This is a genomic window from Azospirillum tabaci (assembly GCF_014596085.1).
In the GTDB taxonomy this organism is placed as follows: Bacteria; Pseudomonadota; Alphaproteobacteria; order Azospirillales; family Azospirillaceae; genus Azospirillum; species Azospirillum tabaci.
This window is the reverse complement of sequence record NZ_JACCJY010000037.1, coordinates 1-56,138: the sequence shown is the minus strand read 5'-3', so window position 1 is coordinate 56,138 and position 56,138 is coordinate 1. Positions and strand designations below refer to the sequence as shown.

Annotated in this window: 56 protein-coding genes, 2 tRNA genes, 1 pseudogene and 2 CRISPR repeat arrays (1 of these 61 running past the window's edge); of the genes and pseudogenes, 56 read left to right on the top strand and 3 right to left on the bottom strand. The window is 66.2% G+C overall.

Features of this window, described 5'->3' with window-relative positions:
• The 50 genes and pseudogenes from H0B54_RS25600 to H0B54_RS25355 all read left to right on the top strand — a co-directional run.
• Positions 1–492, top strand: the 3' portion of a protein-coding gene (locus tag H0B54_RS25600; RefSeq protein WP_188262671.1) for a malonyl-CoA decarboxylase. The gene continues 1,074 nt to the left of window position 1, outside the view; the window shows 492 of its 1,566 coding nt (coding positions 1,075–1,566); the start codon falls outside the window, past its left edge; the stop codon is at positions 490–492.
• 161 nt (positions 493–653) lie between these two features.
• Positions 654–738 (top strand) — tRNA-Leu (locus tag H0B54_RS25595).
• 91 nt (positions 739–829) lie between these two features.
• Positions 830–2,164 (top strand): trigger factor, encoded by a 1,335-nt coding sequence (gene tig, locus H0B54_RS25590; RefSeq protein WP_014240112.1) that lies wholly within the window; start codon positions 830–832, stop codon positions 2,162–2,164.
• Between the two features lie 102 nt (positions 2,165–2,266).
• On the top strand, positions 2,267–2,902 hold the full coding sequence (gene clpP, locus H0B54_RS25585) for an ATP-dependent Clp endopeptidase proteolytic subunit ClpP (protein WP_109071948.1): 636 nt from the start codon (positions 2,267–2,269) through the stop codon (positions 2,900–2,902).
• Positions 2,903–3,114: 212 nt separating this feature from the next.
• Entirely contained in the window at positions 3,115–4,383 is a 1,269-nt protein-coding gene (gene clpX / locus H0B54_RS25580) for an ATP-dependent Clp protease ATP-binding subunit ClpX (RefSeq protein ID WP_094306027.1), read from the top strand.
• 284 nt (positions 4,384–4,667) lie between these two features.
• Positions 4,668–7,082, top strand: a complete 2,415-nt coding sequence (lon, locus tag H0B54_RS25575) for an endopeptidase La (RefSeq protein WP_137140372.1) — start codon at positions 4,668–4,670, stop codon at positions 7,080–7,082.
• A 162-nt stretch (positions 7,083–7,244) separates the two neighbouring features.
• Entirely contained in the window at positions 7,245–7,517 is a 273-nt protein-coding gene (locus tag H0B54_RS25570) for an HU family DNA-binding protein (protein ID WP_094306025.1), read from the top strand.
• A 106-nt stretch (positions 7,518–7,623) separates the two neighbouring features.
• Positions 7,624–7,698 (top strand) — tRNA-Val (locus H0B54_RS25565).
• Between the two features lie 479 nt (positions 7,699–8,177).
• Positions 8,178–11,975 carry an FxSxx-COOH system tetratricopeptide repeat protein gene (gene fxsT, locus H0B54_RS25560; RefSeq protein WP_188262670.1) on the top strand — a complete coding sequence of 1,266 codons (3,798 nt, stop codon included), beginning with the start codon at positions 8,178–8,180 and terminating at the stop codon, positions 11,973–11,975.
• Between the two features lie 413 nt (positions 11,976–12,388).
• Positions 12,389–15,577: a type II CRISPR RNA-guided endonuclease Cas9 gene (cas9, locus tag H0B54_RS25555; RefSeq protein ID WP_188262669.1), complete on the top strand. Its 3,189-nt coding sequence runs from the start codon at positions 12,389–12,391 to the stop codon at positions 15,575–15,577.
• 3 nt (positions 15,578–15,580) lie between these two features.
• Positions 15,581–16,564 carry a type II CRISPR-associated endonuclease Cas1 gene (gene cas1, locus H0B54_RS25550; RefSeq protein WP_188262668.1) on the top strand — a complete coding sequence of 328 codons (984 nt, stop codon included), beginning with the start codon at positions 15,581–15,583 and terminating at the stop codon, positions 16,562–16,564.
• Positions 16,518–16,847, top strand: coding sequence for a CRISPR-associated endonuclease Cas2 (gene cas2, locus H0B54_RS25545; RefSeq protein WP_188262667.1), 330 nt, complete (start codon positions 16,518–16,520; stop codon positions 16,845–16,847). The genes cas1 and cas2 overlap by 47 nt, the downstream gene beginning before the upstream one ends.
• A gap of 75 nt (positions 16,848–16,922) precedes the next feature.
• Positions 16,923–19,134: direct repeats of the CRISPR family, unit length 36 nt; unit sequence ATTGTAGCCGCTGGGGGATCGGGGTCCAGCCGCAAC.
• A gap of 191 nt (positions 19,135–19,325) precedes the next feature.
• A complete protein-coding gene (gene istA, locus H0B54_RS25540) occupies positions 19,326–20,588 on the top strand; it encodes an IS21 family transposase (RefSeq protein WP_188262666.1) in 1,263 nt (420 codons plus the stop codon).
• Positions 20,585–21,445 carry an IS21-like element helper ATPase IstB gene (gene istB, locus H0B54_RS25535; RefSeq protein ID WP_188262665.1) on the top strand — a complete coding sequence of 287 codons (861 nt, stop codon included), beginning with the start codon at positions 20,585–20,587 and terminating at the stop codon, positions 21,443–21,445. The genes istA and istB overlap by 4 nt, the downstream gene beginning before the upstream one ends.
• Before the next feature lie 114 nt (positions 21,446–21,559).
• Positions 21,560–22,519: a CRISPR direct-repeat array (repeat unit 36 nt; unit sequence ATTGTAGCCGCTGGGGGATCGGGGTCCAGCCGCAAC).
• Between the two features lie 221 nt (positions 22,520–22,740).
• Complete coding sequence (locus H0B54_RS25530; RefSeq protein WP_188262664.1) at positions 22,741–23,079, top strand: helix-turn-helix transcriptional regulator; 339 nt, start codon at positions 22,741–22,743, stop codon at positions 23,077–23,079.
• Between the two features lie 217 nt (positions 23,080–23,296).
• On the top strand, positions 23,297–23,536 hold the full coding sequence (locus H0B54_RS25525) for a helix-turn-helix transcriptional regulator (protein WP_188262663.1): 240 nt from the start codon (positions 23,297–23,299) through the stop codon (positions 23,534–23,536).
• A 217-nt stretch (positions 23,537–23,753) separates the two neighbouring features.
• Positions 23,754–24,086 (top strand): hypothetical protein, encoded by a 333-nt coding sequence (locus tag H0B54_RS25520; protein ID WP_188262662.1) that lies wholly within the window; start codon positions 23,754–23,756, stop codon positions 24,084–24,086.
• An 8-nt stretch (positions 24,087–24,094) separates the two neighbouring features.
• Positions 24,095–24,769 (top strand): hypothetical protein, encoded by a 675-nt coding sequence (locus H0B54_RS25515; RefSeq protein ID WP_188262661.1) that lies wholly within the window; start codon positions 24,095–24,097, stop codon positions 24,767–24,769.
• Between the two features lie 4 nt (positions 24,770–24,773).
• Positions 24,774–25,082 (top strand): hypothetical protein, encoded by a 309-nt coding sequence (locus H0B54_RS25510; RefSeq protein ID WP_188262660.1) that lies wholly within the window; start codon positions 24,774–24,776, stop codon positions 25,080–25,082.
• Positions 25,079–25,387 (top strand): hypothetical protein, encoded by a 309-nt coding sequence (locus H0B54_RS25505; protein WP_188262659.1) that lies wholly within the window; start codon positions 25,079–25,081, stop codon positions 25,385–25,387. The genes H0B54_RS25510 and H0B54_RS25505 overlap by 4 nt, the downstream gene beginning before the upstream one ends.
• A gap of 3 nt (positions 25,388–25,390) precedes the next feature.
• Positions 25,391–25,789 (top strand): hypothetical protein, encoded by a 399-nt coding sequence (locus H0B54_RS25500; RefSeq protein WP_188262658.1) that lies wholly within the window; start codon positions 25,391–25,393, stop codon positions 25,787–25,789.
• Between the two features lie 11 nt (positions 25,790–25,800).
• On the top strand, positions 25,801–26,895 hold the full coding sequence (locus H0B54_RS25495; protein ID WP_211109550.1) for a hypothetical protein: 1,095 nt from the start codon (positions 25,801–25,803) through the stop codon (positions 26,893–26,895).
• A gap of 10 nt (positions 26,896–26,905) precedes the next feature.
• Positions 26,906–27,400: a hypothetical protein gene (locus H0B54_RS25490; RefSeq protein ID WP_188262656.1), complete on the top strand. Its 495-nt coding sequence runs from the start codon at positions 26,906–26,908 to the stop codon at positions 27,398–27,400.
• Between the two features lie 3 nt (positions 27,401–27,403).
• Positions 27,404–28,231 (top strand): hypothetical protein, encoded by an 828-nt coding sequence (locus H0B54_RS25485; protein WP_188262655.1) that lies wholly within the window; start codon positions 27,404–27,406, stop codon positions 28,229–28,231.
• A 131-nt stretch (positions 28,232–28,362) separates the two neighbouring features.
• A complete protein-coding gene (locus H0B54_RS25480) occupies positions 28,363–29,025 on the top strand; it encodes a hypothetical protein (RefSeq protein WP_188262654.1) in 663 nt (220 codons plus the stop codon).
• The gene (locus H0B54_RS25475) at positions 29,018–29,224 is read left to right on the top strand and encodes a hypothetical protein (RefSeq protein ID WP_188262653.1); all 207 of its coding nucleotides are present in this window, start codon (positions 29,018–29,020) and stop codon (positions 29,222–29,224) included. The genes H0B54_RS25480 and H0B54_RS25475 overlap by 8 nt, the downstream gene beginning before the upstream one ends.
• A complete protein-coding gene (locus H0B54_RS25470) occupies positions 29,217–29,630 on the top strand; it encodes a hypothetical protein (protein ID WP_188262652.1) in 414 nt (137 codons plus the stop codon). Before H0B54_RS25475 ends, H0B54_RS25470 begins: the two co-directional genes overlap by 8 nt.
• Positions 29,627–32,284, top strand: coding sequence for a DNA cytosine methyltransferase (locus H0B54_RS25465; protein WP_188262651.1), 2,658 nt, complete (start codon positions 29,627–29,629; stop codon positions 32,282–32,284). The genes H0B54_RS25470 and H0B54_RS25465 overlap by 4 nt, the downstream gene beginning before the upstream one ends.
• Positions 32,281–32,514, top strand: coding sequence for a hypothetical protein (locus H0B54_RS25460; RefSeq protein ID WP_188262650.1), 234 nt, complete (start codon positions 32,281–32,283; stop codon positions 32,512–32,514). Before H0B54_RS25465 ends, H0B54_RS25460 begins: the two co-directional genes overlap by 4 nt.
• On the top strand, positions 32,511–33,416 hold the full coding sequence (locus H0B54_RS25455; protein WP_211109549.1) for an MmcB family DNA repair protein: 906 nt from the start codon (positions 32,511–32,513) through the stop codon (positions 33,414–33,416). Before H0B54_RS25460 ends, H0B54_RS25455 begins: the two co-directional genes overlap by 4 nt.
• Complete coding sequence (locus tag H0B54_RS25450; protein ID WP_211109548.1) at positions 33,413–34,255, top strand: SAM-dependent DNA methyltransferase; 843 nt, start codon at positions 33,413–33,415, stop codon at positions 34,253–34,255. Before H0B54_RS25455 ends, H0B54_RS25450 begins: the two co-directional genes overlap by 4 nt.
• A 5-nt stretch (positions 34,256–34,260) precedes the next feature.
• A complete protein-coding gene (locus H0B54_RS25445; protein ID WP_188262649.1) occupies positions 34,261–35,031 on the top strand; it encodes a phosphoadenosine phosphosulfate reductase domain-containing protein in 771 nt (256 codons plus the stop codon).
• Positions 35,032–35,090: 59 nt separating this feature from the next.
• Positions 35,091–35,534 carry a helix-turn-helix domain-containing protein gene (locus H0B54_RS25440; RefSeq protein ID WP_425490086.1) on the top strand — a complete coding sequence of 148 codons (444 nt, stop codon included), beginning with the start codon at positions 35,091–35,093 and terminating at the stop codon, positions 35,532–35,534.
• Positions 35,535–35,536: 2 nt separating this feature from the next.
• The gene (locus tag H0B54_RS25435) at positions 35,537–36,193 is read left to right on the top strand and encodes a beta/alpha barrel domain-containing protein (RefSeq protein WP_188262648.1); all 657 of its coding nucleotides are present in this window, start codon (positions 35,537–35,539) and stop codon (positions 36,191–36,193) included.
• Positions 36,186–37,298 (top strand): phage Gp37/Gp68 family protein, encoded by a 1,113-nt coding sequence (locus H0B54_RS25430; protein WP_188262647.1) that lies wholly within the window; start codon positions 36,186–36,188, stop codon positions 37,296–37,298. Before H0B54_RS25435 ends, H0B54_RS25430 begins: the two co-directional genes overlap by 8 nt.
• 59 nt (positions 37,299–37,357) lie before the next feature.
• Entirely contained in the window at positions 37,358–38,947 is a 1,590-nt protein-coding gene (locus tag H0B54_RS25425; RefSeq protein WP_211109547.1) for a hypothetical protein, read from the top strand.
• A 122-nt stretch (positions 38,948–39,069) separates the two neighbouring features.
• Complete coding sequence (locus H0B54_RS25420) at positions 39,070–39,933, top strand: hypothetical protein (RefSeq protein WP_188262645.1); 864 nt, start codon at positions 39,070–39,072, stop codon at positions 39,931–39,933.
• A pseudogene (locus H0B54_RS30560) lies at positions 39,934–40,341 on the top strand (DUF1643 domain-containing protein); the annotation flags it as partial.
• A 190-nt stretch (positions 40,342–40,531) separates the two neighbouring features.
• A complete protein-coding gene (locus H0B54_RS30015) occupies positions 40,532–40,870 on the top strand; it encodes a hypothetical protein (RefSeq protein ID WP_188262644.1) in 339 nt (112 codons plus the stop codon).
• Positions 40,871–40,875: 5 nt separating this feature from the next.
• Positions 40,876–41,121 (top strand): hypothetical protein, encoded by a 246-nt coding sequence (locus H0B54_RS25405; RefSeq protein ID WP_188262643.1) that lies wholly within the window; start codon positions 40,876–40,878, stop codon positions 41,119–41,121.
• Positions 41,118–41,543 carry a hypothetical protein gene (locus H0B54_RS25400; RefSeq protein ID WP_188262642.1) on the top strand — a complete coding sequence of 142 codons (426 nt, stop codon included), beginning with the start codon at positions 41,118–41,120 and terminating at the stop codon, positions 41,541–41,543. Before H0B54_RS25405 ends, H0B54_RS25400 begins: the two co-directional genes overlap by 4 nt.
• 15 nt (positions 41,544–41,558) lie before the next feature.
• Positions 41,559–42,302 (top strand): hypothetical protein, encoded by a 744-nt coding sequence (locus tag H0B54_RS25395; RefSeq protein ID WP_188262641.1) that lies wholly within the window; start codon positions 41,559–41,561, stop codon positions 42,300–42,302.
• Positions 42,299–42,712 carry a hypothetical protein gene (locus H0B54_RS25390; protein ID WP_188262640.1) on the top strand — a complete coding sequence of 138 codons (414 nt, stop codon included), beginning with the start codon at positions 42,299–42,301 and terminating at the stop codon, positions 42,710–42,712. The genes H0B54_RS25395 and H0B54_RS25390 overlap by 4 nt, the downstream gene beginning before the upstream one ends.
• A gap of 47 nt (positions 42,713–42,759) precedes the next feature.
• Positions 42,760–43,212 carry a DUF1064 domain-containing protein gene (locus H0B54_RS25385; protein ID WP_246472811.1) on the top strand — a complete coding sequence of 151 codons (453 nt, stop codon included), beginning with the start codon at positions 42,760–42,762 and terminating at the stop codon, positions 43,210–43,212.
• A complete protein-coding gene (locus tag H0B54_RS30445) occupies positions 43,200–43,889 on the top strand; it encodes a GapR family DNA-binding domain-containing protein (RefSeq protein WP_188262638.1) in 690 nt (229 codons plus the stop codon). The genes H0B54_RS25385 and H0B54_RS30445 overlap by 13 nt, the downstream gene beginning before the upstream one ends.
• Positions 43,890–43,928: 39 nt before the next feature.
• A complete protein-coding gene (locus tag H0B54_RS25375) occupies positions 43,929–44,849 on the top strand; it encodes an ATP-binding protein (protein WP_188262637.1) in 921 nt (306 codons plus the stop codon).
• Between the two features lie 64 nt (positions 44,850–44,913).
• Positions 44,914–46,092, top strand: coding sequence for a helix-turn-helix domain-containing protein (locus H0B54_RS25370; RefSeq protein WP_188262636.1), 1,179 nt, complete (start codon positions 44,914–44,916; stop codon positions 46,090–46,092).
• Complete coding sequence (locus tag H0B54_RS25365) at positions 46,089–46,874, top strand: hypothetical protein (protein WP_188262635.1); 786 nt, start codon at positions 46,089–46,091, stop codon at positions 46,872–46,874. The genes H0B54_RS25370 and H0B54_RS25365 overlap by 4 nt, the downstream gene beginning before the upstream one ends.
• Before the next feature lie 357 nt (positions 46,875–47,231).
• Positions 47,232–48,641, top strand: coding sequence for a DNA methyltransferase (locus H0B54_RS30440; protein WP_188262634.1), 1,410 nt, complete (start codon positions 47,232–47,234; stop codon positions 48,639–48,641).
• On the top strand, positions 48,613–49,095 hold the full coding sequence (locus tag H0B54_RS25355) for a hypothetical protein (protein ID WP_188262633.1): 483 nt from the start codon (positions 48,613–48,615) through the stop codon (positions 49,093–49,095). Before H0B54_RS30440 ends, H0B54_RS25355 begins: the two co-directional genes overlap by 29 nt.
• Before the next feature lie 334 nt (positions 49,096–49,429).
• Here H0B54_RS25355 and H0B54_RS25350 read toward each other — a convergent pair whose 3' ends face one another.
• The 3 genes from H0B54_RS25350 to H0B54_RS25340 form a co-directional block, all read right to left on the bottom strand.
• On the bottom strand, positions 49,430–49,921 hold the full coding sequence (locus tag H0B54_RS25350) for a hypothetical protein (RefSeq protein WP_188262632.1): 492 nt from the start codon (positions 49,919–49,921) through the stop codon (positions 49,430–49,432).
• 10 nt (positions 49,922–49,931) lie between these two features.
• A complete protein-coding gene (locus tag H0B54_RS25345; protein ID WP_188262631.1) occupies positions 49,932–50,177 on the bottom strand; it encodes a DUF4160 domain-containing protein in 246 nt (81 codons plus the stop codon).
• Positions 50,178–50,318: 141 nt separating this feature from the next.
• Positions 50,319–51,074: a DUF3489 domain-containing protein gene (locus H0B54_RS25340; RefSeq protein ID WP_188262630.1), complete on the bottom strand. Its 756-nt coding sequence runs from the start codon at positions 51,072–51,074 to the stop codon at positions 50,319–50,321.
• A gap of 283 nt (positions 51,075–51,357) precedes the next feature.
• Here H0B54_RS25340 and H0B54_RS25335 point away from each other — a divergent pair, with 283 nt between their 5' ends.
• The 6 genes from H0B54_RS25335 to H0B54_RS25310 form a co-directional block, all read left to right on the top strand.
• Positions 51,358–51,726 carry a P27 family phage terminase small subunit gene (locus tag H0B54_RS25335; protein WP_188262629.1) on the top strand — a complete coding sequence of 123 codons (369 nt, stop codon included), beginning with the start codon at positions 51,358–51,360 and terminating at the stop codon, positions 51,724–51,726.
• Positions 51,726–52,046: an HNH endonuclease gene (locus tag H0B54_RS30555; RefSeq protein ID WP_425490085.1), complete on the top strand. Its 321-nt coding sequence runs from the start codon at positions 51,726–51,728 to the stop codon at positions 52,044–52,046. Before H0B54_RS25335 ends, H0B54_RS30555 begins: the two co-directional genes overlap by 1 nt.
• A gap of 84 nt (positions 52,047–52,130) precedes the next feature.
• Positions 52,131–52,640 (top strand): P27 family phage terminase small subunit, encoded by a 510-nt coding sequence (locus tag H0B54_RS25325; protein WP_188262627.1) that lies wholly within the window; start codon positions 52,131–52,133, stop codon positions 52,638–52,640.
• Positions 52,640–54,433, top strand: a complete 1,794-nt coding sequence (locus H0B54_RS25320) for a terminase large subunit (protein WP_188262626.1) — start codon at positions 52,640–52,642, stop codon at positions 54,431–54,433. The genes H0B54_RS25325 and H0B54_RS25320 overlap by 1 nt, the downstream gene beginning before the upstream one ends.
• Before the next feature lie 6 nt (positions 54,434–54,439).
• Complete coding sequence (locus H0B54_RS25315; RefSeq protein ID WP_188262625.1) at positions 54,440–55,783, top strand: phage portal protein; 1,344 nt, start codon at positions 54,440–54,442, stop codon at positions 55,781–55,783.
• 11 nt (positions 55,784–55,794) lie between these two features.
• Positions 55,795–56,138 (top strand): hypothetical protein (locus H0B54_RS25310; RefSeq protein ID WP_425490084.1); only part of this gene is annotated, 344 nt, incomplete at its 3' end.

The following is a 56,138-nucleotide window of genomic DNA, read 5'->3' as shown; positions in this document are numbered from 1 at the left end:
CTCAGCCCGCCCGAGGCGGAGCGCATCGCGGAGGCCATGACCACCCTTCCGGATGGCCCGGAAGCGGATGGCCGCGAATCGGGTGGGGAGGGCGATCCGGACGAACGCCCGGTGCTGGCGGCCGCCCTGGCTCTGCCCTCCTGGCACGGGCACGATGAGCTACAGAAGCAGCTTCGCGGCCCGTTGATGCGGCTGTGCGCGCATTACCTGACGACGGCGCGCGCGTCGGACCGTCGCAGCGAACGGCCGGACACGGCGCCGGCGCGGGCGCTCGACCCCGTCGCGCACTTCCACCTCAGCAACGGCGCCCGCATGGAGCGGCTGAATTGGCTGGGCGACCGGTCGCCCAAGGGGCTGCGGCAGTCCTGCGGCATGATGATCAACTACCGCTACAAGCTGGGCGAAATCGACGCCAACCACGAGGCTTACCGGGGGGAGGGCAAGGTCAACGCCTCCTCGGCGATCCGGTCGTTGGGCAGGGGGGGCGCATGAGCCGGTCCGCCCTTTGCCGCCGCCCGCCCCGGGCCACCCACCAATGGCGTGCGGAACGGCGCCCATTTTGCCTGTTTGCGGCGCGAACCCTGTGCTATAGAGCGGACTTCGCCGGCAGTCCGTCGGGTGTTCCGCACCCGTCGCGGGCTGTCTATGCCATTGCGGGCGTGGCGGAACTGGTAGACGCGCCGGATTTAGGTTCCGGTGACTTCGGTCGTGGGGGTTCGAGTCCCTTCGCCCGCACCATGGCAACAGCTTGGACCGCATGGGAACACACGGTTTCGGGCCGCCCGGACGGGCGCCGCCGGGCCGGACAACGAGATAGGCTTTCGTTCCGATGAACATCACCGAGACCAGCGCCGACGGCCTGAAGCGCGAGTACAAGGTCGTCATTTCCGCCCAGGATATCGAACAGAAGGTGCAGGGCCGGCTCGAAGAGCTGCGCCGGACGGTGCAGCTCCCCGGCTTCCGTCCGGGCAAGGTGCCGGTTGCCGTGATCAAGCAGCGCTACGGCGGCAGCGTTCTGGCCGAGGCTCTGGAGGATGCGATCGCCGACAGCTCGCGCCAGGCGCTGAACGAGCGCGGCCTGCGCATCGCCATGCAGCCGAAGATCAACGTCGAGAAGTACGAGGACGGCGGCGACCTGTCCTACACCATGGGCGTCGAGCTTCTGCCGGACATCGAGCCGGGCGACCTCAGCGGCCTGGAGCTTGAGAAGCCGGTCGCCACGGTCGAGGACTCGGCCGTCGACGAGGCTCTGACCCGTCTGGCCTCCGCCCATTCGGTGCAGGCCCCGGTCACCGAGGACCGCGCGGCCGAGAAGGGCGACATCGCCGTGATCGACTTCGCCGGTTCGGTCGATGGCGAGGCTCTGCCGGGCATGGACGGCAAGGACTACCCGCTGGAGCTGGGCGCCAACCAGTTCGTTCCGGGCTTCGAGGACCAGCTGATCGGCGCCAAGGCCGGCGAGCACCGCACGGTGAAGGTCACCTTCCCGGCCGACTACCCGCACGACCGCCTGAAGGGCGCGGACACCGTGTTCGAGGTGGACGTCAAGGAACTCCGCAAGAACGTCCCGGCCGAGGTCAACGACGACCTCGCCAAGGAGTTCGGCATGGAGAGCCTGGAGAAGCTGCGCGAGGCCGTCGGCGACCGCATCAAGGGCGAGTACGCCAACGTGTCGCGCCTGCGCGTCAAGCGCCAGCTCCTCGACAAGCTGGCCGAGGCCCACTCGTTCGAGGTCCCGCCGGGCATGGTGGACGTCGAGTTCGAGGGCATCTGGCAGCGCCTTCAGCAGGAGCTGAAGAACGGCACCGCCGGTGAGGACGCCGGCAAGCCGGAGGAGGAGCTGAAGACCGAGTACCGCGGCATCGCCGAGCGCCGCGTGCGCCTGGGCCTGCTGCTGTCGGAAATCGGCCGCCGCAACGACATCCAGGTGACCCAGGACGAGATCAACCGCGCCCTGATCGCGGAAGCCCGCCGCTTCCCCGGCCAGGAGCGTCAGGTGTTCGAGTTCTTCAAGCAGAACCGGGAAGCGCTGGAGAACCTCCGCGCCCCGATCTTCGAGGACAAGGTCGTCGACTACATCCTGGACCAGGCCAAGGTGAGCGAGAAGCCGGTGTCCGCCGAAGAGCTGATGAAGGACCCCGACGAGGAGGCCGAGGCGGCCTGATCGTCAGAAAGGTTGAGGGGCGGCCTACCGGTCGCCCCTTTCCATTCCTATATGTAGACTGCTCAGACGACTAACCGAGCTGCGGGAGCAGGGAAGACCACCATGTACGACTTCGAACCGAAGATGAATGCTCTGGTCCCGATGGTCATCGAGCAGACCAACCGGGGCGAACGAGCGTACGATATTTACTCGCGCCTGCTGAAGGAGCGGATCATCTTCTTGATCGGTGGCGTGAACGACGCCGTCGCCAGCCTGATCTGCTCGCAGCTGCTGTTCCTGGAATCGGAAAACCCGAGCAAGGACATCGCGCTCTACATCAACTCGCCGGGCGGCTACGTCTCGGCCGGCCTCGCCATCTACGACACCATGCAGTACATCCGTCCGCAGGTGTCGACGGTGTGCATGGGGCAGGCGGCCTCGATGGGCTCGCTCCTGCTCGCCGCCGGCGCGCCGGGCAAGCGCTTCTCGCTGCCGAACAGCCGGATCATGATCCACCAGCCGTCGGGCGGCGCCCAGGGTCAGGCCTCGGACATCGAGATCCAGGCCCAGGAGATCCTGAAGCTGCGCTCGCGCCTCAACGACATCTACGTCAAGCACACCGGCCAGTCGCTCGACACCATCGAGGCGGCCATGGAGCGCGACAAGTTCATGTCGCCGGAAGAGGCCAAGGCCTTCGGGCTGATCGACGAGGTGGTCGAAAAGCGCCCTGGCTCGATCGGCGACGGCAGCGCCGCCTGACGGGGCGCGCGAACTAATGATTGATTGCGCCGGTTCCCTGTTGTTGAATGATGGGGAACCGGTCCGATGGATCGGGTTCGAAGGATGAGCGGATGCGTTAACCTTGTCTCGGGCCTTCCCCGGGACAACCTTTGAAAGGACCGGCGTCGGGGGACGCCGCAGGCGGTTGACAGGTTATACGGATCAGTCCCCCGCGAGATGACGGAGTACCGATGAGCAAGTCCAGCAGCGGCGATTCGAAGAACACGCTCTACTGCTCCTTTTGCGGCAAGAGCCAGCACGAGGTCCGCAAGCTGATTGCCGGTCCGACGGTGTTCATCTGCGATGAATGCGTCGAGCTGTGCATGGACATCATTCGCGAGGAGAACAAGACGACCCTCGTGAAGTCCCGCGACGGCGTGCCGACCCCGCGCGACATCCATGCGGTACTGGACGATTACGTGATCGGCCAGCATCACGCGAAACGGGTCCTTTCTGTTGCGGTGCACAACCATTACAAGCGGTTGGCGCACGGCACGAAGCACAACGACGTCGAACTGGCGAAGTCCAACATCCTGCTGGTTGGCCCCACGGGCTGCGGCAAGACGCTGCTCGCCCAGACGCTCGCCCGGATCATCGACGTTCCCTTCACGATGGCCGACGCCACGACCCTGACCGAGGCGGGCTATGTCGGTGAGGACGTCGAGAACATCATCCTCAAGCTGCTTCAGGCCGCCGACTACAACGTCGAGCGGGCGCAGCGCGGCATCGTCTACATCGACGAGGTCGACAAGATCAGCCGCAAGTCCGACAACCCGTCGATCACGCGCGACGTGTCGGGCGAGGGCGTGCAGCAGGCCCTGCTGAAGATCATGGAGGGCACCGTCGCCTCCGTGCCTCCGCAGGGTGGCCGCAAGCACCCGCAGCAGGAGTTCCTGCAGGTCGACACCAGCAACATCCTGTTCATTTGCGGCGGCGCCTTCGCCGGGCTGGACAAGATCATCGCGCAGCGCGGCAAGGGCACCTCGATCGGCTTCGGCGCCGACGTCCGCGGCCCGGACGAGCGCTCGACCGGTGACATCCTGCGCGAGGTCGAGCCCGAGGATCTGCTGAAGTTCGGCCTGATCCCGGAGTTCATCGGCCGTCTGCCGGTGGTCGCGACCCTGGCCGACCTCGACGAGGCGGCTTTGGTCGAGATCCTCACCAAGCCGAAGAACGCCCTGGTCAAGCAGTACCAGCGCCTGTTTGAGATGGAGGACGTCCGCCTGGAGTTCTCCGACGACGCCCTGCGCAACATCGCCCACAAGGCGATCCAGCGGAAGACCGGCGCGCGCGGCCTGCGTTCGATCATGGAGTCGATCCTGCTCGACCCGATGTTCGATCTGCCGGGGCTGTCGGGAGTGGAAAGCATCCTGGTCAACAAGGAAGTGGTCGAAGGGCGTGCCAAACCGCTTTACGTCCACGCCGAACGCCGCGGGGAGCAACAGGCGCCGGGCGCCTGAGTTCGTCGCGGTTGATCAGCATTGGCTACGGGGAAGGGCGCTTCGGGCGCCCTTCGTCGTTTTCGGCTTTTGCAAACTTCAAGCGTCCCGGCAGGCTGTGGGGCGGCTCGGACCGGCATACCGCACCGCCATACGGAATTGGGGTTCTGGCCCTTGAAGGGGGGCTATGGCTGTGCCACGTTAGAAAAAGTGCCGGTTTTCGATCCCTGTGCTCATACCCCGAGGCGGGGTTCTTCCCAGGCCCATCCCGGGCTGACGGCGTCCCAATGAAAGAGGCCCAATCAATGTTCGAAATCCCTCGTGGTGCCCTCTATCCGGTCCTGCCGCTCCGCGATATTGTGGTTTTCCCCCACATGATCGTGCCTCTTTTCGTCGGCCGCGAGAAATCCGTGCGCGCCCTGGAAGACGTGATGAAGGACGACAAGCAGATCCTTCTCGTCACCCAGAAGAACGCCGCGCAGGACGACCCGACGCCGGCCGATATCTACAGCGTCGGCACCGTTGGGACCGTGTTGCAGCTGCTGAAGCTGCCCGACGGAACGGTGAAGGTGCTCGTGGAGGGCGGCCAGCGCGCGTCCATCACCAAGTTCGCCGAGAACGAGGATTTCTTCCAGGCCCATGCCGACCTCGTCGAGGAGAAGGTCGGGGAAAGCCAGGAGCTTGAGGCGCTTGGACGCGCGGTCGTCTCGCAGTTCGAGCAGTACATCAAGCTGAACAAGAAGATCCCGCCGGAGGTCCTCGTCTCGATCAACCAGATCGAGGAACCGGGCAAGCTGGCGGACACGGTGGCTTCCCACCTCGCGCTGAAGATCCCGGAAAAGCAGCAGCTTCTGGAATGCGCCACGGTGTCGGAGCGGCTGGAGCGGGTCTATGCCTTCATGGAAGGCGAGATCGGCGTTCTCCAGGTGGAAAAGCGCATCCGCAACCGCGTCAAGCGGCAGATGGAGAAGACCCAGCGCGAGTACTACCTCAACGAACAGCTCAAGGCGATCCAGAAGGAACTCGGCGAGACCGAGGACGGCCGCGACGAATCGGCCGAGCTGGAAGAGAAGATCAACAAGACCCGCTTCTCCAAGGAAGCCCGCGACAAGGCCCTGGCCGAGCTGAAGAAGCTGCGCTCGATGAGCCCGATGTCGGCCGAGGCGACGGTCGTGCGCAATTACCTGGACTGGATGCTGTCCATTCCGTGGAAGAAGCGCACCAAGGTGAAGAAAGATCTGAAGCTCGCCCAGAAGATCCTCGACGCCGACCATTACGGCCTGGAGAAGGTCAAGGAGCGCATCCTCGAGTATCTCGCGGTCCAGAACCGCATGAACAAGGTGAAGGGGCCGATCCTCTGCCTCGTCGGGCCGCCCGGCGTCGGCAAGACCTCGCTCGGCAAGTCGATCGCCAAGTCCACCGGCCGCAACTTCGTGCGCATGTCGCTGGGCGGCGTGCGGGACGAGGCCGAGGTCCGTGGTCACCGGCGCACCTACATCGGCTCGATGCCCGGCAAGGTCATCCAGGGCATGAAGAAGGCGAAGTCGTCCAACCCGCTGTTCCTGCTGGACGAGATCGACAAGCTCGGCGCCGATTGGCGCGGCGATCCGTCGTCGGCCCTGCTGGAGGTCCTCGATCCGGAGCAGAACGGCACCTTCAACGACCATTACCTCGAGGTCGACTACGACCTGTCGGACGTCATGTTCGTCTGCACGGCCAACACGATGCGCATGCCGCAGCCGCTGCTGGACCGTATGGAGATCATCCGCGTCGCCGGCTACACCGAGGATGAGAAGGTCGAGATCTCCAAGCGCCACCTGATCGAGAAGCAGGTGGAGGCCAACGGTCTGAAGAAGGGCGAGTTCGCCATCTCCGACGACGCGCTGCGCGACCTGATCCGCTATTACACGCGGGAGGCCGGCGTCCGCAGTCTGGAGCGCGAGATCGCCAATCTCTGCCGCAAGGCCGTGAAGGAGATCCTGATGAAGGGCTCCGCCGGCGCCAAGGTCTCCGTCACCCGGCGGAACCTGGACAAATACGCCGGTGTCCGCCGCTTCCACTTCGGCGAGGCGGAGCTGGAGGATCTGGTTGGCGTCACCACCGGCCTGGCCTGGACGGAAGTCGGCGGCGAACTGCTGTCCATCGAGGCGGTCAGCCTTCCCGGCAAGGGGCGGGTGACGACCACCGGCAAGCTGGGCGACGTCATGAAGGAGTCGGTCCAGGCGGCGGAAAGCTACGTCAAGTCGCGGGCCACCGCCTTCGGCATCAAGCCGACGCTCTTCGAGAAGCGGGACATCCACGTCCACGTTCCCGAAGGCGCCACCCCGAAGGACGGCCCGTCGGCTGGCGTGGCGATGATCACCTCGATCGTGTCGGTGCTGACCGGCATCGCGGTCCGCAAGGACGTGGCGATGACCGGCGAGATCACCCTGCGCGGCCGGGTGCTGCCCATCGGCGGCCTGAAGGAGAAGCTGCTGGCCGCTCTGCGCGGTGGGCTGAAGCATGTGCTGATCCCGAAGGACAACGAGAAGGATCTCGCCGACATTCCGGACAACGTGAAGCGCGGCCTGGAGATCATCCCGGTCAGCACGGTCGACGATGTCTTGAAGCACGCCCTGGTTCGGGAGCTTGAGCCCATCGAATGGAAGGAGCCCGAGGCGGTCGAGCCGGCAGTCGCCAAGCCGCAGCCCGACGGCGGCGGCGAGGTGCTGCGGCACTGATCGAGCCCGGCGTTTAAAGCACTCTTAACGCTCCACCACGCTTCGCATCGCCCGCCCGTCTGCAATTGACGGGCGGGCGATGTCGCGTTTATCGTTTCAATGCGCGAAGTCACTGGGCGGCTTTTCTTCCATTTTCTTCGCCGGATTGAGAAGGGGGAGTAAGTGAATAAGAATGATCTGGTGGCGCATGTCGCCGATGCTGTGGGTTTGTCCAAAACTGAAGCGACCAAGGCGGTTGATGCCGTTTTTGACGGCATTGCCGACTCGCTGAAAAACGGGGAGGAGGTTCGTCTGATCGGTTTCGGCACGTTCGCTGTGTCCGAACGCGCCGCCAGCGAGGGCCGCAATCCGCGCACCGGCGAGAAAATCGCCATTCCCGCGTCGAAGCAACCGAAGTTCAAGCCGGGCAAGACGCTGAAGGACGGCCTGAAGTGATGACGGCTTGAACGGTTGGGGCAATCCGGGCATAGTGCGCGCCGGTCGGCACGAGCTGGCCGGCTTTGCGTTGTCCGGATGAAATGTTTGGACAACGATGCGGCGCGGGCGATTAGCTCAGCGGTAGAGCATCTCGTTTACACCGAGAGGGTCGGGGGTTCGAAACCCTCATCGCCCACCAGCCTAATCAAATGCTTAGCGATCAAGAACGACCCCGAGAGGGGTCGTTTCGCGTTTCTAGGTAACAAGTAGGTAACAGCCTCGGCGCTCCGGTGCTGGCGACACCCAGGATGGCTGGTATGGACGTGGTGGACCGGCAGGCTGCTCTGGATGGGTTGTGGCTGGCCGGACGGGCAGCACTTCGCTTGCGAGGGTACTGAGGGCGGCCTTCAAGGACGCTCGGTTCGGTGGCAAAGCTCACGTCGTCAAGAGCGTCCGCCGTGACTCTATAGGGATAGGGAACCAGCGGTGTGTTTTGATGCTTGTTAGGACGCTGGGATTTTTCAGCGCAGCTGCAGTCAGTTATAAGTGAACAAACGTCAATCGGAACAATTTTGAATACAGCTTTCCACGTTGTGACGGCTCCTCATTCATCTTCTTTTCACATCAACACGCGCGGTGTAAGGTGTTGGTGCAGATTTTCCACGATAAAGACGAGAGATGGCAGTGCTTTTCACGGAAAAGTTTTTTGATTTCGTTCTCGGCACCTTGCCAAAAGCCACTCTCGCATTGATTCCGGAACATCGGAAGAAGCAGGCGCTAGAGCGGCTTCAAGACCTCAACCCCTTCGCAGTCATCGCCGACAACCACGACTTGGTTCGGGTCCTGCGCGTCGCCTGGATCGAAGCCGCTGAGCACATCCTGAATGCCGGCCGTAAGGCGGCCAAGTCGCCGGAGTGGACTGAAGTCCAGCGTGCCGACATCGACCGCTTCCACAGATTGGCAATCAACCAGTTGCGCGCCATCCGCGATGCCACCTTTGATCGCCGATCGGCACCCGGCACGAGCGCGATTGACGCTCATCTTCCACTAGTGGTGCGGGGAGCGGCGGAGGTGGTTTCCGCCGCTATGGGAGAGCATGACGATGGAGCGCGAGCGGTCACGGCTGGCTTTGTCGGCACCCTTGGCGACTTGGTTGCCGGGGGCAATCCCGCAGAAGTGCCGCCTATCTTCGTCCGCATCGCCGCCGAAGGCTTGGCGCAAACGGGTGGTGGTGACCGACGCTCCTTCGGCGATTTGGTCTTCGCCTCCTTCGCCGAGACGCTCAAGGATCCGAAAAAGTATCCACAGGCGACCACGGCGTTCCATACGGCAACGCAGTCCCTGACCGGAACGCTCGTCGAACAGACCCTGGCGGCGCTGGAAAGCGTCGACAGCGGGCTTTCGGCAATGCTCTCCCAGCTGGACGCACTGAACCGGCTAAGCGGAGCTGCCGCCATGGCGGTGTATCGCATCGAGGAGCGCGCCGGACAGACGGAAACCAAGGTCGATGAGATCCTGACCATCATGCATTCCAGAGGCGCCCTGCAGCCTGCGAAACAATGCGCTTCGGAAGCGTCAGTCCGGGTGATCGTCGAGGGGCTCGGTGGAGAGGGCCGCAACCGTGCTGCGATCACCAACGTGCCGATCCGCGAGCCAGCCCATTTCTTGGGCCGCGACGACGCCCTGGCTGCCCTCCAAGCGGCATTCGGACGCAATGCGGGACGGGTGGCCATTACGGCGCTGCACGGTCTGCGCGGCGTGGGCAAGACGACGCTTGCGGCGGCCTATGCCGAGCGGCACCGGACCGACCACCGCGCCATATGGTGGATTCGGGCCGGGACGGAGCCGGGCTTGCGCGCTGATCTAGTCGCGCTGGGGCTGCGACTCGCCTGGGTCGATTCCGAGCTGGAGGAGGAACGGGCTGTGGCTATGGTCTTGGACCGGGTGCGGGACGAGGGCGACGGCCTACTGCTGATCTACGACAACGCCCTTAACGACCGGCAGTTGTCCCCGTATCTGCCACGCGGCGGAGCCGCGCGGGTTCTCATCACCTCCAATGCTCCGGATTGGCGGAGGGTGGCCGAGCCGGTCGAGATTACCGTCTGGCCTGTTACCGTTGGCGCGGATTATCTGATCGCTCGCACCGGCCGAACAGGGGAGCGAACGGCGGCCGAGGCATTGTCGGACGCGCTGGGCGGCCTGCCGTTGGCCCATGAGCAGGCCGCCGCCTATTGTGAGCGGCTGGAGATCGCCTTGGCGGAATATCACCAGCGCTTCGCCGCCCGGTCGGTGGCCATGCTTGGTGATCCTCGCGATGCCCCGGCGGAGTACCACGAAGGCCGGACAGTGGCGGCGACCTTCGCTCTGGCTATCGAGGCCGCCGCCATCCTGAATCCAGCGGCCGAGTCGCTGATCGGACATCTCGCTCTGCTGGCACCGGAGCCGATCCCGTTGTTCCTGCTGCGGGAAGGGTTTTCGAGCCTTGGATCGCCCTTGGATGCGCTGCTCGACGGCGATGGGCTCGACGAAGCAATAGCGGCGCTTCGGTCCCTGGCATTGGTGAGACGCGAGACAATCGCGGACGAGCGCACACCGGCCGTGACGACGGAAACGGTCCTGGTGCATCGGCTTGTAAGGGAAGTCGCAGCGGCGCGAACAACGGCCGATGCCCACGATAAGATGCGTGGCGGGCTGATCCGGGCTCTACACACGGTATACCCGACTAACTTGTACAGCGACCCGGAAACGTGGCAGCGGGCGCGGCGACTGGACGGATTGGTCATGCCTCTGCTTGACGCCGAGGCAGGGCTTCCTGAGCACGTGGAGTTGGCAGTGAGCGACCTCTTGGGACGTGTTGCGTCCCACTGGCAAGTAGCGCTTGGCGCCTACGTGGCGTCTTGCTCGCTCTTCACCCGCTCCCTGAAGATCAGAGAGAATGTGCTCGGCCCCGACCATCTCCTAACCGCCCTCGGCCTCAACAATCTCGCCGGGCTGTATCGTGACCTGGGCCGGCTGGACGAGGCGGTTCCGCTCTTAGCCCGCGTCCTGAAGATCCGCGAGAAAGCGCTCGGCCCCGACCATCCCGACACCGCCAACGGCCTCAACAATCTTGCTACGCTGTACCGTGACCTGGAGCAGTTGGACGAGGCCGTTCCGCTCATGGCCCGCGCCCTGAAGATCCGCGAGAAATTTTTCGGCTCCGACCATAACGAGATTGCCCTCGGTCTCAACAATCTTGCCGGGCTGTACCGTGACCAGCGCAAGTTGGACGAGGCAGCTGCGCTCTTCGTCCGCGCCCTGAAGATCCGAGAGAAAGCGCTCGGCCCCGACCATCCCGACACCGCCACCAGCCTCAACAATCTAGGCACGCTGTACTATGAACAGGGCCAACTGGACGATGCGGCGCCGCTCCTGGCCCGCGCTCTGACGATCCGTGAGAAGGTGCTCGGCCCCGACCATCCTAACACTGCTACCAGCCTTATGAGTCTCGCCGGGGTATACCGAGCCAAGGGCCAGCGGGATGAGGCGGTACCGCTTCTCGCCCGCGCTGTGGTGATCCGGGATGCGAAGCTAGGCCCTGACCATTCCAGCACTGCCGCCAGCCTCGATAGTCTAGGCTCGCTGTACCTAGAACACGGCCGGCTGGATGAGGCGGCACCGCTTCTCGCCCGCGCTGTAGTGATCCGCGAGAAAGCGCTCGGCCCCGACCATCCCGACACCGCCACCAGCCTCAACAATCTAGGCACGCTGTACTATGAACAGGGCCAACTGGACGATGCGGCGCCGCTCCTGGCCCGCGCTCTGACGATCCGTGAGATGGTGCTCGGCCCCGACCATTCCGACACTGCCACCAGCCTCTACAGTCTCGGCATACTGTACCGATCCCAGCGCCAGCGGGGCGTGGCAGCCCCGCTCCTCGTCCGCGCCCTGGCGATCTGGGATGCGAAAGACCCTAACCATCCCAGCACCGCCGTCGTACTTGACGGTCTCGGCACGCTGTACCTGGAACAGGGCCGGTTGGATGAGGCGGCACCGCTTCTCACCCGCGCTGTAGTGATCCGAGAGACGAAGCTAGGACCCGACCATCTAGATACTGCCACCAGCCTCAACAATCTAGGAATGCTTCACGCTCGTCAGGACCATTTGGACGAGGCGGCTCAACTCATCACCCGCGCCCTGGCAATCTGGATTGCGAAGTTAGGCCCTGACCATTCCAACACCGCCGCCGGCCTCAACAATCTCGCTGGGTTGTTCCGGCAGCAGGGGCGACTGGACGAGGCGGTGCCGCTCCTGGCTCGCGCCTTGGCGATTCGGGAAACGACGCTCGGTCCCGATCATCCTGATACGGCGATAAGCCTCCACAATCTCGGCATGCTGTATGAGGAGCAAGGGCGGGTGGACGAGGCGGCGCCGCTCCTGGCCCGCGCTAAAGCGATCTGGGAGAAATCAGTTGTGCCTCTCGCCGATTGGCACTGAGCGACAACGTGCCGGCTAAGTACGATGACCATTTGCTGGCCTACCTATAGGCCGAGCGATTCGCCGGACCGCCCAGCGCAATCCTCAATGGGAGCGTCGCGCAGGACACGACTGAGGTGGCGCTATTTCTATCACCCACGACCCAATCTTAAGAAACGCGGCGGGCCGAAGCCCGCCGCACATCTTGTGCCGTCGGAGGTAAACCCTCCGCGACGTGTTAACGGAAGGACCCCGATCCCCCAGCGGCTAAGCAAGGTGATTGTCATTCCACTCTCAGAATTTCATGGAACTGACTGCACGTCAAGCCTGTGTCGATCATTCGAGAATGTACGTTTAAAACGGAAGTATCATGGTAATTTCTTCGCCAAGGCGAACAACTTTTCCATCTTATCGTGCCTTGGAGGAAATCCAGCATGTCCGAGCGTCTTCGCTACCGCCTCTCCCTGGATCTCGGCACCAACAGCATCGGCTTCTGCCTGCTCGACCTGAACGGTGACGGGCGGCCCTGCGCGGTGCGGCGGATGGGCGTGCGGATCTTCCCCGACGGGCGCGATCCTAAATCCCAGGAGTCCTTGGCCGCAGACCGCCGGCTGGCGCGCTCGATGCGACGGCGGCGTGACCGCTATCTGCGGCGGCGGTCGGCGCTGATGACCGCGCTGATCGCCGGTGGCCTGATGCCGGCGGAAGAGGATGCCCGCAAGGCCCTGGAACACACCGATCCCTATACGCTACGGGCGCACGCCGTGGCGGAACCTCTGCCAGCGCCGGAACTCGGCCGTGCCCTGTTCCACTTGAACCAGCGGCGCGGCTTCAAGAGCAATCGCAAGGCCGCTGGCGACGAAGCGGAGGCCGGCAAGGTCAAGACCGGCGTCTCCGCCCTGAAGGCTCAGCTTCAGGAGAGTGGAGCGGAAACCTTGGGGGCGTGGCTCGCGGCGCGGCATGCGAAGCGCCAGCCGGTGCGGGCGCGGCTGTCCGGCAGCGGCGCCAAGGCATTCTACGGCTTCTATCCCGACCGCGCCCTGGTCCATGAGGAGTTTCAGGCGATCCGTGCCGCACAAGCTCCGCACCATCCGGATCTGTCGCCAGCGCAGTGGGACCGAATCGAGGCGATCATCTTCTACCAGCGCCCTCTGCGCCCGGTTCGGCCCGGCAAATGCACTCTCTTCCCGGCGGAGGAGCGCGCACCCTGGGCGCTGCCCATCGCCCAGCAGTTCCGCATCCTGACGGAACTCGCCAACCTGCGCTTCAACCGGCCGGGCGAAATCCCCTGGGGCCTGACGCGCGACCAGAGCGCCAGCCTGTTCGAACGGCTTTGCCGCAAGGGCGATCTGACATTCAAGGCGCTGGCCAAGGATCTGAAGCTGCCGTCCGACGTGGCGATCAACCTGGAGGACGGCAAGCGCGACCGCCTGAAGGGCGACGCCGTCGCCGATGCCCTATCGGCCGAGAAGGGTAAGAGGCGGCGCATCGGCGCTGCGTGGCACGATCTGCCGCCGGACCGCCAGCGCGACATCGTCGGCCGCCTGCTCGACACCGAGGACGAGGGGGAACTGGCCGCTTGGCTGGTGTCCGAACTCGGCCTGAGCTGGGAAGTCGCCACCCTTACGGCGGAACGGCCGGGCCTGCCCGAGGGCTATTGCCGCCTCAGCGAGAAGGCACTGGAGGAGGTCGTCCCGCTGATGCGCGACCGCCATCTGAACTACAGCGAGGCCGTCGAGGCGCTGGGCCTCCACCATTCCGACTTCCGGCCGGACAGGCTGCTCGACGCCTTGCCGTATTACGGCGAGCCGCTGGAGCGCTTCATCGCCTTCGGCACCGGCGAACTGGATGATCCCCCGGAGTTGCGACTCGGGCGCTTTCCCAACCCGACCGTCCACATCGGCCTGAACGAGCTGCGCAAGCTGGTCAACAAGATCATCGAGCGCTGGGGCAAGCCGGAGGAGATCGTCGTCGAACTGGCCCGCGACCTGAAGCAGAGCCGCGACGAACGCGACCGGACCCAGCGCGATCAGGCGCAGAACCAGCGCAAGAACGAGGAGCGAGTCCGGCAACTGCAGGAACTTGGCGTCGAGGTGAAGGCCGAATCGCTTCTGCGCATGCGGCTGTGGGAGGAGTTGCCCCAGCATGGCTTGGCCCGCGTGTGCGTCTACACGGGGGAGGTCATCAGCTTGACGCGCCTGCTGCGAGGCGACGTGGACATTGATCACATCCTCCCCTTCAGCAAGACGCTCAGCGACGGCGCCGACAACAAGATCGTCTGCGCGCGCGCCGCCAACCGGTTCAAGCGCAACCGTTCGCCCTGGGAGGCGTTCGGCGCCGTTCCGGTGGACGGCTACGACTGGGACGCCATCGCGGAGCGGGCGGCGCTGCTGCCCCGGAATAAGCGCTGGCGCTTCCTGCCCGACGCGATGGAGCGCTTCGACGGCGAGAAAGGTTTCCTGGCCCGCCAGCTCGTCGAAACCCGGCATTTGTCACGCATCGCCCGGCAGTATCTCGGCAGCATCGTGCCACTGGAAAAGGTCCGGGTGGCGCCCGGCCGGCTGACGGCGATGCTGCGGGCGCGCTGGGGGCTGAACAAGATCCTGTCGGACTCGAACCTCAAGAACCGGGGCGACCACCGGCATCACGCCATCGACGCCGCGGTGCTGGGCGTCATCGACCAGCGGCTGGTCCAATTGGTGGCCAAGGCAGCGGAGCGGGCGGAGGTCAACGAACTGGAGCGCCTGTTCGATGGCCTCCCCGATCCGTTCGACGGGTTGGGCGGCGCGTCGTTCGGCGATCAGGTGCGCGACAAGGTGCGCGGCATCGTCGTCTCCCATAAGGCGGAGCATGGCTGGCAGGCCCGCATGCACAACGACACCGCCTACGGTCCGGTCGGCGTCCAGCCGGACGGCACCCATCTGGTGGTAACGCGCAAACCGCTGGCCGGCCTGACCGCCAAGGATCTTCCAAACATCCGCGACCGCAAGCTGGCGGCGGCGCTGGAGGCCCATGTCGCGGAGCAGGCCGCGCAGGGCCGCAGCTTCGCCGAGGCGATGAGCCGGTTTGAATGGACGAATGGGACCGTGCGCCGCGTGCGGATGCTCGACAAGCTGGGCAGTCCCGTCCCGGTCCGCGACCCCGCCGGAACGATGTTCAAGCTCTACAAGGGCGACAGCAACGCCTGGTACGAGATCCTGCGCGACGGGCGCGGGCGCTGGACCGGCCGGATCGTCAGCACCCACGAGGCGTACCAGCTTCACCGGGCGTGGGTGGCGGAAACCGGTGCGGCGCGGGCCGAGGATGGCCGTCCCTTCCTGGACTGGGCGGCCCGGCGGGTGGCGGGCGATGCAGGCACGCCGCTGTTCAGGCTGTTCAAGGGCGATCTGCTGGCGCTGGGCATCGCCCCTGACCGCCAGATCATGCGGGTCGTCAAGTTTTCGGAAGGGCGGATCGTGCTGGCGCCCCATCACGAAGCTGGAAACCTGAAGGAGCGCGATGCCGATCCGGGCGATCCCTTCAAGTACCGGACCTTTTCCCCGGATGCGCTGCGCAAGGGACAGGCGCGCCCTGCCGGTGTCGATCTGCTCGGCTATGTCCACGACAAGGGCCCGATGGAGTGAACGATGGCAAGCGCGGCGGGGATCGTCATCGAAGTGGCGGAGGACGGGCGGCACCTGTCGCTCGACCGGGGGTTCATGGTCGTCTCGACTCGCGGCGACGAAATCGGCCGGGTGCCCCTGGATGACATCGCCGTTCTGATCGGCACCGCGCATGGGCTGACCTATTCCAACAACCTACTGCTGGCCTTGCTGGAGCGGGAATGCGCTGTCGTCCTGTGCGGGCGCAATTTCAGCCCGGCGGCGATCCTGTGGCCGGTCGACGGGCATCATGCCCAGGCCCAGCGGATGCGTGCGCAGGCGGAGATCACCGACGCCTTCAGGAGCCGGCTCTGGCAGGCCATCGCACGGGCCAAGGTGCGCAACCAGGGCGCGGTGCTGGAGGCGCTGGGCCAACCGGCCGGAGCTTTCGTCGAGCTTGCGCGCCGCCTGCGATCAGGTGATCCCGAGAACATCGAGGCGCAGGCGGCGCGCCGCTACTGGCCGTTGCTGTTCGGCCCGGATTTCCGGCGCGACAGCGACGAGCCGGGCATCAACGGGCTGCTGAACTACGGCTACGCCGTCCTGCGGGGTGGTATGGCGCGGGCGGTGGCCGCCGCCGGCCTCCATCCGACGCTTGGGCTGAAGCACTCCAACCGCTCTAATCCCATGTGCCTTGTCGATGATCTGCTGGAGCCGTTCCGGCCGCTAGTCGACATCCTGGTCCATCGCCTCGCCGCCGATGGGCGTCTGGAGGTGGATCGGAACACCAAGCGCGTGTTGGCCGGCATTCTGGTGCAGGATCTGAGGACGGAAGCCGGCGTCACCCCCTTGGGGACCTGCCTGTTCCGGTTGGCATCCTCGCTGGCGCAATTGCTGTTGGGCGAGCGTCAGGTGCTGGACCTGCCGCTGTCGCCGCTGCCGCTAGATCTTGTCTCCCCGCACACTCGCAAGGAGGGCGCGCATGGCACTCAGCGCGTATCGCCTGATGTGGATGATGGTGATGTTTGATTTGCCCACAGTGACGAAATCCGACCAGAAAGCGGCAGCCAAATTTCGAAACTTCCTGCTCGATGAAGGTTTCGAGATGTCGCAATTCAGCGTCTATCTGCGCTTTTGCGCCGGCGCCCCGCAGGTCGAGGCGCGAATCGGGCGCATCCGAACGAATGTTCCCAAAAGGGGAAAAGTGCAAATCCTGACCTTTACCGACCGGCAATATCAGACGATGGTGTGCCTGGAAGCGCGGACAAAGCATGAACCTGCTGCGGTTTATGAACAGTTTAAGTTATTTTAGTGAATGGAGTTGCGGAGTTGAGCGCACGAAAACCCCCGGATAACGCATGTATTTCAACGCGTTATCCGGGAACGTATTGTAGCCGCTGGGGGATCGGGGTCCAGCCGCAACTCGGCTTGGATGCTGGCGGTCAACGCATCAATTGTAGCCGCTGGGGGATCGGGGTCCAGCCGCAACGAACCTGTCTGTGCACCGCGGACGGCGGCGATTGTAGCCGCTGGGGGATCGGGGTCCAGCCGCAACCTGGCGCCATGCGAGGCTGAAGCGGTCATCATTGTAGCCGCTGGGGGATCGGGGTCCAGCCGCAACAGACTGAGAACGCGGCCTAGACCAGAAGCAATTGTAGCCGCTGGGGGATCGGGGTCCAGCCGCAACTCGCGGCGCCCCTCCATCCCGCGTAAATCAATTGTAGCCGCTGGGGGATCGGGGTCCAGCCGCAACCGTCACGACGTATTCGCCGTCGTGCATCAATTGTAGCCGCTGGGGGATCGGGGTCCAGCCGCAACCGCCCCCTTCGACGGGAAGCCGATCGACATATTGTAGCCGCTGGGGGATCGGGGTCCAGCCGCAACCCCTTGACCTTGCGGCCGTTGAGATCGACGATTGTAGCCGCTGGGGGATCGGGGTCCAGCCGCAACCCGGCAGGCGCACGAACCGCAGGCTGCGGCATTGTAGCCGCTGGGGGATCGGGGTCCAGCCGCAACTGTGGACAACAGCGAGCTGCGTCAGGGACAATTGTAGCCGCTGGGGGATCGGGGTCCAGCCGCAACTGCTCGCCGGCACGGTGCGCGTGGTGCGGCATTGTAGCCGCTGGGGGATCGGGGTCCAGCCGCAACTGACCGGCATCTGGCGCATCTACCTAGCCGATTGTAGCCGCTGGGGGATCGGGGTCCAGCCGCAACTCGTCCTGGGTTGCGCCATGCCGGGTCGCCATTGTAGCCGCTGGGGGATCGGGGTCCAGCCGCAACATTTCGAGATCAACGACGCCGTGATGGCGGATTGTAGCCGCTGGGGGATCGGGGTCCAGCCGCAACGGCGCCTGCCCGCAGTGTGGTGGCCCGATGATTGTAGCCGCTGGGGGATCGGGGTCCAGCCGCAACCAGTGGAGCGCTACGCCGCCGAGCGCGCCGATTGTAGCCGCTGGGGGATCGGGGTCCAGCCGCAACTGAGCGAGCCTCGTGGGTGAGCCATGTGCAATTGTAGCCGCTGGGGGATCGGGGTCCAGCCGCAACACCTGGAGCGCATGAATTTCCAGCCGGCCGATTGTAGCCGCTGGGGGATCGGGGTCCAGCCGCAACGTCAGCGCCACCAATTCAACGCGGGTCACGATTGTAGCCGCTGGGGGATCGGGGTCCAGCCGCAACTGGAGCCGGGTTCCTTCAAGGTCGAGGTGCATTGTAGCCGCTGGGGGATCGGGGTCCAGCCGCAACTCGCTCTGTATCGCGGGCGCGTCCCGGAATATTGTAGCCGCTGGGGGATCGGGGTCCAGCCGCAACTGGTGTCCATGTAGATCGTCAGCGGCTCCTATTGTAGCCGCTGGGGGAACGGGGTCCAGCCGCAACTTGCGGACGAGCATCCCGGACGCCTTGGCGATTGTAGCCGCTGGGGGATCGGGGTCCAGCCGCAACAGGTCGTGGACAGAAGCCGCAATGGACATGATTGTAGCCGCTGGGGGATCGGGGTCCAGCCGCAACATGAGGCAAAGCGTTCCCGTGGCGCGAGTCATTGTAGCCGCTGGGGGATCGGGGTCCAGCCGCAACAGGTGTGGACCGAGAACTATTGGAACATCAATTGTAGCCGCTGGGGGATCGGGGTCCAGACGCAACTGCTCGCCATGAAGCTGGTGGAGCACATGCATTGTAGCCGCTGGGGGATCGGGGTCCAGCCGCAACAATAATCGGCGCCGGTCCAGCGGTCGGAGCATTGTAGCCGCTGGGGGATCGGGGTCCAGCCGCAACTCGAATACGCTCTTGGAGGGCGTGTCTAATATTGTAGCCGCTGGGGGATCGGGGTCCAGCCGCAACTTGTGCGCCTGGGGGGCGCAGGACGGGTTATTGTAGCCGCTGGGGGATCGGGGTCCAGCCGCAACTTCTCGGTTTGATGACCGGGGTGGCTGCGGATTGTAGCCGCTGGGGGATCGGGGTCCAGCCGCAACGGCACCGCATAGCTGCCCGACGTGGTGACGATTGTAGCCGCTGGGGGATCGGGGTCCAGCCGCAACCTCCGTCTCCAGGAGGCCGGCAGAGCGGGCATTGTAGCCGCTGGGGGATCGGGGTCCAGCCGCAACCTGTCGGTCGCCGCTCCGCTGTTGGCCTCGATTGTAGCCGCTGGGGGTGTCAGTGACGGGTGAATGCTCCTCGAAGGCGGCGCCTGAAAATTCCCCAGGTTGACGCCACAGCCTGCTGACGGGGCTCCTGCCCCGAAGCGGGCGGCCATCGATCCCCATTCTCCCCTCCGGGGAACGGAGGGAGGGCGTCGGTGGTCACACTCGGGGAGCTTGTCATGATTCTCGATCTGCATCGGCAGGGCTTATCGGTGTCCGCCATCGCCCGCCGGACCGGCCTTGATCGCAAAACTGTCCGCAAGTACATCGAGCGTGGCTTGGAGGCGCCGGTTTATGGCCCCCGCAAGCCCAGGCCGACCGTCGTCGCGCCCTACGAGGAATACCTGCGCGAGCGCGTCACCGCTTTTCCGGAACTCACCGCCAGCCGTCTGCTCCGCGAAGTCCGCGCCCGCGGCTACACGGGCGGCTACACCGCGCTGAAGGATTTCCTGCGCACCGTCCGGCCCGCGATCGCCGCTCCCTTCGAGCGTCGCTTCGAGACGCCGGCCGGGCGCCAGGCCCAGGTGGACTTCGCCTATTTCCGCACCGCGTTCACCGACGAGCCGGGCGTGGAGCGCGTGGTCTGGTTGTTCTCCCTCGTGCTTGGCCACAGCCGTCTGATGTGGGGCGAGTTCGTGGTCCATCAGGACCTGCAGACCGTCCTGCGCTGCCACATCGCCGCCTTCGAGGCGCTCGGCGGCGTGCCGGCCGAAATCCTCTACGACCGCATGAAGACGGTAGTGCGTGGCGAGGATTGCGAGCAGGGCATCGCCTACAACAAGACGCTCCTCGACCTGGCCGCCCATTACGGGTTCCTGCCCAAAGCCTGCCGGCCCTACCGCGCCAAGACCAAGGGCAAGGTCGAGCGCCCCTTCCGCTATGTGCGCGAGGACTTCTTTCTGGGCCGCGGCTTTCGCGATCTCGATGACCTGAATGCCCAGTTCCGCTCCTGGCTCGACGAGGTCGCCAACGCCCGCCGCCACGCCACCACCGGCCGCATCGTCGCCGAGCATTTCGCCGAGGAGCGTCCCCACCTCAAGCCGCTGCCGGCCGGTCCCTATCGCGCCGTCCTCAAGCTTGATCGCCGGGTCACGCGCGAGGGCATGGTGTCGGTCGGCGGCAACCTGTACTCCGTGCCCGAGTGCACGCGCCGGCGCGTCGTTGAGGTGCAGACCCTGGCCAACGAGGTGCGGATCTTCGAGGACGGCCGGCTGATCGCCAGCCACCCGGTGCTGGAAGGCCGAGGGCAACGGCGGATTGCCGCGGGCCACCGCACCCTGCCGCCACCGGCCAACAGCGACACGCCGCGCGAGCCGCCGGTGCCGATCGGCCCGGTTGGGGATACCGTCGCGCGCCGGCCGCTGGCCTATTACGAGGCGGTGGCTCGGCGCTTGGCCCTGCAGGGATCGCGGCCATGACCGGCACCGGAGCGACGCCCGCCACCCTCGACCGGGTTCGCCGGCATCTCGTCGGCCTGAAGATGCCGCGGGCTCTGGAGGTGCTCGACCACATCGTGCGCCAGCTCGAACGTGGTGAGCTGTCCGCCCTGGACGCCATCGACGCCTTGCTGGCCGAGGAACTGACCATCCGCGAGGGCCGCCGGATCAAGGCCGCCCTGCAGATGGCCCGGCTGACCAGCATCAAGACGCTGGACAGCTTCGACTTCTCCTTCCAGCCCTCGCTGGACCGTAACCGCATTCTCGCGCTCGCCCAGCTGGACTTCATCAACCGGCACGAGGTGCTGCATTTGCTCGGTCCGCCGGGCACCGGCAAGAGCCACCTCGCCCTTGCCTTGGGTGTGGAGGCGGTGAAGGCCGGGCGCAGCGTCTACTTCACCACCTTGGCCGACCTGGTGGCCTCGCTGGCCAAGGCCGAACGTGAGGGCTCGTTGCGCGAGCGCATCCGGTTTCTGTGCCGGCCTCAGCTGTTGATCATCGACGAGATCGGCTACCTGCCCGTGATCGCCGGGGGCGGCAACCTGGTCTTTCAACTCGTGAATGCCCGGTATGAGCGCGGCGCCATGGTGCTGACCTCCAACCGCGGCTTTTCCGAATGGGGCGACGTCTTTGGCGATCCGGTGGTCGCGACCGCGCTGCTGGACCGCCTGCTGCACCATGCCATCGTGGTTCAGATCGAAGGGGCCAGCTATCGGCTCCGCCAGCACGCCGATCTCATGCCGGACACCACCCGCGTCCGCCCGATCACCGCACCACAGCCGCCGCGCCGGCGGGGCCGGCCACCCAAGCTCAGGAGCATGGATCAGGACGCCGGCTGATCACCGCACCTGGGGAATTTTACTTCGCCCGAGTTGAGGACGGTCACTCCGCCATTGACAGGGGGATCGGGGTCCAGCCGCAACCTCGCGCCTGGGATGCGGAGAGGGCGGCCTATTGTAGCCGCTGGGGGATCGGGGTCCAGCCGCAACGGCAGCAGGACAGGGCCGGTGGGGGAGGGGATTGTAGCCGCTGGGGGATCGGGGTCCAGCCGCAACTTGTGTCTCGGCTATCGCCCCGGTCCCGACATTGTAGCCGCTGGGGGATCGGGGTCCAGCCGCAACTCGATGCACGGTCGTGATGGTGCCCACCCTATTGTAGCCGCTGGGGGATTGGGGTCCAGCCGCAACGGCACCCGACGCGGTGGAGGTGGAGTGCTAATTGTAGCCGCTGGGGGATCGGGGTCCAGCCGCAACACGTCACCGCCCAGGCCATGCGCTTGGTGAATTGTAGCCGCTGGGGGATCGGGGTCCAGCCGCAACGCACGATGGTGTGGCGCGACACGGTCCGTGATTGTAGCCGCTGGGGGATCGGGGTCCAGCCGCAACGGTCGAAGTGGTAGAGCAGGCGTCCGAGGAATTGTAGCCGCTGGGGGATCGGGGTCCAGCCGCAACTTGTCGAGGCCGTGCGCATCGCATTGAACAATTGTAGCCGCTGGGGGATCGGGGTCCAGCCGCAACCCCACCCAAAGAAACCCGCGCGTCTTGTCCATTGTAGCCGCTGGGGGATCGGGGTCCAGCCGCAACTGCGCTCAGCGCGGCGCGGGGGTGGCACGGATTGTAGCCGCTGGGGGATCGGGGTCCAGCCGCAACTTGTCGATCACCACATCCTCGCTGGCCCCGATTGTAGCCGCTGGGGGATCGGGGTCCAGCCGCAACGAAGCGGCTCGCATGCCCGTGGTCGACCCGATTGTAGCCGCTGGGGGATCGGGGTCCAGCCGCAACTCCACAGGAGGACGCCACCCGTCCCCATGCATTGTAGCCGCTGGGGGATCGGGGTCCAGCCGCAACCTGTCGGCTCGGGGATCGCCATGGTTGGCTATTGTAGCCGCTGGGGGATCGGGGTCCAGCCGCAACGACGCGCGCCGCATGGAGGGCTGAGCGTTGCGCCGTTGGTGCCTCCACTCGCGGCGCTTTCAGGCGGCCGTGCCAACATGCCGATGAACAGTGCGGGCTAGTGTTATCACGACGTGTTAATACCGGTTACGTTGTGTTGCCTTCGGTTAACCTATTTCGTCTTGACAGAAATAGCCCCTCCGATTTCCATGCCGAGGAATGCCTGTGCATGGAGATTCCCCATGGAAGCCGAAGTCGTGACCAACGACGATCTGGATCGGTTCGCGTACGAGGTCGGCATCCGTCTGGAGGCGGCCCGCATGACACTCGGTTTCCGGCCAGCGGAAATGTGCGAGCTGATGGGGTGTGCGAGGAATACCTACACGCAGTATATCCGCGGCGACTCGCAGATCGCGTCCTACAGGCTGAGGCCGATTGTCACGCGGGGCATCCCTAGCGACTACCTGCTGTTCGGCATCAAGGCGGCGGTGCCGGCCCATTTGCTTGAGACGCTGGAAGCCAACGAGATCCAAGCGCGCATCGACCGCGAGACCCCTACAAACAAGGGACGGCGGGGCTAAGGCCAGCCCTTTCCCACTTCTACCATTGTAGTTGACAGCATGCACCGTGCCGCCGTCCTGGCGGCGCGGCGCTTGTGCATGGCTAAGGCCGGCGGCCCCGCCGCGTTAGGGCGCCCCTGTTCAGGCTTTTTCTGCCACACAGAAAAAGCAGCTTGACGTTTTCTGTGCCACAGAAATACTACTGACGTAACGTCAGGAAACTTTCGCGGGCACACCAATGAGTGACACCTCTCGTATCCTCCGCTTCCCCGAGGTGCAGAAGCGCATCGGCGGCTACACGCGGATGCACGTCGACCGACTCGAGAAGAACGGCAAATTCCCGAAGCGGCTGCGAATCGGCGAGCGGGCCGTTGGCTGGCTCGAATCGGACATTGATTCCTGGATCGCCGATAAGGCTCAACGCCGTGGGCCGAAAAGCTCGAACAGCGGTGCTGCGCCGCATCAGGGGGCGGCGTGAGTGGCCGTCCTTCCCGGCCCGTGATCCCGGCTGCGCCGGAGGTCTCCGTCCTCCCGATCCTGGAGGAGGGTGGGCCGGACCTGCTGCTGAGCGCCGCGCAGGGCGAAGCGGTGCAAAGGGTGCAACACGCTTCACCCTTTTGCGCCAGCCACACCATTCCCCTGTCACAGGCCGCCGCCCATGGGCGCTGGCTTGATCTGGTCTGTGGGTGAGCGCCATGAACCGCATCACACGCATTCTCAGCGCGCTTTTCGACCGCGCGTGCACCCTGGCCTCCGCCGCGATGGCGATGATTCCATGGCGGCACATTGCGCGAATTTTCCGCGCGCTGCTCAACCTCGTGCTCGCCCTGATCTCTGCCGCGATGGCGATGGACCCATGGCGGTTCATTGGCTGGGTTGTGATCGCGATGGCGGTCACATTCGCGTTCTCTGGCAAGGACAAAATTGCAACCGGCGCGCAGTGCCTGGGCAGCCCAAAAGGCGGGATCACGCCCCGGCTCAATGCTGACGGTTCGCTGCGCGTCGTTCTCGTCACCTCGGTCGAGTGAGGCCGGGCATGCAGACGCAGCACGACAACGAAAAGGCCGACACCACCGTGCGGGTGCTCGCGGCCATGTCCAACCTGATCACTGAGCGCGGTTGGGTGGCCCCGACCGTCGAAGACGAAGCGTTCGGCCGCCTGCGCTGGTGGGGCTGCCCTTCGGCCCCGTTCACGCTTCATGGCGCCTTCGAGGTTGCCATGCGGCAGGTGTTCACCGACGCGCTGCCGATCTCGGCCTTCGGCCAGCAGAACGCGCTGGAGTGCCTGTCGGTCGCCGCGGGTGAGCCGGTGGCCGGCTGGGAAGCGGTTCCCAAGCGCGAGCAGTGGGAAGTGCTTCGTCTGCTGGATCTGGCCGGCGCGGTGGCCCGCGGCGCATCCATGCCGGGTGTGCCGGTCGCCAGCCACAGCATCAGCCTTGCCTGGGTGAAGCAGCGCCTGGACATCGACCACATCAACGGCGGTGTCACCCTTGGCGGTGCCAGCATCGGCACCTGCAAGTTCTCCAGGCAGCAGATTTTCAAAGACGGCATGAGCCGGGCCATCTCGAACTACGAAGTTGATGTCGTGGTCGAGGGCAAGAACATCAACGTTGCGACGCAGGATTATGCCTCGCTGCGACATTGGATGGCTGTTCGCATCACCGGAGTTCTTAGGGACGCGGCCAAGGCTGCCCAGAAAGCGGCGAGGTGATGCCATGGACACCACCTCCGATCCAAGAATCATAGACGTCATGACCCGCCTGCTGGGGCGGGTGCCGTCACCAACCGTCGTGGGCGTCATGGTGGCGTTCATGGAGAGCATCGAGGCGGACGGCGCGCTCAACGCCGACGACCTGTTCCAGCTCTCTGTGCTGGCTCCTTACGCGCTGGGCACGGCGACCGTTGAACTGTCGTGCCCGCTCCAAAGGGACGCGGTGCCCAAGCTGCTCGCCGAACGCCTCAGGGCTGTCCCCGGTGCAGTGGCGCAGTTCGGAACCCTCGTGGAAGGGGGTGGCCTCGCATGACGACGCGGCCCGCTCCCCCGCTGACCGAGCGCGCGGCCCAGAAGCTCGCGCTGGATTGGACCTGCGTCTCGCGCCGCCGGCCCTGGCAGGTCATGGAGGAGCTGCGCCGCATGCTGGGGCACCCGCCCCGGAAGGACCCGAGCAAGTTCCCGTGCCGGTGGGAACACGTCTACGTGACGATGTGGCCCTTGCTGATGGAATCGCCGACCTATGCCGAGCGCATACGGCGTGCCGTCAACGCGGCCAAGCGTCGGGAAAGCACAAGCCAGCCAGCCCGCGCCGCGCTGATGAAGGTGGCGGGGTAGGCCATGGCCGCGCTCGCCCCCGAGTTCGAGCTTTGCCGGGCCGCCGACGTCTTCCTGTTGGCTGCGCCGCGTGAAGCTGAGCGTGCCCGTGACCGGCTGGCGCTGGCCCTGCTGGCGCTGGATGGGCGCGCGATGACCAAGGATGTCCGGGTGCTGTGGGAAGCCGCTTCCCGGCGGCTGCTCGCCGAAGGCTCGGACGCCGACCTGCGCGAAGCCTTGCTTACCTACTGCGCCCCGTTCCGGCCCGTGCCGCGACAGACACCGCAGATCGTGCCTTTCCGGCCCGCGGCGAAACCGCCCCAGGCCGCCCGATCCCGATCCGGTGGGCGCCGTGCCCGCCATCCCACAACCACCTCGCCCTTCGTCGCGCGCTCTGCCGCAGCGATGGACGGCGGCCTGTGAAGGAGACGCCCGTGCGTACCGTGCGTATCACCACCTACCTCGAACCCATCGCGGCCATACCCGTGACGGCGCCGACCGACCCCCGTCCGGGAAGCATCCGGATACACGATTCCTCCATCGGCATCTGGGAGGAGGGGGTCAACGAGAAGGAGTTCCAGCGCCGCGTGTTCGGCCCGCTCATCCGGTTCTTACGCGATGACGGCTGGTCGGTGCGGGTCGATCAGAAGACCAAGAAGCACTACCGCCTCTTGAGCCCCCGCACCCGGCGCTGCCGGTTCGGCGACCTGGAAGCGATGCTCGAACTGCGCGGGCGGCACATCAGTTTCGAGATGTTCCAGAGCGTCGCAAACCGGAACGGCGGTCGGGGCGGTTTCGACAAGCTGGAACGCATGCCCTTCCTGCTCCGCATGCGGTGCATCGCGACGATGCGGAAGGTGACGACGTTCCTGCGCGCCCGGCACGGCTACTCGGTGGAGCTGCCCAGCGCCACCAGTTTGGAGCTTCAGCCCGGCGGCATGACGGCGCCCCAGTTTGTTGCGGCCAAGAATGCCGAGGACAAATGGCGTTTCAAGCAGGAACTGGGCCGAGCAGCCTGGGGGGGCGACTACGATCGCAAGAGCGCTGACGGCGTTCTTCTGGAGCACGGGCAACCCGTCTACCTGCTGGACCGTGCTGGCCGTTGGCTCCGCGGCACCGCCTTCTACAACATCAACAACATTTGGTGGGTGGCAACCGGACCCTACTCGGTCATCAGCAAATCGTGCTCGGAGCTGCGCACCACGCCTCCGGAAAACCTTCGCCGCAAGGCCAACCAGCACGAACGCCGGCACCGTCTTGAGCGGGAGCTGTCGAAGGCCACCACGTCGATGGACTTCCAGCGGGCCGCGCTGCTCAAGGGCATCTTGTTCGGCGACCAGCCCCTGTACCGGATCTGGGCGAAGGACAAGGAGGCTTGGTACAGGGCCTGCGCCCGCGGCTACACCTCCGACGCCGCGCAGGCCGGTCTTTACACTGAGGATGAAGCCCGGCGGCAGGTTGGCAGCTCGAATGAGCTGACCATGGTCCCCGCCGGCAACAAGCCCTCCCGTCTCCGTCGTGCGGCGTGAGGGGGCGACCATGAACGAGACCTTCATTCGACCTGGTGTGATGGCCTTCGCGCTCTTGATGGAGCGGGAAATGCGGATCAACGACGCCAAGCGCGGCGGTGACGGCTGGCTGCGCTGCGGCCCCGCCGACGTGGAACGGCTCGCGCAAGGGGTGACGCGCGATGCGGCCAAGCTGCTGCTCGCTGCCCACGAGGGCGACCTTGCCAAGGTGGAGGAGCAGATCGCCGACACGGCGAACATGCTGATGATGGTGGCGCACGCCGCCGGGTGCCTTCGTGTCGCGGCGGGGTCTACGCCGCCGGCCGGTGCTGCCACCTACGAGGTGGTGCCGGCGGAAGGCCACATCGACGCGGCGCTGGTCAACCGCAACGGCAAAGGGGTCCTGGTCACCAACATCGGGTCGGACCACCCGGAGCGACACAACCAGCTCGCGAGAGCCTTGGCCGTGGTGCTGGCGCGGCCCGATGTCGACGCGGCTGTCGCCGCCCTGATCGGGGAGGGCTGAACAATGTCCTTCTCTCCCTCGAATACGATCTACTTGGCGGACGGCCGGTACCCCATGTGCCGGGCATGCGGCGTGGTTGGTCAGGTCAACCCGCGCTGCCCGAAATGCGTGGTCGGCTGGTCCTGGCTGCCCTGGCCGACGCGGAAGCGTCTGCTCGACCTGCACGCCTCCGGCAACACCAGCGACGCCGTCGCCCTGGCCGAGATGCATCTGCATGACGCGCTGGCCGCGGTTGATGAGCTGGTCGGGAAGGACTGGCAGGCCAAGCTGCGCATGCACCGCGCGGCTGAGGAGTGGCGCCAAGAATGGGACCTGCGCGGCTGGCACCGTGACGAGGATCGCAGGGAGCGGCGCGCGAGGTTCAGCGCCGTCCTCCGCGAATGGTGCCGGTGTGAGGACAACCACAGCCTCAACCGGTTCGAGCGCTTCGCCTACGGAATGAAGGCGCTGATCTGCTTGGCGCTCGGGCTTCGCTTCCAGCCACGGCCGGCTCACGGCATCCGGTTCCAGTACGTGGACAAAGACACCGGCGGGCCGGCGGAGGTTACCGTCATGTGGCCGAAGCGCGCTCCGTTCCCGCGGCGCCCCCGGATTGTCACCTGCGACATTCCCCTTCGCTGGAACTGGAAGCCGATGAGCCGCAAGGCGGCCGAGAAGGAAGCGGCTGGGCGCGCATGCTTCTACGACGGCTGGCAGATCGAGTTCATCGACTGCGGCACGATCTCCAGCCACTCCGACGGCTCCGGCTGGGAAGCCTCCTGGATCTCTGTTCCCCACGGATGGACGCGGTGGGGATACCGCGTGCATTCCGATGGCGACAGCTACCTGTGACGGAGGGACAGACCATGACCTCCGGTAACAACCGCGCCCGCACGCATAAGGGACTGCTGTTCGGGCTGCTCCTCGGCTTCTGGATCGGTGTCGCGCTGTCCTACGCGCCTCGCCTGTGGGGGGCCTGATCCATGCGCGATATTCCCATCATTTTCAGCGCGCCGATGATCCGGGCCTTGCTCGACGGGCGCAAGACGCAGACGCGCCGCCTCATCAAGAAGGGCGCGGCCCTTAACGCCTTGAGCGTATTCGGTCCATCGTTCCTTCTGCTGCCGGGCAACGTTGACCTGATCCGTTACGCGGTCGGCGACCGGCTGTGGGTGCGGGAGAGCGGCTGTCGGACCAAGGGTCTTCTCGCCGGGCGGGGGGACATCTTCCGTCATGACGTGCCGGCTACCCCGGAGCGCGGCGACTACTGGTGCGAGACGGAGCGCGGCCCCGGCTCCACCTACAGCGTCGCGGGCTGCTCGCGACAGGCTCACCTGAATGGGGGCGCGAAGGTGTGCCCCTCCATCCACATGCCTCGCTGGGCCAGCCGGCTCACGCTGGTGGTGGAGCAGGTGCGGGTCGAGCGGCTTCAGGACATCAGCGAGGCGGACGCTATCGCCGAGGGGTGCCCGGCCCAAACGGACGAAGAACTGGCCGGCATGGAGGCGCGCGGCTGGTTCCGTGACCTGTGGGGCAGCATCAACGGACCCGGCGCCTGGGACGCCAACCCCTGGGTGGTCGCCCCGTCCTTCGCGGTCCACCGCAAGAACATTGACCTGCTGAACGGGGAGGCCGCCCATGGCTGACCTGGACTTGGACGAGCGGGCGCAGAAGCTGCTGCTGAGGATCTACCGCGGAGGCAGCCTGTCCTTTCATGAGCGTGTCTCTGCCGCCGCCCGCCTCCTGAAGAAGGGCGGATACGTCACAGTCGCCACCGAGGGTTCCCTGCTGACCACGCGCGGCGTGACCACCGCCCGCTCGCTGGCGGAGGCGCCCCATGGCTGAAACCACCGCACACAAAGCATTTAAACGCTCTACGCTGGACGGCGCTGCATCCGCTTCCGGCCCCGTGGAGGGGCGAGCGGTGCGGACTTCCTACGCACCGTGCCCCTGCCGCGCCTGTGGCGTGACCTACACGCCCCGTCATCTCGAACAGGAATTCTGTTCCCCGGCCTGCCGGAAGGACTGGAACAACCTCGCCATCCAGCGCGGGTTCCAAGCTTACGAGCTGCTCACGGAGTGGCGGGTGGGCCGGCGGCTGAACCTGATTTCCGCCTTGTGCGCCCTGGTCCGCGACTGGCGGGCCGATGACCGGAAGGCGGGCCGCGTCTGGCGCGCCCGGATCTACAACCCCAACACCGGAAGGCGGCACATGCCCAAGCCCCGCCAAGCTGCGAGGGCCGCAGCATGAGCATGCTCCACACCGACGCTGTCACCATCTCCCGTGCTGCGGCCCCCGTCGACAAGACGCGCCCGGCTGCCCAGCGGCGGAAGAAGCCGCTTCTGGTCGCCGATCTGTTCTGCGGCGCTGGCGGCTCCAGCACCGGGGCGCAGAAGGCACTCCGCGCGCTGGGTTTCTTCATGTCCCTGGTCGCGGTCAACCACTGGCCGGTCGCCATCGAGACGCACAGCCGGAACCACCCCGAGGCCCGGCACTACTGCGTCAACCTGGACGCGGCCCGTCCGGTGGAGCTGGTGCCCGAGGGCTATCTGGACCTGCTGATGGCTTCCCCGGAATGCACGCACCACAGCCGGGCGCGCGGCGGCAAGCCGATGAACGACCAGAGCCGCATGTCGGCCAGCCACATCATCCGGTGGTGCACCGACCTCCGGGTGAAGACGGTCCTCATCGAAAACGTGCCTGAGTGGGAGGAATGGGGTCCTCTCAACGCGAAGACCAATCGCCCGGTGAAGTCCCGGCAGGGCGAGTATTTCCGGGCCTTCGTCGCCCACATGAGGGCCATCGGCTACCGGGTCGAATGGCGCATCCTCAACGCCGCGGATTATGGCGATGCGACCACCCGCAAGCGCCTGTTCATGATCTGCCGGGCCGACCGGAAGCCCATCCTCTGGCCGGAGCCGACGCACTCGAAGGACGGCGAAAGCACCCTGTTCGGGACGCGGCGGAAGTGGCGATCGGCACGGACGATCATCAACTGGAAGCGCCGCGGTCAGAGCATTTTCGACCGCCCGCGGCCCCTCGCGCCGAAGACCCTGGAACGGATCATGGCCGGGTCCACCAAGTTCCGGTGGCCCGCGCCCTACACGCTCGCCCTTCAGCGCGCCCTCTATGAATCGCTGACCTTCTACATCAGCCGCGCCGAAACCTTCCTGGCTGCTCCGCTGCCGGCGGACGAGAAGGGCCGGGCCAAGGCGCAGAAGCGGCAGGCGACTGAGAAGCGCTTCCTGGCCTATGCCAAGGAGCGGCTGGAGCGGCTGACCACGGAAATGACCGCGGGGCCGGCTGCCGGCGGCGACCGGGCGCAGCCGATGATGGTTGTGCTGCGGCAGCACATGGACGGGCGGAGCCTGGACGAACCCATTCCCACCGTGTCCGCGGGCGGCACGCATGTCGGCATCGCCGAGCCGGCGGCCTTCGTGCTGAACCGGCACGGGGACAACGGCGCCCACAACCGGGCCAGCAGCGCCGACGAACCCATGCCCACGGCCACCGCTTCGGGTGCGGGCTACATCGTCCAGGCGACCGAGGCCGAGGCGTTCACCTGTGCCAACCGCACCAACAACCGTCCGCAGAGCGTGGACGGGCCGATCCCGAGCATCGTCACCTCCGGCAGCATCTTCATGGTGGAACCGGTGTCCGATCTGCCGGCCTTCGTGCTGGCACAGGGGGCGACGGGCGCGCCGCGGGACGTGGCCGATCCGCTTCCCACCATCGTCGGCGCCGGGGCAATCAGCTGCCTGGAGCCGGTGTTGATCACCGTGACCGGCGGCGACAAGCCGAAGGCTGCCCGCGATGTGGACGAGCCGCTCGGGACGATCACGACGCACAACGGCGTGGGCATCGCCGAGGCGTTCACCTTCCCGGTCAACCAGGGACACGACCGCAAGCGCGGCCATCGCTCTGTTGCCGATCCGCTGCCGACGATCCTGACGCGCGAATCCCTTGGCGTTGTCGAACCCTGCATCGTGGTGATGAAGGGCCGCTCCAACGCGGCATCGGTGGATGCGCCGATGCCGACAGCGACCGCGCATGCTCGCCATCTGGGCGTTGCTGAGGGAACCGCCGAACCGCTGATCGCTCCTTACTATGGGAAGGGTAGCGGCGAGACCTGCTCGGGCGTCGATACGCCGCTCCCCACCGTGACGGCCAAGGCCCGGTTCGGCATGGTCGAACCACATGCCGACGCCTTTGTGGTTTCGACCCGGCATGGAAAGGAAGGCGCCGGCCCCGCTCCCCGCTCGGTCGGCCAGCCGGTGCCAACGATCACGGCCGGCGGCAGTCAGCCCTGTGTGGTGGAGCCGACCGCTGAAGCCTTCCTCGTGCCGCATTTCGGCGAGCGGGAAGGGCAGGCGCCGCGCAACCACAGCGTCGAAGTGCCCTTGCCAACGGTCACCAGTCAGGGCGCTGGATCGTTGGTCGAGGCTGAAGCCCAGCCGGTCATCGTCCAGTTCGACCAGACGGGCCGCGTCGGCGGGCATTTCCGCTCGGTGGACGAGCCGACCTTCACGGTGGTGACCAAGCAGAACCAAGCGCTGGTGCAGGCCCTGGCTCGGGAAATCGCCAACGACAACGCGCTGCGCAAAGCCGCATTCCAAGGCCGCCTCGTGGTGGTCGACGGCGAGGCGCGGATCATCGACATCCTGTTCCGCATGCTCGACCCGCTGGAGCTGGCCCGCGCCATGGGCTTCAGCGACGAGGAGGCGACCTACGAGTTCGTGGGCACCGCCACCGAGGTCACGAAGCAGATCGGGAACGCGGTTCCGGTCAACACCGCCTGTGCGCTGGTGACGGCGATCTTCGGTGGCGGCGCCGAGGTCGAGAACGACAACACCAGCCGTTCCTCGCGCTCCCCGAAGGCGCCCGACATGAGGGCCGCCGCATGACCGCCACTCACGATCCCGCCGCGTGGCTCCGCGCCCGCGCCCGGCAGGCCCGTCGAGACGAGCCAACCAACCATACCCGCGCGCTCGTGCTGGAAGATGCCGCCGACGCTTGGGAGCGCGACGTTGCGCGTGATCGCGCCGCGAGCAAGCGAGCCCGCGTTCAGGCCCTGCGCGACGCCCAACACAACTTGCTGGCTCCGCCGGCCAACGAAGCCGAGTGCACCCCATGACTGACCTGCTGTCGCCCATCGAGTGGAAGCACGATGCGCTGGCCGATGATCTGGCCGCGCATCTGGCCGGGGATCGCCTGATCTTCACCAACATGCAGCTCGGCCCGTCCGGGAGCGTGCGGCCCGATGTCTACGCGATCCCCATGGTCTACTCGCGGTTCACGCCGCTGGCCTACGAATGCAAGGTCAGCGTCGCCGACTTCCGCGCCGACGTCACCAGTGGGAAGTGGCAGAGCTATCTTCCCTATGCCTCCCAGGTGATTTTCGCCGTGCCGGTCGGTCTCGTCGGGAAGGATGCGATTCCGCCCGGCTGCGGTCTCATGGTCCGTGGACCGAACGGGTGGCGGACGCTCAAGGCGCCGACCCTGCGGCCCATCGAGAACCTCCCCCTGGAGGTGTGGCAAAAGCTGCTGTTCGACGCGTTGGGGCGGTTGGAGGAGCGCCGCAGGCTGCAACCGCGGATCGCCCATGACTGGAAGGCCCGTGACGTGCTGGCGCGGGAGGTCGGTAAGGACGTGGCGGCGGTGTTCCAGCGCCGCGAGGAAATCGCCAAGGCTGCGGAAGAGATATTCAAGCTCCTCGGGAAGGCACGGCCTCACTCGTTCGGGAAGGGCGAGAGCTATCGCGATGAAATCTGGCACGTCCGCGAACTCGCCCATGCGGTGAAGCAGGCGATTGAGGTGTGGACCGCGCTGGCTGGGGTGCTCGGCATCGAATCCGATTGGCCGGATTACCTGGATGTGCAGCGGGTCCAGACGGCCATCAACAAGCTCAACCCGCTGGCGAACGCGAAGACCGTCCGCGAGGCGTTGGACCAGATCGGGAGGGCGCTGGAGCGAGCGCAGCGGGACCTTCTTCCTGATGCGGCGGCCGACGCGCCAAAGAACGGCGGTGCTCAATGAGCCAGAACCGTTCCCATGCCGTCATGGCCCAGCGGGCGGAGCCGCGCGATAGCCTGGACGATTTCCCGACGCCGCCCTGGGGCACCCGCGCCCTGTGCGTGCACACCCTTCCGCAACTCGGCATCACCCAGGAGGGCATGGCTAATCTGGAGGTGCACGAGCCGGCGGCCAACCGTGGGCACATGGTGCGGGCGCTGCGGGAATCCTTCGGCACGGTGCACGCCAGCGATGTGCACGACTACGGCACTGGCTTCGAGGTGGACGACTTCCTGCTGCCGGGGCTGGCGTCCCGGCGGGCGGACCTGATCATCACCAACCCGCCGTTTCGCCTCGCCACCGCCTTCGTGCGGCGAGCGATGCAGGTTTCCCGCTTCGGCTGCGCTGTGCTCGTGCGCGGGACCTGGATGGAGAGCAACGAGCGCTACCAGCTGTTCAGCGAGACCCCGCCGACGCTGATCGCGCAGTTCGTGGAACGCCTGCCGATGATCGAGGGCTATGTGGCCCGCGAGGCGTCCAGCGCTACGGCCTATGCCTGGGTCATCTTTCTGCACGGCCAGACGGACACGCGCTGGCGGCACATCCCCCCGTGCCGCCGCCAACTGGAGCGCGCCGACGACTACCCGGAATGGGCCGAGCAGGCGCGGCTGCTGAGCGAAGGGCAACTGGGCAGGCTCCTGGGCCGCTACGTCCTGGAGGGTCCGAAGCCCATCATGCCCGAAGCGGTGATCCTAGCCGAGCTTGACCGCCGCTGCGGAGCGCCGCGTTCGATGGCAACCGCAGCTGGCCCGGTCGAGTTCGAGCTTGAGCCCCGGAATCACTCCACCCAGGGCGAGGTGTAAGCGCGATGGACCAGATCGACCCGCACATCGTCGACCTGATCGCCCGTGGCGCCCTGTTCGGCATCAACCATTCGGCTGGGAAGGACTCCCAGGCGATGACCATCAAGCTCCGCGAGATCATCCCGCCTGATCAACTGGTGCTGATCCATGCCGAACTGCCGGGCGCGGACTGGGAAGGTCTGATCGAGCACATCGAGGCGAACAGCGGCGGCCTGCCGCTCTACACCTGCCGGGCCGTGAAGACCTTCATGGAGATGGTGGAGCACCGCGGCATGTTCCCCTCGCCGGACAACCGCCAGTGCACCAGCGACCTGAAGCGCGGCCCCATTGAGAAGCTGGTGCGGCGCATCCTGCGGGAGCGCGGCCGGTCCCTGTATGTCAACTGCGTTGGCATCCGCGCCCAGGAAAGCCGCAAGCGGGCCAAGGCGACCACGTTCGAATTCGACGCGCGCAACAGCAAGGCTGGCCGCGAATGGTACAGCTGGCTCCCGATCCACCAGATGAGCGAGGTGGAGGTCTGGGCGACCATCCACGGCGCCGGCCAGCAGGGGCACCGAGCCTATGCCGCCGGCATGCGCCGCCTGTCGTGCCGCTTCTGCATCATGGCTACCGAAGAAGACTTGAAGACGGCGGCCCTCCTGGACCCTCCCGGTGCTCGCCTCTACGCCAGCACGGAACGCCGTCTGGATCGGACCATGCTGATGCCCAAGAAGGGCGGGCAACGGGTCTTTCTTGACGAACTGTTCGGGTTCGCCGTGCCCACCCCAGCCGCCTGACCCCCTTTCCCATTCTTGCGCTGGCGGCCCTGCCGGCGCCCTTCCCTTGGAGCTGAACCATGAACGTCTCCCCCAACGCCGCCACCCTCTCCACCATGCCCGCCAGCTCCACGCCGCGGGGCCGCAAGAAGCACGGCGGCATGCGTGAGCAGCACCAGCATCTGGACATCAAGATTGGCGCCCGCGTCCGCACGCGCCGCACCCTGATGGGTCTGTCCCAGTCCGACCTGGGCGAGGCCATCGGCCTCACCTTCCAGCAGGTGCAGAAGTACGAGCGCGGCGCCAACCGCATCGGCGCCTCTACCCTGTTCCGTATCGCCGAGGTTCTGGACGTCCCGGTGTCTTTTTTCTTCGATGACCTGGGAGCCCAGCCGGGGCAGGGCAGCGACTTGACGCTGTGCCGTGCGGATCTGGAGTTCGCGAAGCGTCTGGCCCTCCTGCCCAAGTCGGTCAAGGACGGCATCGCCGATCTGGTCCGCGTGCTCGCCAAGGGGGAGGGCTGATCATGCGCAAGCCCGACAGCATCACCTTCACTGGGCTGGACGCTCGGACGGATCTCCGCCGGGCCGTCGCCATCGCCCGCGCCTATCCCGTCGAGTTCGCGTTCCTGCTGTCGCCGAAGCGACAGGGGCAGGACCGTCGATACCCCGGTGGCGAAACTCTGTCCGCCATCATGTGGAGCCCGCTCATCAGTTTGCGGCTCGCCGCGCACGTCTGCGGCTCCCACAGCCGCGACATCATGGCGAGCGGGCCATGTCGCGGGCTGCCGGTCGACATCGGATTCTGCAAGCGCGTCCAGGTCAACCACGAGGCGCCGGTGGCGGGCTGCATTCACCAGTTCGCCCGCAACTGGGGTGTGCGCGGCATCGCCCAAACCCGCGAGGCGTTCCCTGCCGACCGGCGGGTTGACTGGCTGTTCGACCGCTCGGCCGGCTCGGGACAGATGCCGGGGGAGTGGCCGCGCCACCCCGGCGGGGACCAGCTCGTCGGCTACGCGGGCGGGATCGGGCCGGACAACGTCGCCGACGTGCTGCGCCTGATCAACAGCGACGGCCCTTACTGGATCTGCATGGAGAGCGGTGTCCGCACCGACGACTGGCTGAACCTGGACAAGGTCGAAGCCGTGTGCCGCGCCGTCTACGGGGAGGCGTGCCATGGGTGACAAGACCGGTATCGAGTGGACCGAAGCGACGTGGAACCCGGTGGTCGGGTGCTCCATCAAGTCGCCGGGTTGCACCAACTGCTACGCCATGGGTGAGGCCGCGCGCCTGGAGCGTATGGGCGGCAAGGGGGGCGCCAAGTATGCCGGCCTGACCAAGCCGAGCAAGGCCGGGCCGGTCTGGACTGGTACCGTGCGCCTTCACCAGGACGCTCTCGGCCAACCCCTGCGTTGGGCGCGCCCGCGTCGCATTTTCGTCAACAGCATGTCGGACCTGTTCCACGAAGACATGCCGTTCGAAGCCATCGACCGCGTGTTCGTTGTGATGGCGCTGGCGGGCCAGCACACGTTTCAGGTGTTGACCAAGCGGTCGGCCAAGATGCGCGAGTACATGGCGGGCTTCTCCTGGGAGCGTGCCGTCGAGAGCTGCCGCGGACCGCATGGCGTGTCCGTGATCCCGCGCTTCTCCATCGACGCTCTGCGCGGTGCCTTCGGCATGCGGCCCCGGTTTTCGCATGAACGCGACCGATCCGCGTTGCCGCTGCCGAACGTCTGGTTGGGCGTCTCAGTCGAGGATCAGTCGCGCGCAGTCGAGCGTGTTTTCGACCTGGAGGCGACCCCGGCCGCGGTGCGCTTCCTGTCTCTGGAACCTTCGTTGGGGCCGGTGGATCTGCGCCGCGTCGATGACGGTGAATCGGTGCTCGACGCGCTGGGCGGAACGCTGTCGGTCGAAGGGCGGGGGACGACGCGGTGCGCGCGCCTCGATTGGGTGATCGTCGGTGGGGAGAGTGGCCCAAAGGCCCGGCCTATGCATCCCAGCTGGGCACGAAGCCTTCGCGACCAGTGCGCCGAGACCGGCATCCCGTTCCTCTTCAAGCAGTGGGGAGAATGGACGCCGACGCAGCAGCCCGCCCCCGGTGGGGACCTGGGCGGCGCCATGCGCGCCGACCGCGTGCGGATCGTCAAGCCGGCGGGTGAGAACGATGGGCACTTCCGGCGCGGCGACGTGCTGATGGAGCGCGTCGGGAAACGCGCCGCTGGTCGCCTCCTCGACGGCGTGTTGCACGACGGCTCTCCAACCCGGCGCAACAGCGCCGAGGGCGACTGATCCCATCCCCGATCATCACGCGACGCCTTCATTTAAGCCATTGAAATAGAGGAAAAGTTATGGCTCAGAGCATTGAATGCCGACTTTCTGATGGTAAGCCCCCGTCACCGCTCTCGCCCTTGAGCGAGGAGGAGATGGCGCTGGCCGGTGTGGAGGTTGGGTCCGTCGTCGCTGAAGGCGTGATCCAGTGCGCCGGCTGCCTGGAAAAGAGCCGCGATCCGGATAGCGACTGCGCCATCCCGGCCGGTCAGCTGGCCTATGTCGAGGCCGCAACCGACGAACCCAGCGACGGCGACGTCTACTGCACGGCCTGCGCCCGCGAGAACGCCGGCCGGGCGCGTGCCTATGGCGACGCGAACCCGGCTGAAATCGCGGCGCTGGTGGGGAACCGCTATGTGTCCCCGTTCCCGGAACCGACGGCGCATCAGCGCGAGGTGCTGAACTACCTGATCGAGGAGGCGTCCGAGACCGGCGCGCTGTTCGGGGCGGAGGTGATCAAGCGGGCGACGAAGACGGCCCGGTTCGGTCTCGATGAGGTGCAGGCCGGGCAAGGCGACACGAACGCTGTCCGCTTGGGCCATGAGGTGGGGGACTTCCTGGAGGTGGTGTCCCTGGCCCTGCGCGCTGGCGTGATCCCGGCGGTCGCCGTCGAGGAGGGCAGGGCGCGGAAGAAGCGGCAACTCGCCCGGTTCATGCAGACGGAGGCCCCGGCCGAGGGGGCGGTCTCGGACGAGGCGGGCTACATCATCACCCCGTTCAATCCCTGCCTCGCGAAGCGCGAACCGCTGGAGCCGATCTTCGTGCTGCTCGGGCGGGACAAGCACGCTGCGCCCGCTGTGCGGTTCTGGGCGGCCCTGCGGGACGCCGAGCGCGCCCCCTCCGCCAAGACCGTTTCCGCGCGCCAGATCGCCGCGGTGATGGACGCCTACCGGGCGGACGAGCCGACCCCGGCCGCAGATCCCAGCTACGACGAGTGGCAGATCACCGGCGGTCCCTACATGCTCAAGAGCGCCGCAGGCATGCGCGTCGTCGGGTCGGAGCATGTGGTGCTGCGGGAGGCTCGGTACCAGGAGCTTCTCGCAGCCCACCACGCTATGGGAAAGGGACTGGTGTCGACGGACATCGGCACGCGGCTGATTGCCGTCATCGACGCGCAGGGCAAGCTGCTCAACGATGTTGCCGCCGCGGCGTTGGAGCACCTCACCGATAAGGGCGGCGAGCCGCCGGCCCTGCTGCGCGCGTCCCTGGAAAAGGTGCTCGACATCGCGCGCCAGCGATTCCGCACGGATGCTGTCCAGGCCGTCGTTGCGGCCGAGCGTGCCGGCGTGCCGCTCCCGCCAGAAGCGGGAAACGAATCTACTGAACGTGAGGAGCGTGCGCCCCGGAAGGGGGACGGCTGGGTTCTGACCCGAGAATTCCGCGGTGATCCTGGAGCGACCCCGATGGCTTGGTGGTGGTCGCCCGCTCATGGCTACGACATCGACGAAGCTCTCCTTGATGACGATGGCCGGGTCGGCGGGAAAGGAAAATGCGGAGCGCGATTCTACACGCACGTCCGACTGATGCGGCCAGAGGATTACCCCCGTCCACCGGTTGACGCCGCGTCCCTCCCAGCCGGTCGCGCCTCCAGGGAGGCGACCCAGCCATGACTGACCCCATCACTTTTCCGATCTTGTACCCCGGTCGGCCATCGGCTGACGCGCCCCGGTCGGTCCCCTGGAGCCTTGTCGCCCCCCACGAGGCGCAGGCAGAGCGGAACCATGGCCAGAGCTTGAACACGCTCGCCCGCCGCGGCGGCTTGGCGCCCTGTGAGCTGGTCGCGGTTCTCTTGGATCGCCCGTGGCGCCGCATGCTCCTGGAGGATGCGGTGATGGTGTTGCGGCTCGTCTGCTCCGCGTTCGAGACCGGGGCCGCCCACCTGGAAGCGCGCATCAAGGATCTGGAGGAGGCCAACGAACGCGCCGACAAGCTCCTTGCCGCCGATCTGTCGCTTCTCCGGATGGGACCTTCCGAACTCGGCTTTACCCTCGAAGCCTCCGGCCGGGCCGTGGCGATCATCGCCGGACATCTGGCGGCTTGGTTCCGCGAACACCATGCCGAGAACTACACCGAGACGGCGTTCGAGCAGGTCGAAATCAGCAGCGACCGTCAGCGCTACATCCTGACCGTTCAGCGCGGCGATGGGAAATCGCCGCATCAGCTCCGCCAGGAGGCCGTCGCCGAGCGGGACGCAGCGCAGGCCCGTATCGCTCGATTGGAAATGATCATCGCCGCTCATGGGCGCGCCGCGAACATCAGGCGAGGGTGGCGGGACGCGCTGATGGTCACGGCCGACCGGCTGGACTTCATCGCCTCCAGCGAAACGCCCTCCGCGGTGCAACCGCTTGCCAAGGTGGCTGCGGACGATATCCGCGTTGCTCTCTCGCTGGGCCAAGGCGGGGAGGCGTCGGGGGTGAAGATCATCCCGTACACCGATGAGGAGGGCGAGCCTGATCCGGACATGGTCGGGCTTGTCATGCTTGCCATCGGGAAAGACGGCGAAGTTCCGGAGCACGTCCACGACCGTATCCCGCAGGCGGCTGCTTCGGTCCTCTGCGGCTTGCTCCCCTCCAATCCTGCCGGCGGGGAGGCGTGAATGGCCGAGCACAATCTTCCTGTGGGATGGACGCTGCACGATTCGGCCATCCTGTCGCCGAGCGGGCGGTATCGCTATTGGCTGCGGCGCAACCTGAACTGGATCGGGGGTGAGCGGCCTGTGGTGTTCTGCATGCTCAATCCGAGCACGGCGGACGCCTCCCACGACGATCCGACCATCCGTCGCTGCGTCGACTATGCGAACCGCTGGAACGCCTCCACCCTGGCCGTCGTCAACCTGTTCGCCATGCGCTCCACAGACCCGGACGCGCTGTTCGAGGACGGCGTGAGCGACCCGGAAGGGCCGGACAACGACAGCATCATCCGCGCTGCCGCCAACTTCTGCCGCACCGGCGGTGCCGCCCCCGGCATATTCGTCTGCGGCTGGGGCGGGGCGGGCAAGAACAAGCGGGATCGAGCGTGTCGCGCAGCGGGCCGAAACGGTGCGCGGGATCGTCGAAGATGCCGGATGCGAGCCGATGTTCCTCAAGCTGTCCGAGAAGTCCGGGCAGCCCTGGCACCCGCTGTACCTGAAGGCCGAGCTGCGCCCGCGCTCGTGGCCTGCTCCTGCCGCCGTCTCCGCAGGGGAGCGCTGAATCATGACCACATTCATCGCAAGCAACGGCGTCGTCATCAGAGCCCACCCCGACGCGATCAACGTGGGCGGAGACTGGATCGACCGCCCGGCAGCGGTTGCCATTCACGAGTTCCTGTGCGGCGAAACTGCCGCCGCAAAGCCGCAGCCGTGGAAGCTGGCGAAGGTTGGGGACGTATGGCTGCTGACCGATAAGCGCGGCGAGACGCGACCGTGGACGAAGCTGCAAAACGGAGAGTGGGGGGCGTTCGAGTGCGGCCGCCACTGCATCCTGACCAACGACCACTTCGTGACCGGAAACGCCCTATGGGCCTCCGCTCCCGCCGCTACCTCCCCGGAGTAACCGCCATGGCGGACATAGACCACTCCAACGCCCCGCCATTCTACGTGCGCGGCACCTGCCCCGTCTGCTGGTCAACCACCTTCGCCGAAGCGGAAGACCGCTGCCAGATCGCACGAGACCTCGGTGACGAGGCCGTGTGCTCCGGGGGCGCCCAGGACGAATACGAGGGGCCGCGCGATGGCTTCCTCTACTTCTACAACCCCGAATATGGCGTGTGGATTGACCGCCAGATCTCGGAGGATCGCCGATGACCGCCCCCATCACCACCGGGGCGGCGCCCAGCCGCCACATGCCGGCGCTGGCCGAGCACATGGGGACCTGCCTGCGCGGGGCGACGACCATGGGCCTGACGGAGGCGGTGGACCGCTTCCGCGCGCTCCATCTGGCCGCGGACAATGGCTCCATAACGGCCCAGCAGTTCGCCGCCGTGATCGTGGAGGAGATCCGCGCGGAGGTGGACGACCCCGTGGGCTGGATCACGCTCATGCTCCACGCTGCGTTCCGCGACTTCGACACGGCCATAGCCCTGCTCCGGCAGGCCGAGGGCTACGTGGAGACCTGTGCCGACGATCCCGCCAACCCCGGCAACCCGGCGGAACTCCTGCTGAAGGAGATGGCCCTGTTCCTGTCCGCACCCAAGCGCGTCGCCTCCCCGGCGGCGGTGCGGGCCTGACCCAGAGGAGCGGCTATGGTCGAGAAGATCCTATACGCCACGCCCTACGGGTTGATGGTCGATGTCTACCGCGTCGATACGCCGGCAGGGCCTGTGCTCCGCGCTGGCCTGGAAGAAACCGCCAAGCTCTACGGCATCCATGACCGGCTGATCCGCCGCCGCTTCGTGGCCGAGGCCACTGGAAAGACCGAAGCCGAGGTCGGCGAGCTGATCCTGAAGCACGGTGGTCACGAGACACAGGCGGTGGCTCTGCCTGCGCCGGGATCGGTTGTGTTCCCGGCCTATGAGCGGAGCCTGTCGAAGCCGGCCCGCGAAGCGCTGGGACTGTGGATAGCCCTCGTCAGCGCTGCCCCGAGCTGGCCGGAGCGGGCCGTGGGCCTGCTGAAGGTTTTCGACGCGATCATGAAGGCGGGCGTCAAGGCGGGGGGCCGGAAGGACGAGGTGACCGTGGGTGCGGACATCGCCCGGACGCTGACCTGCATCCTGGAGCATCTGGGGGAGCAGAAGGTGGACCGGCTGGACGCCGCCGCCTTCTACGCGCTGGCCGAGCATGCGGAGTGGGCTGGCGCTGGCCGGCAGTGGCTGGCTCCGATCCGGGGGACGTGGCTGCGCGATTGGGTCGCCGCCCGCCCGGTCTACCGGCAGGCCGCCCAGCTCGTGAGCCGCCATCGGCATGCTCCGTCGTGGCTGTGGCACCACCACCAGCAGTGGGCGGCGCCCTCCCGGCGGCAGTCTCGGGGTCGGAGGGGCCGGTCATGACGAACCAGGTCGAAGCCCTTCACCAGCTGCCCGGCTACAGGTCGCATATCCCGCTGTGGAACGTCGCGGAGGTGTGGTGCCGCGAGGGGCGGCATTGGGACAGCGCCACGGGCAAGGCGGCGCTGATCGAGGAGCAGCCTTCCAGCGTGGCGCCGTCGCGCTTGCTGGCCGCGATCTGCCGGGCGGTGGGCTTGCCAGAACCGCAGGTCCAGCCGCAGCCCGTGTTCCGGGAGCCGGACCCACTGGAAGGCGACCCGTGGCCGTGCTCGCCGGCTGTGCTGGTGCGCTTCAGCGGCGCGGAACGGGCTACCGAATTCACCTATGCCACCGACGCCGCCGCGCAGGCGGCCTGTGACGGGCTTCTGGCCGCGTTGCGGGCGTTCGGTGCCCAGCTTCTGGCGCGGCCATGACAGGGCGCCGCAAGGGCTTCGGTGGGGCCAACAGAATTGTCCCGTCCATGCTGGGCGCGCCGGCACAGCGCCAGATCGAGGCCATCCGGTTCGCCCTGCAAGAGCGGGAACGCCAGCGGCTGGAAGCGCTTGCGGCCCAGCAGGGGAAGCCGGGGCAGGGAGAGGCTAAGCGGTCGAAGTACGGGGCCAAGCGCACCCTCGTGGACGGCATCGGCTTCCATTCGAAGCTGGAGGCGGACCGGTACCTCGAACTGCGTCGGCGCGAGCGGCTCGGGCTGATTGCAGACCTGGAGCTACAGCCAGCGTTCCGCCTCGTCGTGAACGGCCGGCTGATCTGCACCTACTACGCCGACTTTCGTTACCGCGTCGCCGCGACCGGTGAGCAGAGGGTCGAAGATGCGAAAGGATACAAAACCCCAGAGTACAAACTGAAGAAGTCACTTGCTGAAGCTCTTTATCAAAACCTTGAAATCATAGAGGTGAAATCATGGCGGATATAGGTGATATTGCCGCTGATCGCTTGAAGGCGTTCGTTCGGCGTGCGCTGAACTTGGAAGCCGAGCGTGCGGCCATCGGCGAAGACATCAAGGAAGTCTATGCCGAGGCCAAGGGAACCGGCTTCGACACGAAGACGATGCGGAAGGTGGTGGCCCGCATCAAGGCGATGGAGAAGGACAGGGAGGGCGTGCTCGAACAGGAGGCCCTGGAAGAACTCTACAACGAGGCGCTGGGCGTCACCGATGGCGGTGCCTTCGACTGGGGGAACATGGGGCGCCCGAACCTGCATCCGGGCGGCAAGGCCCAGGAACCGGAACAGCCCGACGATGAAGATTCCGACCAAACGGACATCGAGGACATCGCACCTTCGCCGCAGCGCCCGGCCAAGGGCAAGGCGCCGAAGCCCGATCCCTTGGACACCCCGCAGCCGCCCCCGGTGACGGAAGACGAGGCGCGGGCCATGGCGCGCCAAGACGCGGAGGCGGGCAAGCCGATCACCTCCAAACCCCTTCGGCCACCGCGATCCCAATCGCCGCGTCTGGGACGAGGAGTGGTGCAAGGCCACCGGCACGGACGGCATGGAGCTGCCGCCGGAGTGGCGCCGCAAGCCCAAGCCCAAGAAGGACAAGGGCGGCGCCGAAGGGCCGGGGCAGGGGCCGGACGGCAGCGGTGGCGGTGACGGTGGTGGAGACAACGAGAAGAACGAGGGGACCGAGCCATGAGCAGCGAGCGCGAATCCTTCGAGCCGACGCCGATCATCCGGCAGTTCGCCACCATACTTCGCCCGGACGATGCCGAACCGCCCGTCCTGGCACGGAACGTTCGGGAGAGCGTCCACCAGTGGTTCACGGAGTTGCAGTCCGAAAAGGAACTGGAGCAGGTCAACCTGAAGCCCCGCCGGACCTGCATTATGGGCGGTCCTCCGGGCTGCGGTAAGACCACGCTCGGCCATCACCTCGCCGCGCGCCAGGGTCTGCCGGTGGTGGTGGTGGACATGGCTTCGCTCGTCAGCAAGTGGCTTGGCGAGAGCGGGCGCAATATCAGGGACTTGTTCAGGGACTTGTTCGCGCAGATTGAGACGCAGGCGGACCTCTGCGTCCTTTTCCTGGACGAGTTCGACGCCGTGGGCATCAAGCGGATGTCCAATGGATCTGGCGCTGATAACGAGCGGAACGCCATCGTCGTCACCATCCTTCAGCAGATCGACCGTTTCAGCGGAACGCTGCTGGCCGCGACCAACCGGCCCGACGATATCGACCCGGCCATCTGGCGCCGGTTCGGTGTCCACCTGGACATCGGCATTCCCGATGACGATTGCCGGTACGCGATCATCGCCCGGTATCTGTCGCCCCTCACGCTCCCCGAAGAAGCCATCGACAAGCTGGTGAAATTCACGGCGGGTGCTACCCCCGCGCTCCTCCGCCAGCTCATGGAAGGTGTTCGCCGCGATCTGGTGCTGGCACCGAAGTTCAAGCGCGACACGTCAGCGCTGGCCGTCTTCCGCCGTGTCATCACGTCGGTTCGCCCCCACGCTGACATGACCATCCCGGAGCTGTGGGGGGACAGGAAGGCGCTGGACGAGGTGTCCAAGATCGCGTGGCCGCCGGAATGGCCCAGCGGGCGCGGGACCGGCGAGTAAGTCCCTTCGTGCAGACGAACCCCAGCAACCACAGAAGCACAGGGAGGCGCCGGTGAGCTTGCGAATGACCCGGCTGGCCTGGGCGGTCATAAGGGCCGGATGCACCGATAGCGATGCGCAGAAGCTGGTGCTGCTGCGCCTCAGCGATTTCGCGGATGACGACGGGGGAAGCATTTTCCCCGCCGTCGCCACGGTGGCGGCTGACTGCGGCGTGTCGGAACGGACGGTGCAGTACACGATGCGTAAGATGGAAGATAAGGGCTGGCTGCTCCCCGTCAGCAACACCAAGGGTGGGCGCGGGCGGACGAGGCAGTATGCGCTGGCGGTTGAAACCCTGACCGCGCTGGCCGCTGATGCGGCGCGGCAGGGTGCGGGCGATGCTGGAAAGGGTGAAACCAGCTTGCACCCTTTGGCAAACCCCGACGCTGAAATCGAAACGGTGCAAAGGGTGCAAGCTAAGGTGCACCCTTTCCCGGAAAAGGGTGCAAGTGAACTGCACCCTTCTCAAACCCCGCAATCCCCGCAAAGGGTGCAAGCTACGGTGCACCCTTTCCCGCAAAAGGGTGCAAACGGCGACAGCAAAGGGTGCAACCTGATTGCACCCGAACAACCAATAGAACAGACGCTGCTGATGCGCGCGAGCGCGGATGCGCATGTGCCTGCGGGTGCGCGCGAGGGCGCGCGTGAGCTGGTGCGTGAGACGACGCCAGAGGCAATCGTGAAGGCATTCGACGCCGCCCGTGTGGCGGCCTTCGGGGAGGACGAAGCGCGGCGGCGCCCTCACTACACGGATTTCGAGGAGGCCGCCCAGTGGATCGCCGTAGGTGCGGACCTGGATCTGTGCGAAGGCGTGTTCGTCCACGGCTTCAGCCGGGCGGCGGCGCTGAAGCACGAGCCGCCGCACACCCTGAAGTATTTCCACAATCGCGTGGTGAAGATGATAGCCGCACAGGCCGCGCCGTTTCCGGATGTGGAGGTGCGCGGCAAGTCGGTCACGATCCGGCCCGCCGCCATAGCCGTCCACACCGAGCCGCAGATCGGCAAGCATGCGCGGGCCACGAGAGCGGTGTGGCGCATCCGCCTGGAAGCGCTGCGGGACCGGAAGATGTGGCTGCCGTCGTGGATGGGGCGGCCTGGGGAACCCGATTACGAGGGGCCGGAGGATCTGGTTGCCGAGGTCTTCCGCCCAGCGGCGGAGCCGACGTTCCAGTTCTCGGAACAGGGGCCGGGAGGTGCGCCATGACCGCCCGCGAAACCCGCGACACCCGGAAGCTGGTGGATTTGGAGGAGCTGGTGGCGTGGGCCATTCGTGACCAGAAGGCCCACCGGGACAACACGGCGCTGCACGCCGTGGAGAGCGCCGCGCATATGTCGATGCGGAGCCGTCGCGGCGGGCGAGCGGATGGCTACGCCTTCGCTGGCGGGTGGGGGATGGACAGTTGCGCCCGCATCGCGGCCATCGGCAACATCGGCACCCGCATCGACGGCGGTGGTCCGACCCGCGGCGTGGCCCCGCGTATGCATCCGGACGCCGAGGAGGTGACGACTGCCATGGGGCGGCTGCCTTGGCGGCAGCGGGGGCTGATCATCGAATTCGGCTCCATCGGTGAAGCGCCGCCCTGGTCGAACGGCAAGCAACGGCTGGTCCGTGTCCCGGTCTCCGAGATCATCCGCGGCCCGCTTCGTCACAAGGTGCTGGCGGAGTGGGTTGGCGTCATGACGCGGTTTCAGTTCGCCAACTGGCGCCGCGCTCGCGGGCTTCCCATCGTGGACAGGTATGGGCGCTCCATCGTCACCGACGACGTGGGGATCGAGTTCCGCTACCTGGAAGACGGCCAGCGGCAGGCGAAGGTGAAGCACTGCCCCCTCCAGTTCGATCCAAGCGACGAATGGATTGAGCGAACGAACGGTGTCTATGCGACTTGGCACGCGGGCATGACGGCCCTGCTGGACAGTATGGCCGGGCTGGCGTTGAAGGATCACCGCATTTCCGGATTCGCCGCACAAGCGGAGCCATGGCTTTAACGCTCTGTTAACGCCTCTGGCTAATACTTGACAACGCGCAAGCGCCATAGTTGCAAGCGCATACAGCCCCGCTCGGATCAATCCGCAGCGGGGTTTGTTTTAGGTGGTCCACCGCGACCCTATAAGGACGGGGGCTACCGGGGTGATAGCGCACCCTTTCGCCGCGATGGAAGGCACCGCACCGTTAGACCAACCGGTTGATCCGTTTGTCCCGTCATCGCCTCGAAGCGACGGCGTCACATGAACGTATGTAGCCGGATTGGTCAAGCATAACGTCATTCAACCTGATGTAACACTAGCGCACCTGTGGAGCGCTGGCAACAGGTTCTGAACGGCGTTGGATCGCGAAGGCCAACCGTGACACAGGAGATTGCGATTGTTTTCCGACCGCTCGACGGGGTGAAGCCCTACGAGCGGAACCCTAAGACGCACGGGCAGGAGCAGCTTGAACGGCTGGTCTCCAGTCTCACCACCTTTGGGTGGACGCGCCCGCTGCTGATCGGCGCGGACGACGTGCTGGTTGCAGGTCACGGGACGTGGCAGGCCGCCCGGCTTGTTCACGAGCGGGGCTTGCAGATCCCCAACCACCCGGACGCGGGCACCGTCCCGTGCCGGGTGCTGGACCACCTGACGCCCGAGCAAATCCGGGCCTATGTGATCGCCGACAACCGGCTGTCCGAACTCGGACGCTGGGACGACGAACTGCTGGCGGCCGAGCTGGTGGACCTCCACGGCCTGGGCGTCGATCTCGATACCATCGGGTTTGACGCCGCTGACCTGGAGGCGCTGTGCGGCGACGCCCCCGGCGATAGCCGCAAGGACGGGGCGACCGGCAAGACGCTGGCGGAACGCTTCGGCGTCCCGCCGTTCACGGTGCTGGACGCCCGGCAAGGCTACTGGAGGCAGCGCAAGGCGGCATGGGTTGCCATGGGCGTCCACGCGGAGGAGGGCCGGGAACACCTGCCCGACACCAACGTGGCGACCGACTGGATGCGCCGTGGTTCGGCTACGGGCGGAAGCGCCTTCGACCCGGTGCTGGCCGAACTGGTGTTCCGGTGGTTCACGCCGACGCCAACGGCGTCTGTGCTGGACCCCTTCGCCGGGGAAGCGACGAAAGGCGTCGTCTGCGCGGCGCTGGGCTTCGACTACACCGGCGTTGAGCTACGATCCGAGCAGGTTGCATCGAATCAGGCTCAATGGGCCAAGGTCCGCGACAAGCTGCCCCCGGAAAGGCTAGCGCAGGTTCAGCGCGATCCTCTCTGGATCGAAGGTGACAGCGCCAAGATCGGGGAAGTCCTTCCAGGCGGGCGGCAGTACGATCTGGTTTTCACCAGCCCGCCATACTACGACCTCGAAATCTACTCGAAGCAGGACAAGGACGGCTCTGCCTTCGCGACCTACGACCTGTTCATCGAGTGGTATCGGCACATCTTCCGGCAAGCCTGCGACCGGCTGAAGCCCAACCGGTTCGCTGTCGTGAAGATCGGAGACGTCAGGGACGAGCGGGGGAATTACCGCAACTTCCTGGGCGACAACATCGCCTGTTTCCGCGACCTGGGGCTGGGCTTCTACAACGAGGCGGCGCTGGTAACGCCGGTCGGGTCCCTGGCCCTGCGCGCTGGCAAGCAGTTCCTTTCGAGCCGCAAGCTCGGGCGTGGGCACCAGAACGTGTTGATCTTCTTCAAGGGCGACCCGCGGAAGATCAAGAAGGAGTTCCCGCAGGAAATCGAGGTCGGCGATGCCGATGCTGACGATCCCGCAGCGTAAGCGCCTGCGGGCGCTGGTCATCGCCCAGCATGTCCGCGCCGCGGGCTTGCCGGGTGTCGTGTGCTTCTCCTGCGGCAACGCCAGCGCGGCCCTGAAGGATGCCGGGCTTTACACGGTCGAGATTGCCCCAGGTGGCGACCTGTCGGCGGGGCGGTGGTGGACGGCGCCGGAGATTGCCAAGGCATGGCCGCATCTGCTGGATGCCACAAGCGGGCACCTGCCCGTGCCGCTGATGGCGGCGGTGGCCTCGGCACTGCGGGCTGAGTTGGGCGACCTGCCGGCGGACACCTACGAGGTCCCCACCGGCAGCGGCGAAACGCTGGTGTGCCTCTCCATGGCCTATCCAGCCTGCCGGTTCCGGCCGGTCTACAGTGTCGGGAAGGGGACGGCCTTCGAGCCTCTCGCGCCGCTGAACGGTCTCGTCCAGGCGCTGGCCGCCGGGGAGGTGTCCTGAAAAAAGATTCGTAGACCTACGGGAGGGGTCTGTAGGCCGAGTTTTTGTTTCGTAGACCTACGAGGGGGTCTCACGCGAGCGCGTGTAAGCAATCTACGAACGCGGCGGACGGACAAGGCTATGGCCCGTGAGTGGACGGGAGCGGTGGGAGGGGGAGGGGTGAAGCAATCCCAGCGAACCCGGTGACCACGGCGACCGTCTGCGAGCCGGGGTGGGAAGCGCGTGGTCCAGCCGCACAGGCACCGGCAACGAGGCCAGCTCGGGGCAGAGACGCAGAAAGGCCGCGTCCCCGGAGGAACGCGGCTCTCTGAAGCCGGGTGAGTGAGGCGTTGGGCTATGCCGCCTTGGGCGGACGGCCCGGCGGGCGGCTCGGGCGGTAGTGCGCCTCGAACAGAACCGGGTCACGCTTCATCGCGCGGCACGCGATCTGCACAACCGGCGGGATCGGGGAACCGGCCTTGTAACCGAGGTACGTGCTCACCCCGACGCCGAGAAGGCTTGCGGCCTCCTTGTTCGACAGCTTGAGACCGCTCTGCCATCCGGCGAGTTCGGAGGAGCCGAAGGGCTTTTGCTCGTCGGCGATGTTGCGGAGGTGGACGTTGTCGATCCCGACGTCTCCCTCTTCGTCCCACGCCACCACGGTTCCCCACCCGGCAACCACGGGGCGCGCCAGAACGGCGGGGTCCTTCAGGATGTCGAACTCCTTCGGGCCGGGCCGCGCAAGCCACCCGGCGATGTCGATGTTCTCGGTCTGGCCGTCACGCCAGACAACGGACAGAACGGTTCCGCTGATGGAAACGGTTTCGATGCGCGGCGTCTCGGTCATCGCGTCGCTCCTACAGGCTGAAAGGCAGGTCGGGGTTCATCCGGTTCCATTCGGCGACCAGTTGGTCCCGGTTCGCGGCGGCCCACTCCAGAGCCTCCAGCTTCACGTTACGGGGCAGATGGCCCTCACGGATTTCCAGGGTTTCGATGGACACCAGCGCCGCGAAGTCCGGACTGACCACATGGAAGTGAGCGGGGTAGTGCTCCCGACCGCGCACCTCCAAGTACCAGTTCGTCCCCCGTAGCAGCTTGCCCATCGTCGCCCCCTTGCTGATGAGAGAAACATACTCTGAAATCTGGACGGTGTAAAGAACCATTTCCAGATTTCGGATAGGTTTTCGGGATAGCAGAAGGGGCGGGAGTCACCCCGCCCCTTCGTTGCTGATGATCGGCTTGGGTTACTCGGCAGCGACCGGAACCTGTTCCGCGCCGCTGTCCGCCGCATTCCCGTTCGCGGGTTCGCCCATGGCGGGCATCTTGCCGAAGTAGCGGCCCTCGCCGCCCTTCTTCCGGTACTCCAGGTCCAGGCCGAACACCTCGTCCAGCTCGTTCAAGGTGCCGCTGCACTTCTTCCAACCCACCGCCGTCTCCAGCTCCTTCATGGTGGCACCATCGGGGCGGCAAACGAGGTCGATCAGGATGCGCTTCTTCGTGCCGGGCGCGGGGAAGGCGGGAGCGTTGCCCGAACGCGGCGTGGAGCCGATGGCTTCGTACCTCTCCCCCTCCGCAAGGGGGCGGAAGGTCCAACCGCCGTCCACCTGCTCGACCTTGATGCGGTTCTTGGCGAACCCATCGCAGCGCGCCCACGCCACGGCGTGATCCACGGAGGGGAACTTCAGGTTGGCGGGAGCGGTGCTGACCGGCCCGGCCTTCGGCTGTTCGCCCTGCGGCGGGTTGGCGGCATCGTTGCCCGGCTGTTCGTCCTGCACCGCGCCACCGGCCTCGTTGGTCTGCCCCACGGGCTGAACCGGCTCCAGCGCCGGGGTATCGCCGCTGGTCTGCTCGGGTTCGATGCGGCTGTAGGTCCAGCCATCATCGCCCTTGGTAACGGTGAACTCGCCCTGCTCGAACCCGGCAGCCTCGGCGGCCTTCGTCGCGGCGGTCTTGGAGGGGAAGGAACGAACGGCGGTGTCGGTGTTGCCGAAGAGGCTCATGGTCAAGCTCCTGTGGAGTGCGGTTTCGGTTGCGTGTGCGGCAGCGGCTTGGTTGCTCGCTGTGGTTGAACCGTAGCGGAGACGCCGAAGAGGAGCGAGAAGGAAAAACGGTTTTCTGAACTTTCTTCCGAAAATCGGTAGTTCAGTCGCCAAAGAGCGACACCAGCCCCTTGCGGCCTGCCTGCACCGCACCGGCACCCACCGGAAGCGGAACCGCCGACAGGCCGCGACAGAAGCCCGGACAGCGGCCTGTGGCTGCGCCAAGTAAGGGAAGCCCCAGCCAATGCCCAAGCCCACGACAAGCCACCCAGCGGGCCGCGCCGCAGCGCCCGTGCTGAACGTCAGCGCGCCACCCACCGTTGCGGGGGACAGCCGTGCCGCCGAGCTGTGGGGGGAAGCGGCTAAGGCCATGGGCGCCCGCCTGACGCCGTTCAGCGCGCCGCTTGTGGCGTCCTTCTGCCTTGCCGTTGCCCGGCTGGAGGATGCCGAACGGAAGATCGCCGCGTCGGGCTTGCTGGTGAAGAAGGGGCAGGCCGCTGAGGTGAATCCCCTTCTGGCCGTGGTGGAGCGGCAACTGCGGATCGTGCGCGATCTGGCGGACACGGTGAACCCTCCGGCCTCGCCGTGGGCCAATCGCTCGGCCGGTCGTTGATGCCAGCGCGTCCCCCAGTCTTCCGCCCGCAGGGCTGGAAGCCAGCTCCCCGCGCCCCGAAGCGTCGGGAGGTGCAGGACCCCTATTACGGCTCCGCCGCGTGGCGGGACCTTCGCGAAGCGTGCTGGAGCAGAGACGGCTACCGCTGCACCGACCCAAGGTGCCGTACACCGAACCGTGGTCACGGCGGGAAGCTGATCGCCCACCACATCAAGGAGCGCCGCAAAGGGGGCGCTGATGCGCTGTGGAACCTCGCGACCCTCTGCCCGGCCTGCCACGAAAGGGAGCATCGGCGGGCGCGTGTGGGGCACCAGGGGTAGGGGGGGCAAATCTCCAGGGCGGTAGGCCCGTCTACCGGTGTGGTGGGGAAATTCCTGCGCGTGCAAAATGGAAGGAAAAGGTACATGGCCGGAAGACCGCGCAAGCCGACGCACCTGAAGGTCGTCAGCGGCACGGCCCAGCCGTGCCGGACCAACCCAAACGAACCGAAGCCGAAGCGGGAACGCCCATCCCCCCCGGCGCACTTGAGCGATAAGGCAAAAGTCGCCTGGGGCGCCGTGTCGGTGTTGCTGGATCGCATGGGCGTGCTGACCGAAGCCGACCCATTCGCACTGGAGGGCCTGTGCGAAGCCTATGCGGATCTGCTGGCGGCCCGCGCGTCCCTGGCAAGGCCGATGACGCTGTCCAACGGTGACGACGGCGAACTGACCCTTGCTGAAGCCGGGGAGCGCTACTACTGGACCTTCGGCAAAAGCGGCCCGATGCGGCGTGCCCGCCCGGAAATCGCGGACATCGCGGACGCGGATCGCCGGTTCGCCGGCTGGCTGGCGAAGTTCGGCCTGACGCCGGCGGATCGCACTCGTGTGGGCGGCCACCTGCCCGGCGCCGAAGACCCGCTCAGTGAGTTCTTCTGATGCCTCGGGCGCCTCGTCAGCACCAGCCGGGCGTTCGCCGCGGGCGCGGCGCAGGCAGGGGCGGTGCTCCGCTCGGGCCGGTCGGCAACCCGCATGTGGAACTGGCTGAACGCTACATCGACGGCGTGCTGTCGGGTGCGATACCGGCTTGCAAATGGGTCAAGTTGGCTTGCCAGCGGCACCGCGACGACCTGAAGGCCGACAACAGCGCGGACTGGCCGTACCGGTTCGATCCGGCCAAGGCCGAGAAGGTTTGCAAGTTTATCGAGCTGCTGCCCCACACCAAGGGGAAGTGGCGGAAAAGAGATCCGCTGAACCCCACGGCGCATCTGCTGCGGCTTGAGCCTTGGCAGTGCTTCATCGTCTGCATGGTGTTCGGATGGGTGCGGAAGTCTGATGGCTTCCGGAGGTTCCGGCAGGTCTACGTGGAGGTGCCGCGCAAGAACGGGAAATCTGCGTTGGTTGCGGCCATCGGCATTTACATGCTGTGCGCCGATGGGGAGGAGGGCGCGGAGGTCTACGCGGGAGCGACGACAGAGAAGCAGGCTTGGGAGGTGTTCGGGCCGGCGAGGGAAATGCTCATCAACAGGCCCGACGTGAAGGACAGGGCCGGTATCTCCGTCAACGCCCGGAACATCAGCATCATCGCCAAGGCTGCGAAATTCGAGCCGGTCATTGGCAAGCCGGGTGACGGTGCCTCACCGTCCTGCTCGATCACGGACGAGTATCACGAGCACGCCACGTCCGAGCAGTTCGACACGATGGTGACCGGCATGGGTGCCCGCGAACAACCGCTGGCGCTGGTCATCACCACCGCGGGGGACAACATCGCAGGCCCCTGCTACGACATGCGCGGCGTCGTGCTGAACGTGCTTCAGAAGGTGGCACGGGACGAGGAACTGTTCGGCATCGTCTTCACCATAGACAAGGGCGACGATTGGGCTGACCCGGCGGTGATCCGCAAGGCCAACCCGAACTGCGGCGTGTCGATCAGCGAAGAGTTTCTCTTGGCCCGCCAGCGTGAAGCGATCAACAACCCGCGCAACCGTGGGCGCTTCCTGACGAAGCACCTGAACATGTGGGTGAACGCCCGGTCGGCCTACTTCGACATGGTCGCTTGGGGGCGTCGGGCCGATCCGAGCCTTCGCCTTGAGGATTTCGAGGGTTGCCGGATCGTGATCGGGCTCGACCTCGCGAGCAAAGTGGACATCGCCGCATTAGAAATCCTGATCCCGCCGGAGGACGAAGGGGGATTCTACTACACGTTCGGCAAGCATTACCTGCCGGAAGAAACGGTTCTTGCGGCAGAGAACGAGCATTACCAAGCGTGGCACGCCGATGGATGGCTTGAAGTCACCGATGGGAACATCACGGACTTTGGCTGCATCGAGGAGGACATCCTTGACCTGTGCGACCGCTTCCAGGTCGAAGCGGTCGCCTACGATCCGCACCAAGCCACGATGCTTGTCACGCGACTCCAGCAGAAGAACGTGCCGGTCATCGAATACCGGCCCCTGGTGCTGAACTTCAGCGAGCCGATGAAGGAACTGGATGCGCTGATCCGCGCCGGGAGGCTGCTGCACCCCGGCGATCCTGGCATGGAGTGGATGATGTCGAACGTCGTGGCTCGCCCCGACAAGAAAGACAACGTCTATCCGACCAAGGAAAAGGACGAAAAGAAGATCGACGGACCTGTGGCGCTGATCAGTGCTTTGGGTGTGTCGATGGTTGGGAAAGCCGACAAAGAAGAAGAGTCGGACTACGAGAACCAAGATCTAATCATTGCGGGCTGACGACACATGAACGCACTCCCTCGCATCCGTGTCGCCGCTCCTTCACGGGTGGTCGGCTCGTCGGTTCCGGCTGTCCAGCGGGCACCCTCGGCTGCACCGCCGGCCATTCAGGCGGGCATGAACTCGGGCTTCTCCGTCTTCGGGGCCACCGCCAGTTCCACGGCCGGACCGCTGGTGAACCCGGACACGGCCATGCGGGTGACGACGGTCTGGCGCTGCATCTCGCTCATCGCCGGCACGGTGGCGACACAGCCCCTTCTGCTCTACAGGCGGGCAGGGGCCGGGCAGGAGATCGCGAAGGACCACAGGCTCTACCGCGTGATGTGCCGCCGCCCGAACCAGTGGATGACGCGCATTGAATTCTGGCGCCTGCTGATGACCTGGTTGCTCCAGGTCGGCAACGCCTACGCGTTCATCCAGCGTGACGGGCGTGGCCGGGTCATGCAGGTGCTGCCCGTCCATCCATCGCTTGTGCGGGTCTACCGGGCCTACGATGGGACGCCGGTCTACACGTTCAGCCTGTGGTACGGGACCGAGCAGTTCACCGTCACTGGTGACAACATGCTCCACCTCCGTTGGGGCGCGGTGAATCCCTACATGGGCCTATCGCCCATCGCCTTGCACGCTGAGGCCATCGGTGACGCCATCGCCGCACGCCAATTCGGCAGCCAGTTCTGGGCGGGTGGGGCTGCCGTCTCCGGTGTCCTGACGGTCCAGGGCAGCCTGGGCGAGGACGCGCAACGCCGGGTCGCTGCGCAATGGGCGGCGGCCTACTCCGGGCCGGCGAACGCCCACAAGACGGCGGTCCTGGGGAACGGAGCAAAGTACGAGCGCATTGGCATCCCACAGAAGGACGCGCAATGGCTGGAACTGCGCGAGTTCCAGGTTGAAGACATCGGCCGCATCTACGGTGTGTTCCCGCACCTTCTCGGCGCGACAACGAAGTCGACCAGCTGGGGCACGGGCATCGAACAAATGACGCTCGGCTTCATCAAGTTCACGCTCGCCGAGCACTTTGCGAACATCGCCCAAAGCTGCGAACGCGACCTTCTGCTGGATGACGAAGACGACGATTATTTCTTCGAGCACGATCTTTCACGCCTCGAACGTGGCGACCTGAAGAGTTTCGCCGAGGCCATGTCGAAGCTCTACAACATCGCGTCGGTCAACCCGAACGAGGTCCGTGGCCGGGTCGGGCTCAATCCGTACGAGCAAGGCAACCAGTTTCGCGCGCCGGTCAATACCGCTCCGGCCGGCGACAGCGAGGGCTCGGGAATCGGGGCCGGCGCATCGGCGGAGGACATCGCCGCGGCGGTGCTCGAAATGCTCGCCCCCTACCTGCAAACCTGAGGAACCGCAACATGCCCAAGCCCCTATTGGTCGAGGCCGGCGAGTTCAAGCGCTCGGCCAAGGCCGCCGCTGACCTGTCCGGCATGGCGTTGGTCAAGACCGGCGCCTTCGGCGCCAAGAGCATCGACGAAGCGGCGCGCACCGTCGATTTCGTCATCTCCACCGCGTCCGAGGACCGGGACAACGACGTCATCTCCCTGTCCGGCTGGCAGCTCGGTAACTACCGCAAGAACCCGGTGGTGCTCTGGGCTCATGACAGCAGCGACCTGCCGGTCGGCAAGTCGCTGTCCGAGACGGTGGATGGGAAGGCGCTGCACTCGACCTGCCAGTTCGCGACGAAGGACGAGAACCCGTT

Coding starts and splice junctions, on each gene's coding strand:
- tig (WP_014240112.1), top strand. CDS start 830: ATGAACATCACCGAGACCAGCGCCGACGGCCTGAAGCGCGAGTACAAG.
- clpP (WP_109071948.1), top strand. CDS start 2,267: ATGTACGACTTCGAACCGAAGATGAATGCTCTGGTCCCGATGGTCATC.
- clpX (WP_094306027.1), top strand. CDS start 3,115: ATGAGCAAGTCCAGCAGCGGCGATTCGAAGAACACGCTCTACTGCTCC.
- lon (WP_137140372.1), top strand. CDS start 4,668: ATGTTCGAAATCCCTCGTGGTGCCCTCTATCCGGTCCTGCCGCTCCGC.
- fxsT (WP_188262670.1), top strand. CDS start 8,178: ATGGCAGTGCTTTTCACGGAAAAGTTTTTTGATTTCGTTCTCGGCACC.
- cas9 (WP_188262669.1), top strand. CDS start 12,389: ATGTCCGAGCGTCTTCGCTACCGCCTCTCCCTGGATCTCGGCACCAAC.
- cas1 (WP_188262668.1), top strand. CDS start 15,581: ATGGCAAGCGCGGCGGGGATCGTCATCGAAGTGGCGGAGGACGGGCGG.
- cas2 (WP_188262667.1), top strand. CDS start 16,518: ATGGCACTCAGCGCGTATCGCCTGATGTGGATGATGGTGATGTTTGAT.
- istB (WP_188262665.1), top strand. CDS start 20,585: ATGACCGGCACCGGAGCGACGCCCGCCACCCTCGACCGGGTTCGCCGG.
- H0B54_RS25530 (WP_188262664.1), top strand. CDS start 22,741: ATGGAAGCCGAAGTCGTGACCAACGACGATCTGGATCGGTTCGCGTAC.
- H0B54_RS25525 (WP_188262663.1), top strand. CDS start 23,297: ATGAGTGACACCTCTCGTATCCTCCGCTTCCCCGAGGTGCAGAAGCGC.
- H0B54_RS25520 (WP_188262662.1), top strand. CDS start 23,754: ATGAACCGCATCACACGCATTCTCAGCGCGCTTTTCGACCGCGCGTGC.
- H0B54_RS25515 (WP_188262661.1), top strand. CDS start 24,095: ATGCAGACGCAGCACGACAACGAAAAGGCCGACACCACCGTGCGGGTG.
- H0B54_RS25510 (WP_188262660.1), top strand. CDS start 24,774: ATGGACACCACCTCCGATCCAAGAATCATAGACGTCATGACCCGCCTG.
- H0B54_RS25505 (WP_188262659.1), top strand. CDS start 25,079: ATGACGACGCGGCCCGCTCCCCCGCTGACCGAGCGCGCGGCCCAGAAG.
- H0B54_RS25500 (WP_188262658.1), top strand. CDS start 25,391: ATGGCCGCGCTCGCCCCCGAGTTCGAGCTTTGCCGGGCCGCCGACGTC.
- H0B54_RS25490 (WP_188262656.1), top strand. CDS start 26,906: ATGAACGAGACCTTCATTCGACCTGGTGTGATGGCCTTCGCGCTCTTG.
- H0B54_RS25485 (WP_188262655.1), top strand. CDS start 27,404: ATGTCCTTCTCTCCCTCGAATACGATCTACTTGGCGGACGGCCGGTAC.
- H0B54_RS25480 (WP_188262654.1), top strand. CDS start 28,363: ATGCGCGATATTCCCATCATTTTCAGCGCGCCGATGATCCGGGCCTTG.
- H0B54_RS25475 (WP_188262653.1), top strand. CDS start 29,018: ATGGCTGACCTGGACTTGGACGAGCGGGCGCAGAAGCTGCTGCTGAGG.
- H0B54_RS25470 (WP_188262652.1), top strand. CDS start 29,217: ATGGCTGAAACCACCGCACACAAAGCATTTAAACGCTCTACGCTGGAC.
- H0B54_RS25465 (WP_188262651.1), top strand. CDS start 29,627: ATGAGCATGCTCCACACCGACGCTGTCACCATCTCCCGTGCTGCGGCC.
- H0B54_RS25460 (WP_188262650.1), top strand. CDS start 32,281: ATGACCGCCACTCACGATCCCGCCGCGTGGCTCCGCGCCCGCGCCCGG.
- H0B54_RS25455 (WP_211109549.1), top strand. CDS start 32,511: ATGACTGACCTGCTGTCGCCCATCGAGTGGAAGCACGATGCGCTGGCC.
- H0B54_RS25450 (WP_211109548.1), top strand. CDS start 33,413: ATGAGCCAGAACCGTTCCCATGCCGTCATGGCCCAGCGGGCGGAGCCG.
- H0B54_RS25445 (WP_188262649.1), top strand. CDS start 34,261: ATGGACCAGATCGACCCGCACATCGTCGACCTGATCGCCCGTGGCGCC.
- H0B54_RS25440 (WP_425490086.1), top strand. CDS start 35,091: ATGAACGTCTCCCCCAACGCCGCCACCCTCTCCACCATGCCCGCCAGC.
- H0B54_RS25435 (WP_188262648.1), top strand. CDS start 35,537: ATGCGCAAGCCCGACAGCATCACCTTCACTGGGCTGGACGCTCGGACG.
- H0B54_RS25430 (WP_188262647.1), top strand. CDS start 36,186: ATGGGTGACAAGACCGGTATCGAGTGGACCGAAGCGACGTGGAACCCG.
- H0B54_RS25425 (WP_211109547.1), top strand. CDS start 37,358: ATGGCTCAGAGCATTGAATGCCGACTTTCTGATGGTAAGCCCCCGTCA.
- H0B54_RS30015 (WP_188262644.1), top strand. CDS start 40,532: ATGACCACATTCATCGCAAGCAACGGCGTCGTCATCAGAGCCCACCCC.
- H0B54_RS25405 (WP_188262643.1), top strand. CDS start 40,876: ATGGCGGACATAGACCACTCCAACGCCCCGCCATTCTACGTGCGCGGC.
- H0B54_RS25400 (WP_188262642.1), top strand. CDS start 41,118: ATGACCGCCCCCATCACCACCGGGGCGGCGCCCAGCCGCCACATGCCG.
- H0B54_RS25395 (WP_188262641.1), top strand. CDS start 41,559: ATGGTCGAGAAGATCCTATACGCCACGCCCTACGGGTTGATGGTCGAT.
- H0B54_RS25390 (WP_188262640.1), top strand. CDS start 42,299: ATGACGAACCAGGTCGAAGCCCTTCACCAGCTGCCCGGCTACAGGTCG.
- H0B54_RS25385 (WP_246472811.1), top strand. CDS start 42,760: ATGCTGGGCGCGCCGGCACAGCGCCAGATCGAGGCCATCCGGTTCGCC.
- H0B54_RS30445 (WP_188262638.1), top strand. CDS start 43,200: ATGGCGGATATAGGTGATATTGCCGCTGATCGCTTGAAGGCGTTCGTT.
- H0B54_RS25375 (WP_188262637.1), top strand. CDS start 43,929: ATGAGCAGCGAGCGCGAATCCTTCGAGCCGACGCCGATCATCCGGCAG.
- H0B54_RS25370 (WP_188262636.1), top strand. CDS start 44,914: ATGACCCGGCTGGCCTGGGCGGTCATAAGGGCCGGATGCACCGATAGC.
- H0B54_RS25365 (WP_188262635.1), top strand. CDS start 46,089: ATGACCGCCCGCGAAACCCGCGACACCCGGAAGCTGGTGGATTTGGAG.
- H0B54_RS25355 (WP_188262633.1), top strand. CDS start 48,613: ATGCCGATGCTGACGATCCCGCAGCGTAAGCGCCTGCGGGCGCTGGTC.
- H0B54_RS25350 (WP_188262632.1), bottom strand. CDS start 49,921: ATGACCGAGACGCCGCGCATCGAAACCGTTTCCATCAGCGGAACCGTT.
- H0B54_RS25345 (WP_188262631.1), bottom strand. CDS start 50,177: ATGGGCAAGCTGCTACGGGGGACGAACTGGTACTTGGAGGTGCGCGGT.
- H0B54_RS25340 (WP_188262630.1), bottom strand. CDS start 51,074: ATGAGCCTCTTCGGCAACACCGACACCGCCGTTCGTTCCTTCCCCTCC.
- H0B54_RS25335 (WP_188262629.1), top strand. CDS start 51,358: ATGCCCAAGCCCACGACAAGCCACCCAGCGGGCCGCGCCGCAGCGCCC.
- H0B54_RS30555 (WP_425490085.1), top strand. CDS start 51,726: ATGCCAGCGCGTCCCCCAGTCTTCCGCCCGCAGGGCTGGAAGCCAGCT.
- H0B54_RS25325 (WP_188262627.1), top strand. CDS start 52,131: ATGGCCGGAAGACCGCGCAAGCCGACGCACCTGAAGGTCGTCAGCGGC.
- H0B54_RS25320 (WP_188262626.1), top strand. CDS start 52,640: ATGCCTCGGGCGCCTCGTCAGCACCAGCCGGGCGTTCGCCGCGGGCGC.
- H0B54_RS25315 (WP_188262625.1), top strand. CDS start 54,440: ATGAACGCACTCCCTCGCATCCGTGTCGCCGCTCCTTCACGGGTGGTC.